This window comes from Olivibacter sp. EAT-5 (assembly GCF_044784325.1).
Classification (GTDB): Bacteria; Bacteroidota; Bacteroidia; order Sphingobacteriales; family Sphingobacteriaceae; genus Olivibacter; species Olivibacter oleidegradans.
The window spans coordinates 519,045-576,715 of the sequence record NZ_CP173028.1 but is presented as its reverse complement, the minus strand read 5'-3'; the positions used below and the strand labels follow the sequence as shown (position 1 = coordinate 576,715).

Genomic DNA, 57,671 nt, shown 5'->3' with positions numbered 1-57,671 from the left:
TATACCTTATTTGGGATCATTTAGAAGTAACGATGAACGGCTCAATAAAATTTGGCTAACCGGAGCCTACACCGTGCATCTGAATATGCAAGAGTATTTGTGGGATGGTATTAAACGGGATCGTTTGATATGGCTAGGTGATATGCATCCGGAAGTATCTACCATTGCACGAGTGTTCGGTGACAATGACGTGGTGCCAAAAACACTGGACTTGGCTTGCCAACAATATCCCTTACCGCAATGGATGAACGGAATGAGTGCATACTCTTTATGGTACCTGATTATTCAGCACGATTGGTATAAATACAATGGGAATATTGATTTTCTAAGGAAACATCAAAACTATATTTTGGGCTTGATCGATTTAATTGACAGTAAAGTTGATGCTGAAGGTAGAGAGAATCTAGCTGCGGAACGCTTTTTAGATTGGCCATCTACTCCCAATAAGGAAGGAGTAGAGGCGGGGTATAGAGCGCTCATCGTCTGGGCGATGCAAGATGCTGTCAAATTATGTGAAATTTTAAAGCAACCGATTGCTGCAAAGAAAGCAGAAGCCTGTGTTGCACGTATGAATAAATATGTAAAAGATCATCATCAATTAAAACAGGCTGCTTCCTTAATGGCTATAGCCGGGCTTATTGATCCGGAAAAAGCTTGTAATGAAGTAGTTTCGGTTGGCGGCGCTAAAGATTTCTCTACCTTTTATGGCTATTATATGTTACAGGCACAAGCAAAAGCCGGACAATATCAGCAAGCCGTGGATATCATTCGCCAATATTGGGGGGGCATGTTGGGCATGGGCGCCACTACCTTTTGGGAAGACTTTAATTTGGATTGGACAAAAAATGCTACGCGCATTGACGAGGTACCGGTACCAGGTAAAAAGGATATACATGGAGATTTCGGTGCCTATTGCTATCCCGGGTTTCGACATAGCCTTTGTCATGGTTGGGCATCCGGGCCTACCGCTTGGATGAGTGAACATATACTTGGTGTGAAGATTTTGGAAGCTGGCTGTAAGGTCATCAAAGTCGAACCACATCTGGGTGACTTGCAATGGGTAGAAGGTACTTTTCCTACTCCCTACGGGCTGATTGAAATTCGGCATAGTAGGCGAGCTAACGGGACGATTGAGTCTACCGTAAAGGCGCCGAAAGGTATTAAGGTAATTAAATAGATGGTGGCAGGACGCGTCAGGATAGTCTTTTAACCTCATTCTTTTATTTTTAACGTATATAAACAATGCTTATAAATAAATGCCGGAGCATGCTTATCGCACATAAAACCTTCTTACTCTTTATTTTCATGACCTTTGGTCTGTATACCGCTTTTTCCCAAGAAGTCGAAAAGCGGATTCAGTATCTATCCGGTACAGATAATGAACATACGGTGAAGTGGGACTTTTGGTGCTCGGGCGGACGGAAGAGTGGTAAATGGGGAAAAATTGCTGTTCCGGCTCATTGGGAACAACAGGGGTATGGGCATTATAATTATGGAAGGGATTATGTTACCTATGGCAAAAACTTTCGCTTTCATGACGAGAAAGGAGTATATCGACATACTTTTCCGGTTAATGAACAATGGAAGGGGGAAAAAATATTTATTGTCTTTGAAGGGGTAATGACCGATGCTGAGGTAAAAATAAATGGCCAATCCGCCGGCCCGATCCATCAGGGCGCTTTTTATCGCTTTCGTTATGATATAAGTGACAAGCTCCGCTACGGAAAGGAAAACCAATTGGAAGTTACAGTTAGTAAGATGTCCGGGGATCCGTCTGTTAATAATGCCGAACGACTAGCCGATTACTGGATTCTCGGCGGAATTTTTCGCCCGGTGTATCTGGAAATAGTACCGCCATCATTTATTGACTATGTAGCCATTGACGCAAAGGCTGATGGTTCTTTTCGTATGCAAGCTCACCTTGAAGGAATATCCGCACAAATGAAGGTGAAGGCGAGTATTATTGATCAACGAGGCAAAACGGTGGATATGCTGGAAGCTTTGGCCAGGGAAGGGGATTCCGTCGTGTCTTTTAATACCAAAGTGAGTAATCCTGCTTTGTGGACCGCCGAAAGCCCTAACCGTTACCGTGCGAGAACTGAGCTCTATAAAAATGGGAAGTTGGTATACTTAACGCAGCAGCAATTTGGCTTTCGTACCATTGAAATACGCAAGCAGGACGGCATTTACCTGAATGGGACGAAGATCAAAATGAAAGGAGTAAACCGACATGTATGGTGGCCTGAAACGGGACGATCAGTAAATGCTCGTATTGACTTGGAGGATGTGAAGCTGATGAAATATATGAACATGAACGCCGTTCGTTGCTCACATTATCCGCCCGATCAGTCTTTCTTGGATATCTGCGATTCTTTAGGACTCTATGTTATCGATGAATTAGCGGGCTGGCAAAAGGCTTATGCAACACCGGTGGGAACAAAATTGGTAAAGGAAATGGTTCTGCGCGATCTCAATCATCCATCCATTATCTTTTGGAGCAATGGGAATGAAGGCGGACATAATTTTGATCTTGACACCATATATGGGCATTACGACCTGTCGAAAAGACCGGTAATTCACGCGCATCATCGTCCTGGCAATGATTTTAATGGGATCGATTGTAATCATTATGAAGATTATTACAGTACGCAGAAAATTTTGGCCGATACCAATATCTATATGCCTACCGAGTTTCTTCACGCTCAGGACGATGGCGGGGGTGCAGCGGGCTTAGCCGATATTTGGGAATTGCATTGGAAGGCAAAAAGGGGTGCTGGTGGTTTTCTTTGGGCCTTAGTAGATGAGGGTTTAGTTCGGACGGATGAGCAAAACAAAATAGATGTGAACGGCGTGAATGCACCGGATGGTTTGGTCGGGCCACATAGAGAACATGAAGGTAGTGTGAATGCAATCCGGGAAATTTATGCACCTATTAAAATCGACGGGAAGGAACTTCCTCCTGATTTTGATGGGCGTATTTCAGTAGAAAATCGCTATCATTTTACGAACCTGAATCAGTGTACTTTTAAATGGGAACTCTTAAATTTTGACAAACTCTTACAAAATGGTGAAGGCTCTACCACTGTATCAAGCGGAAAGGGCAGGTTTCCCGCTATTGCACCTTTAGCAACCGGTCATTTGTCTATTGATTTACCAGCAAATTGGTCTAACGAAGATGCCCTGGCTTTAACGGCATTCGACTCCCAAGGGAATGAGATCTGTCGTTGGGTATGGAAAATCAAACCTAATGAGCAACTCGCGGTTCATCAATTTGATGAGCCCATCGACGGAACAGTTAACATGCAGGAAAAGGATAGCCTGATACAGTTAACGGCCAATGGTATAACGGTCTCAATTCATAAAAATACAGGTCTATTGGCGCATTTAGCGAATACTTATAGTAAAGCACTTTCTTTTAAAGACGGCCCTGTTTTAGTGAGCGGACAAGCAAAGGCCGTATCAGTAAAGCATTACCGGGAAGGTCATATTGCTGTTGTGGAAGCGTCATACAACGGTGATTTAAAGTATATCAAATGGAAGATGGATAAATCGGGATGGCTCGAAATGGACTACGCTTACGCGTTAAGTGGTGATCAACCTTTCGCCGGCATCAGCTTTTCTTACCCCGAAAACTTTGTTTTGGGTGTAAAGTGGCTTGGTAAAGGTCCCTACCGTGTATGGAAAAACAGGCTGCAAGGCACTACGTATGGTGTTTGGAAGAATCGGAATAATAATACGCAAACGGGTAGTTATCCTTGGCGCTATCCCGAATTTAAGGGTTATTACGCGGATGTTACTTGGATGGAAATGAACACCGTAGAAGGTAAGTTCTATATGTCTTTTCCAACGGAAGACCAATATGTACGCCTGTTTGATTTTTACGGACTAACCGGCGCAAAGCCACATCCGGATCTACCTGTCGGGGATATCTCTTTTTTGGATGCGATACCGCCTATTGGTACTAAACTTGCGTTGAATATGACCACTGATACCAAAGGACTGGGACCGCAAAGCGAATTGAATCACCTCACCGGAAAACTCATCGAAAGAAAGGTTTATTTTTACTTCGGAACTCCAAAAGTGAATGGGGAAAACAAACAATTTGAGATGCCGAAAGTAAATGTACTAACGGATTAGTTATTGGTTATTAGTTGCCGGTTTTTAGTTGTGGGTTGCGAATTGCCAGTTGTGAGCAGAGGCACCCCTAAAGGCAATACTACTTAACTACTCAACTATTTAACAACTTAACTATTCAACAATTCCGGAAACGATTGCGTAGTTTAACCTACAGTTAAAAAGTGGCTTTATTGTTATGTCAGCAGCTTTTTTGATGCTCTTGGTTTCCTTAAGCAGGACACTACAGGACGCGGAGGCTTTCTTCACTCTTTAATATTGCGCTCAGCTAACAAATACCTAATCGACATAAACTAACCAATATCATTCGATTTTAGCATTACTTGTTAGGCGAATTAATTATTGAACGGATATATCCTGATTCAACTAATGTAAATCTAATAAACTAAACTTATGAACCGAAAAATTACTAAAATGTATGCAGGGCAATTAAAGTTACCTTGGCGCATCAATGCCTTGCGGACTTACTGTTTACTTACTGTTCTTTTGTTTTATGCACTGTTGCCCTCCGCTTTTTCGCAACAACCTGTTCGTGGAAAAGTAATTAGTAGTCAGGATGGCGCATCGCTGCCCGGTGTATCTGTCTTTGTCAAAGGCACAAAGCAAGGAACTACTACCGATGCGGACGGAAATTTTGTCTTACAAGCCGGTGAAGATGCCGTGCTGGTTTTTTCCTTTATGGGATACCACAGTAAGGAAGTCCCTGCAAAAGGAGTATCAACCGTGTCATTGGAAGAAGATAGTCAAGGTTTGGATGAGGTGGTCGTCATTGGTTACGGAACGGCGAGAAGACGGGATTTAACGGGCGCCGTTGGTACGGTCAAAGGGAGCGAAATCAGGAATATACCGGTAACCAACGCAGCACAAGCGATTACTGGTAGGGTTGCTGGGGTTAATGTAGTGACACAAAGTGGGGCACCTGGTGCTGATATTAATATCACTGTCCGCGGTGGGACTTCCATAACGCAAGGAACCAACCCCTTGTATATTGTGGATGGCTTTCAAATGGAAAACGCATTACGTAATGTTGATATCAACGACATCGAATCGATCGAAGTCTTGAAGGACGCGTCAGCCACCGCCATCTATGGTGCACGCGGTGCTAATGGTGTAATTCTAATCACTACCAAGTCAGGTAAATCAGGTAAAACCGAGGTAAATTATAATACATATTTCAGTTTTGAAAAGCTGAGCAGTAAGCTTGATCTACTGAGCACAGAACAGTATGTAAAATATCAGTATGAATTTCAGACACTTTGGGGAAAGGAAAGCCAGTGGGCGAACATGTTTGGTGGTGATGTATCGAGCAGCGACTTCTATACCGGAGCTTACGATCGGATTGCACGCGACTATGGGTCACGGGCTGGCATCGATTGGCAGGATTTAGTGTTTGGGGATCAAGCTATTTTGCAGAACCATAACGTTAATATTAACGGTGGTTCTGAGAAAACGAAGTTTATGGTCAGTTATAACTTCACCGGGCAGGATGGAATTCTTGCAAAAACGGGTTATGAAAGAAATAGTGTCCGTGCTAAATTCAACCAGCGATTGGCCGAAGGGATTAGTCTTGATTTCAACACAAACTTGCAAGCCACCAAAACAGAGGGAGGTGGTTCTTTAGGCGGCATGCTCAAAATGTCTGTCTTGCAGCCTCCAACGGGTGGTATCCGATTTACGGACGAACAATTGATCCAAAGTGATATAGCAGAAGAGCTGCAGGCAGAGGATTCCCAATACGATATCTATAATCCGATTATTACAAATGATGCGGTTACCCAAACGAAATATGCCCGTTTAGCGGGAGTCAATATGGGCTTGAATGTGGATTTTCTTAAGGACTTCACGTTTCGTACCGCTGGAAGCTACCAATGGACACAAACACGCAGTGATTACTGGGATGATGGTCGTACGCGAACGGCACAAAATAATAAAGGGCCCTACGGTAGTCGTAACAACAGTGAGAAATTTATATGGCAGATCGTCAATACCCTTTCTTGGAAAAAATCGTTTGATAAACATAATTTCAATGCGGTATTGGGACAGGAGACAACTTATGAGGAGTCGATGTCGTTAAACAATACGTATTATGAATTTCCTGAAAATAATTTCGGCTTGAATGACGTCGGTATGGCAGGAAGGATCGACCGTCCTTCGTCTGATAAATCACGCTATGGCTTGGTTTCCGGTTTTGCCCGTTTGATGTATAACTACGATGATCGTTATCTATTAACGGCCACGATTCGACGCGACGGTGTATCGAAGTTTATGCCCGGTCGGCAGTGGGGCACTTTACCTTCTGCGTCCGCTGCTTGGAACATTGATCGAGAGCAGTTCATGGAGAACATCGATTTCTTCGACCAGCTGAAGTTCAGGGTAGGTTATGGGACAACCGGAAATTGTGATATCGGGAATAATACTTATACCACTTTGTATCAATCCACCACTTATGCTATTAACAATGTAGAGGTTAATGGATTAAAACCGACAGATAAATTGGGTAATCCGCTCTTGCAGTGGGAGAAGACACAGACCACCAATATTGGCTTAGACTTTTCTATTCTTAAGAATCGGGTGTCACTAACGGCCGACTATTATAATAACATCTCCAAGAACTTGCTTATTAGTGTGGCTATACCCACTTCTACGGGTTATACCAGCCAAAATCAAAATGTGGCTTCCATCAGAAATAGAGGCTTTGAGTTCCTGCTAAATACAGTGAATGTTCGTTCAAACGACTTTCAGTGGACAACAAGTTTAAATATCTCCTTTAACCGATCGAAAGTATTATCACTCTTCGGTGGCGACCGTGATTATATGCGCACCAATTTGAGTTCTCGTGTCGATTTCTGGACGGAGCTCAATAATACGGTCGGACTGTTTTATGGCTATCAATACGATGGCATTTATACAACCGATGATTTTATCCAAAATGGCGATGGCAGTTATACCTTAAAAGACGGTGTGGCCTCTTTGAAAGGGAAGGCGCGTTCATCCATAAAGCCAGGAGATGTTAAGTATGTAGCGCTCAGTGGTGAGACCGATGCCGACGGTAACCCGGTTTGGTCCACTAATGATCGCACCGTCATTGGAACCCCTGAACCCAAGTATTTCGGCGGTATCAATAATACTTTTGCCTATAAGGGTTTTGATTTAAGTGTATTCCTCAATTTCAGTTACGGTAACCAAGTTTTTAATATGAACTCCCAGCGTTACATAGGACCTTATCTGCCCAATCAAAACTCGCTGTCTGTCATGAATAACCGCTTCACTTTAATTGATCCGGCAACGGGTATGCAAACAAGCGATTTGGGTCGGTTGGCGGAGCTAAATCCTAATCAGCATGATAAAAAAGCGATGTGGAGTCTGCATTCACCGAATAACATTGCTATTACTGATGCCTTGGATTACTACCTCGAAGATGGTTCTTTCTTACGCATCAATAACATCACACTGGGATATACTTTACCTAAATCATGGTTACAGAAAGCCTTCATAAATAATGCAAGAATTTATTGCACCTTGAATAATATCCATACATTCACTGGTTATTCGGGCTATGATCCGGAAGTTTCAGCTACCGGGTCTATTCTCACCAGAGGCGTAGATAATTCGGCTTATCCAAGAACAAAAAGTATTGTCGTAGGCGCTAACTTAACCTTTTAACCGTAAAGCTTGTCAATCATGAAAACGAACATAAAACTTATTTTTTTGTTAGGGATTGTTCTTTGCAGCTCCTGTAAGAAATGGCTGGAGATGCCGTCCGAAAAAGAATTCGATAGTGAAACTATTTTTGATAACGTCTCCCGGGCCGAGATGGCGGTATTGGGTGCCTATAGCAGCACCTTCAATCGTGAATTATATTATCAATTCGGTATGGGAACCGACGAATGTTTCTCTACCGAAGGAGAAACCAATTCAAAAAATCAGGTAGCGAATTATGTATATAATACCTCCAACATTCCTACTTCTACTTATACAGCGATGTATGCCGGTGTCGAGTACGCAAATGTATGTATTAAAAATCTGCCGCAAATGGAGGCCGCCAATGAGCAGGAAAAGCGCAAACTGGATATGCTCTTAGGTGAATCGTATGCCATCCGGGCGATGAATCTACTTAGTGTGGTCCGTTTCTTCGGAGATGTTCCGTATCCCAAAATTCCGGTTGTGGATGCAGGGACCTTCAATTCGTCAAGAGTAAGTCGCGACACCATCTTGGATGGGTGTATTGAGGATCTTCAAAAAGCGATCGAACTGTTACCTTGGAAAGGGGAGGGGATGGTGGCCACGCCGGAGCGTTTTACTAAAAATGCTGCTTATGGAGTGCTTGCCCGGGTAGCGTTGTATGCTGCCGGTTATTCATTGCGCTGGGACCTGAATTCGTATTCTCCAGGTTCTGTTAAGATAGCACAACGCGACGATGTCAATCGCATTACACAGCTGTACGAGATTGCTCGAGACGCCTGCAAGGCCATTGTAGATCGTGGCGAAAATAATTTAATTGCTTATGAGACGGTATTCCGCGATTTGGTGAATGGACAATATAATGTTGAGACAATGCTTGAATATGGTCAGTATGGTGCGAATAGTAATGATGGTTCTATTGGTTATACAAATGGAATGTTTGCCCATACGAACTGCATGTTCGGTAAGGCTCAACCGGCCATGGGAGCTTTGCCAACTTACTATTTCGATTTTAGTGAGGGTGATGTCAGAAGGGACGTAGCGATTTGTAATTATAGCATCGCGAGCGATAATACCCGGCAGATGAACAACTATGCCGGTATGACCATCGGTAAATTTCGGGTGACATGGAAAGCGGAAATTGGAACAGCTATTAATAAACGGGATATCAATTGGCCGGTACTGCGTTACTCGGATGTCTTGTTGATGTATGCCGAAGCTGAAAACGAACTGAACCATGGTCCAACAGCCCTTGCCGTTGAAATGTACGAAAAGGTACGGTCAAGAGCTTTTAACAATGATCGAGCTAAAATGGGGGCAACACCGAGTGGTTATGAGGACTTCAAAAAGGCCGTTATTTCGGAGCGGAAATTAGAACTCGGCTTTGAAGGCTGGCGTAGAACCGACTTGGCTAGGTGGGGTATTTTATACGAAACACTTAGTGAAACGAAGCAGAAACTCATCCAATTGGCAAAAGGTGAAGGGCCATATGCCGGCGTTGACAAATATCGAGCTTATAAAAAAGAGCAAGCTAAATCTTTCCTCGATCCGGTCGTCGCAGTTCCTTTTATCGGTTATTCGCAAGCTCCAACAGCGTCTGAGCAGCAGGAATTAAACACTCAAGGCTATACCTTGCTTGAAATGCATGGTAATGTTTCGCTCTTTAACGCGAATAGAACCGATGCCACCTCGGCTTGGATAACAGGATTGTTCCGAGGCCTCGAGAAAAATAAAGTGGAAATTTTACCATTAAATGCCACAACGATTGATGACAACCCGGGATTACAAGGACAGCAACATCCGCTTTATTAGAGAGTAGTTAATAGGGAGTAGGGAACTAGTTAAATGGAATTTCCTACTCTCTATCCCCTGGTCCAAATTTATCACTTCATAATTCCTGCCTACCGGCAGTCATCACTACTAAACTACTTCCCTACTCAATTATTCAACAATTCACTGATTTCTTTACTCCCCCGCAGGCCCCATCATCACATTAGCTAATTCATCAATTGGCTAATTAACTACTCAACCACTCAACAATTTCTCTGCTCCACGCCCATGCTTCATTGGCTAATTTACCAATCGGCTAATTAACTACTTCCCTACTCAACTACTCAACGTCTCAACTACTTAACTATTTATCGACCCATCAATTCCGGAAACGATTGCGTAGTTTAACTCATAGTTAAAAAATGCGTTTATAGGCTTCTAACGCTGTTTTTGATCTTCGGCCTATCGGCAAACAGGACACTACAGGATGCATCCATTTATTGAGCTCTTTAATATTGTATTAGCTAGAATAGCCGGTATAGGTCTCTATGCTAACCAATGAGTAAATAATTCACTCGAAAACAAACGCAGATACACAACCAACAGGCTTACTGAAGGAGTTTTTTATCGTCTCCGAAGTAAAACCAACAATTTAACCATGTTTAAAATGAACCAAGAATCAGAACGGAACCAGACACGGAGACAGCAAGTACACTCACTTGTAATACAGCGAGGGATCAGCTGGCTTTTCATGTGTCTGCTATTGTTTAGTTTTCCCGTGCGCTTATGGGCACAGGAAACTGTAAAGGGAAAAGTAATAAGTGCGCAGGACGGTCAAGCCTTACCGGGCGTATCGGTGCTTGTAAAGGGGAAGAAGGCAGGAACTAGCACAGATGCAAATGGAAATTTTGCTATTCAAGCCGCAAAAAATGAAATCTTGATTTTCTCCTTTGTGGGACACAAACCAAAAGAGGTAACCGTTGCGGGGCCTGTTGTAAATGTTACCTTGGATCAAGATAGCCAAGGTTTGGATGAAGTTGTCGTGGTAGGATATGGCCAACAAAAACGGGGTAATATCACTGGGTCAGTAGCAACCATGAATACTGAAAAATTAACGGAAAGACCACTTCCACGAGTTGATCAGGCCTTGGTTGGACAAATGGCCGGTGTCCGTGTCAAACAAACTACCGGGAATCCCGGGCAAGGTTTGAGTGTCCAGGTACGTGGTGTTGGTTCAATCTCCGCCGGAAATGAACCGCTGTACGTTCTGGACGGCTTCCCGCTATCGGGAGCAACGCCTAATCAAAATGGTGGCTATTCTACTGGCAATCCATTGGATAATATCAACCCGAATGATATCGAATCCATCCAAGTGCTAAAGGATGCGTCATCGGCAGCTATATACGGTTCCCGCGCAGCCAATGGAGTGGTTATTATCACGACTAAAAAAGGAAAGTCTGGAAAGCCGTCCATTAATTTAAATACCTACGTAGGCTATAATGAGCGCAGTAAAAAGCTTGATATGTTAAGTGGTCCGGAGTGGATAGATCGTGCTATTGAAATGATCAATTACCAATGGGTCACCTCCGGCTCGGGTAGAACGGCCGATCAAACAACGGAAGAAAGACGTGCTATTCTGGGCATAGCAGCTGATCAGGTCGATACACGTTACATGATTGATGATCGTTGGGTGCAGCCGGGTTATCCAGGACTAAATATTATTGATTGGCAAGATGAAACTTTCCGTAAAGGTTTAGTGCAAAATTACCAACTTTCTGCTAGTGGCGGTACCGACGCGGTTAAATATTATGTTTCGGGTAATTACAACGGACAACAAGGGATGGTGAAAGAGCAGGACTTTACCTCCTATGCGGCGCGTGCCAATGTAGAGGTGAAAGCTAATGAAAAACTGACTTTTGGTATTAATTTAACCCCCACCTATTCGATTAATAACGATCCGGGTGTGGAAGGAAAAGATAATATCCTGCATCAATTAGTTTCATTTACACCGGTACAGGAAGCAAGTGCCGGCCTATATCCTAATGTTGGTGACAACCCTCAATACCGCTGGAGTACTTCGGCCAACAGTCCGGTAGGTAAATTAGAGCAAACCTTGGCCGTGACCAAACGCTTCCGTACAGTCGGATCTTTATTTGGTCAATACGAGATTATTGATGGACTGAACTTCAAAACAACCCTCAATTTAGACCATGTGGATAATACCTTTAAGCGTTATATTCCTTTTACGATTACCGGTAGTTTACCGAATAGGCAATCGGATTTAACCAAACGTACTTCCGGAACGTATAGTACTTTCAGAAGACAAACACTGGTTAATGAAAATACGTTGAATTATAATAAGACGATTGCCAATGACCACAGCATCTCTGCGCTTTTGGGTTTTTCTTATAACTCCGATAAACTGGATAATGCAACCATGTCATCCCAAAACGGTTATGGAAGCAGTACCATTACTACCTTGAATTATGCATTGGGTGTGACGGGTAATACAACGGAAACCAAGAACGTCTTACTCTCCTATTTCGGACGTTTGCAATACGCGTATCAAGATAAGTACTTACTGAGCGTGTCGGCTAGACGAGATGGTTCATCTCGCTTTGGTGCAAATACCAAATGGGGCTGGTTCCCTTCTGCGTCTATAGGCTGGCGTGTGTCGCAGGAAGATTTTATGCAAAGTATTAAGGGAGCATTGAGTGATCTTAAATTGCGTGCCAGCTGGGGTAAGTCGGGGAACTACAACATTGGCGACTATAGTAGCCTGTCGGTCCTCGGAAACTATGCCTACTCTTTAGGTGGGCAGCTGGTTACAGGATTAGCTCCTAATGGTATCGTGAACCCCGATTTAACTTGGGAAAAGTCGAATACCTTTGATGTCGGGCTTGATCTAGGCTTCATCAACAATCGCATTACGGCCACAATCGATTACTATGATCGTAAGAGTACCGGACTGCTCTTGAACGTGCCGGTGTCGCAAATCACGGGCTTTGCGTCTTCCCTGGATAATGCAGGAAGCGTACGTAACAGAGGATGGGAATTGGAAATCAACAGCCAAAATATTACAGGGACGGCGGATGCATTTCAATGGAGTACTTCTTTTAACTTGAGTCATAACAGCAATAAGCTGACTTCATTACCTAACGGGCAGTCGCAAATCCTGATCCCATCTTCTTTTGATATCTCACATAGTATTTTACGCGTGGGCGACCCGATGTACAGCATTTATGTGGTTCGGCAAGAGGGTATTCTATCGCAGGCCGACATTGACAACGGAGCGGCTTTGTATGGAAATCAAACAGCGGGTGATCCGAAGTATTTTGATGCCAACGGTGATGGCATCATTAATGAGAACGACCGTGTTATTGTAGGTCAGCCTAATCCAAAATATACATGGGGTATTACCAATACCTTCCGATATAAGGGCTTCGATTTGAGTGTGCTCGTACAAGGCCAGTGGGGCGGTGGTATCTACTCTTTATTTGGTCGGGCTGTTAACCGGACCGGAACCGGTATTGTGGATAATGTGCTGGGCAGCTGGCGCGATCGCTGGCGCTCACCAGAGGACCCAGGGGCCGGTGAAGTAGGAAAGACAACCGGAACTTTCGGCCGAATCAAAAATACGGATTGGTACTATCCTTCCGATTACATTCGGGTACGGAATATCACATTGGGTTACGATTTGGGACGGATCATTCCGAAGACAACTTTCCAAGGTGCGCGCATATTTGTTACGGCTGAGAATTTCTTTGGTCATGATAAATACAAAGGTGGTTTTAACCCCGAAGCAACGAACACGAACTTAAGTGGTAGCACGCAGTTTCCGGAAGCGGGTGATTACGGCGGTCTACCGATTCCGAAATCGTTGATCTTCGGATTGAACGTAACGTTTTAACGAGAAGTCCTCGTCGGACAACATACATAGTGATGATCATTATTAAAGATATAAAGTGATGAACAAGATTTTTTTAGTGCTATTGGTCCTTGCAGTTCTTACAGGTTGCGAGAAGGAGCTCGATCAACAACCTATTTCTGATCCTACGACAGAAACTTTCTATGCAATTCCCAATGATTTTATTCAGGGAGCAAATGCCATATATGCTGCTTTGCGCGGCTATCCGGACCGACAATTAAATTTATCGGAAACACGTTCTGATAATTTATATGCTGTATCAGATGGAGGTGTGCGCGATTGGGAAGGCATCAACGGATTTCACCGCAATCTGGCAGCGAATCCGTATATCGCGGAAGCTTGGTTAACCAACTACAATGGTATTAACCGTGCGAACGTCTTACTTGAACACCTAGATAAAAATGGGCACATAGTAACCGACGAAAATTTGAGAGGTCGTTTACAAGGTGAAGCCCGCTTCTTGCGTGCCTTCTTCTATTTTGATCTCTTGCGTTGGTTTGGACGGGTCCCGATCGTCGATCGCGTTATTACAGCAAGTGAAGCAGCTACCATTCCACAAAGTGATATTGCTGCAATTTACGACTTTATTATTGCGGATCTGCAAACGGCAATTCCTCTTTTGCCCTCGAAAAGTGAGTATGCAGGAGTTGATCGCGGTCGCGTCACCAATGCGGCGGCGCAAACGCTCTTAGCTTTGGTATATATGACCCGCTCGGGCCCTAATTTAGGTGTAAATGGGCCTGGCTTAGCTACTAACAATTGGCAAGAGGCAGCTGCTTTATTGGATGAGGTGATCGGTTCGGGTGAATACCAATTTTTGGAGGGTAACAATGCCTATGCTTCCATTTTTTCTTACGATAATGAAAATAATGCCGAAGTGGTATTTGATGTTCAGTATATCACAGGGCAAAATCCGGTAGCAGGAGCCACTTTTGCGTGGCTGTTAGCTCCTGACACATGGTTTAATGCCAATGGACATCCCAATCAGGGCGGTTTGACCATTCGTCCGGTATCGAATGATTTGTTGAATTCGTATGAGTCAGGCGATGTTCGAAAGGCCTTTTCTATTCAAACAGGATACGTTTATAATGGGGTGGCGGAAACCAGATCATTCTTTAAAAAATATATTGATTTATCACGTGTGCCGAATAATCGCGAAGACTGGCCCATTAATTTCATTGTTTGGCGTTTTACCGACATCTTAATGTTAAGGGCTGAATGTACACTGCATGGTGCTTCCGGATCACAAGCGGAGGTAGATCAAGTGGTCAATCGGGTTCGTGCAAGAGCAGGTTTAGCGCCTAGGAGTCAGGTAGACCTTGCCGGTTTGATGGAGGAAAGACGAAAAGAATTTGCTGCCGAAGGATCAAGGTGGCACGACTTGATTCGAAGTGGTCTAGCGGAATCGGTCATGAGTAGCTGGATTGAAAAAGAGGACGTTCAGTCACGTATTGATCCCTTTCAATTAAATTATACACTTTATCCCATTCCGCAAGCCGAATTGGATGCGAAGCCAGGGGTGTATACGCAGAATGGAGGGTATTAATGGGAGTTGTAAGTCATAAGTGGTAGGTTTTAAGCTCAGCTTATCCAACGACCGGTGTAGGCGAATTATAGGTGACAAATCGTCACTCGACAAGGTATATTAATTAGCTAATGTGAGCCACTTGTGACTTACATACATGTGTTAACATAAGGGATACTTATAGCGTATAACTTTAAGTTTGGTTTAACCAACGGCCTGTGTGTGTATTATAGGTGACAAATCGTCCTTCGACAGGGTATATTAATTAGCTAATGTGAGCCACTTGTGACTTACATACATGTGTTAACATAAGGGATACTTATAGCGTATAACTTTAAGTTTGGTTTAACCAACGGCCTGTGTGTGTGGATTATAGGTGACAAATCGTCCTTCGACAGGGTATATTAATTAGCTAATGTGAGCCACTTGTGACTTACATACATGTGTTAACATAAGGGATACTTATAACGTATAACTTATTACTTAGAACTCAAAAGGTATGAAAAAGCATTTATTGTTTTTCTTTGCTCTGCTGCAGGTAGCGATCCTACCTGCGCAACCATTATTGGAAACCGGCGGAAAGGAAATGCCGGATGAATGGGTCGACAACGTAACACATCATCGGGTGATGCGTTTGGTGCGGAGGCCGGGAATCAATTTGAGCTTCTATTTTCATAACAATCCTTTTGTGGGAAATGAAATGGTTTTTTACGGAAGTAATGAGCGACAGAAAGAAAGTTATACGGGAGAGCTAAAGAATAAGGCACAAGAAATCTATAACCTTAATGTGAAAGACAAGCAGCTTTATGTAGTTAATTTAGAAAACTTGAAAGTTCGCCGGTTAACGCAAGAATCCGGAAAAATCCAAGGGGAAATCGTGCATGCAAAAAGCGGGAAAGTATATTATCAATGTCAGGATAGCGTATTCAGCCTAGCGGTAAAAACAGGTAAAAAGGAACTGATCTTTGTATTTCCGGCAGATTTCAAGGCCTCGATTACAACGATCAATGCTGACGCTTCCCTACTAGGCGGAGCCTATGCCACGGAGGAAGAGAAAGAAATTTCAAAACGCTATCCGGAAAAGAGCCAGTATTTCAATCGCATTTATGAAGCAAGATTACCGAGAACATTATTTACCATCGATATCAAAACAAGACAACTGCAAAAGATATTTACGGATAGCGCCTGGTTAAATCATGTACAATTTTCTCCTACAGATCCCAACTTATTAATGTTCTGTCACGAAGGCCCTTGGCATAAGGTCGATCGGATCTGGACCATTAACGTAAAAACAAAAGCTACGCCCAAACTCATTCATAAACGCAGCATGGATATGGAAATTGCGGGCCATGAATGGTTCAGTAAGAACGGCAACTACATATGGTACGATCTGCAATTGCCTCGCGGTCAAACATTTTTTGTAAGTGGTACGGATCTTAAAACCGGAAAGGAGATAAAATACCAATTGCAACGAAACGAATGGTCTGTTCACTACACATCCGCAGTTGATGATAAAACCTTTGCTGGCGATGGCGGCGATCCAGGGTCGGTAGCTAAAGCACCGGACGGACAATATATTTATCTTTTTAAACCTCAAGGTGATCACTTTGAGGCGGAGCGCTTGGTCAATATGAAACATCATAATTATAAGCTGGAACCGAATGTGCATTATTCACCGGACGGGAAATGGATCATATTCCGGGCAAATTTTGAAGGCTTTGAAGGTATATATGCAGTTGAGATAGAAAAAGCGAGGAACTAATGACAGTCAATAGAAAGAAATTCATCCACACCTTATCCTTTTCTTTGGCAGCACTATGGGTGCAAGGGGGAAGAATGCTCCATGCGCGAACCAAAGATGATGCCCGGATATCAGATTTTTGTAGGAAACTGAAACCGATTGGTAGAGCTTTGGAGCTGCCTGGTTACTATGTATGGTGCAACAGCCCAATTGAAGCTCCGGATGGTAAAACGCATGTGTTTTTCTCACGATGGAAGGCAGATCTGGGAATGAGCGGATGGATCAAAGGCTCTGAAATCGCTCATGCGGTAGCAGACGCTCCTGACAAGCCATTTGAGGTACTCGAAACGGTATTAGCCCCGCGTGGCACCGGGTTTTGGGACGCCACGACTTGTCATAACCCGCTGATAAAGAAAATAGGTAACACTTATTATCTTTTTTATATGGGAAACTCCAATGGTAAAACCAATACAAAGCGCATTGGTTTAGCCACATCCTCATCCCTCGACGGTCCATGGACACGCACCGATGCGCCTATTCTCTTGCCGGGTGCAGCGGGCGCATGGGATGATCATTGCACCACAAACCCGGCTTGGGTAAGAGGAAAAGATGGCAGAAATTGGCTCTACTACAAGTCATGGAATACCCACGACTATGAAACAACAAAGGGACCGATCCGGGGAAACAGAAAATATGGCGTAGCCTTCGCCGATAAGCCGGAAGGTCCGTATGAAAAGTATGTCCATAATCCGGTTATTGATTTTTCAGCAAAGGGAGCTAATCGCCAGTTTGAGGATGCCTTTGTTTGGCGTGAAGGGGACAAGTTCAAAATGATTGCGCGCGACATGGGTGTCTTTAACCATGAAGTAGGGCTGATTATGGAGTCTGATGATGGATTGCATTGGTCAGAACCACAAATAGCTTTTCAGCCATTGAGTCATTATGTACAAGAACCACCAGCCCCCGCACACTTGAAGCGATACGGGCGCTTAGAGCGACCCATGCTTTTATTGGAGGATGATCAACCGGCGTGGCTTTTTGGCGCCTCGCAAGGCGGAAAGTATCAAACATCCAGTGCTTTTATTTTTAAATGTGAGGTATAACCAATAAAATCCTGAATTATGATGAAAACTATTCTTTTACAAAAAAATCGCTGGCTTGCCGGCTTTTTAGGAATGGCCGCATTACTAGGGGCCTGTTCTAAATTACCACAATCAGACAACAACCATCCTTATATGGAAAATGGGCGAGTTATTGCTTTCCCGGGAGCAGAGGGCTTTGGCCGCTTTGCACAGGGTGCTCGTGGAGCCGCTAATCCTTCGGTCTATATAGTCACTAATCTGAATGATAATGGCCCTGGGTCATTTCGCGATGCAGTGAGTCAGCCGGGTCGATTTGTCGTTTTTGCGGTGAGTGGCATCATTCGTTTGCAATCTAATTTAAGTGTCGCAGCGAATACAACCATTGCTGGACAAACGGCTCCCGGTAAGGGCGTTGTACTCTATGGTCGTAAAGTCACCTTTACCGGAGCAAACAATTCCATTACCCGCTATATGAGAATTAGGCTGGGAGTGAATGGAGGTGCATCGCGCAATGATGATGCTTCAGGCGTAGCTAATGGTAAAAATATGATTTTTGATCATGTATCGTTTTCTTGGGGGCAGGATGAGGTCTTCTCCATTAACTGGGATAATAAAGGAAATGAACCCGATAGCATAACCATACAGAATTCCATCATCGGACAAGGCTTGCATCGGCATAATCACTCGGCAGGCGGTCTGATTCAAACGGTGAATGGAAAAATTAGTATGCTAAAGAACCTTTATCACAGCAATAAAACCCGCAATCCTAAAGTAAAAGGGTATAATGAATTCGTTAATAATGTAGTATACAATTATGGAAATTTAGATAATCCTATGGGACATACCGTTTCAGGGGATGCTTATATTATGGGGGGATCGGCCGGTATTTCTGAGGTTAATATTCTCAATAATTACTTTATTTCCGGTCCACTTACACCACCAAAAAACACACCTTTCTCACGTGGTACAGGAACTTTTTATCTGCATGCCGCGGGAAATTACTTCGATCCTAATAAGAACGGCGTTTTAGATGGTAGCTTGGTACCCTTCGACACCATCGGATATCCAGGATTAGCGGATTCAAATTTTGTACAACAGCCTTTCGCCTATCCGGCAAAAACGCCGAGCATGAACGCGGAACAAGCTTATCATTATGTATTGAATAATGCCGGTGCTACCTTGCCAAGCAGAGATGAAGTCGATTTATCGATGATCAATGAGTTGCGCTCAAAAGGAAAGCAGGGCAACTATATTTATACGGAATCTGATGTAGCCTTACCTAATGATGGGCTGGGATCTTTTCCCGAAGCCACTGCATTGAAAGATACCGATCAGGACGGGATTCCTGACGTGTGGGAGCAGCGTTTAGGGCTCAATGCAAATGACGCTACCGATGCGCTACAAACTAATACGTCTTTCCCTCAATACCTAAATATAGAAGTTTATATTAACGCTTTAACACCAACATCGAGATAGTGCCAAAAAACGATTCATTCATGTATAACAAGTTAAACAAAAGGTATTCTTTTTTATCAAAACGATCTTTCCAATTCAGGTTTTTATCTTTCATTTTTATGTCAGCTTGGTCAATTAATAGTTACGCGCAAGAGAAGGCATGGACTTCCGCTAAGCAACCGGAGCAGGAAATGGAAATGCTTAAGCGACAGATTAAAGCGCCTGTTTTCCCAGAACGGGATTTTTTGATAACGGACTTTGGTGCGGTAGGGGATGGACTGACTAAAAACACGGAAGCCTTCAAAAAAGCGATTGAAGCCTGTCATAAAAGCGGTGGAGGAAGGGTCGTTGTTCCTTATGGAAAGTTTCTCACCGGTGGGATATATCTAAAGAGTAATGTAAATCTCCATTTAGCGGACAGCGCCACGATTGTATTCAGTCGGGATAGCTCGGATTATCCGATTGTTTTCACGCGTTGGGAGGGAATGGAATGTATGAACTATGCCTCTTTTATCTATGCTTATGGGGAAGAGAATATTGCCGTTACAGGAAATGGGATACTGGATGGAAATGCAAATAACGATTATTGGTGGTGGTGGTGTGGGGCTAAAAAATACGGTTGGCGGGAAGAGTTGGGTAAGCAAACCCCTGCAAGGAATGCCCTGCATGAGATGATGCATGAAGAAGTAGATCCTAAAAAGCGGATTTTTGGTGATGGGCATTATTTACGACCTAATTTTATACAGCCCTATCAGTGTAAAAATGTATGGATTGCGGATGTGAAGTTGATTAACTCACCCATGTGGAACCTCAATCCCGTATTGTGCGAAAATGTACTGATTGAAAAGGTAAAAGTGATTAGTCATGGGCCCAATAACGATGGCTGCGATCCGGAAGCTTGTAAAAATGTATGGATACGCGATTGTTATTTCGATACAGGCGACGATTGCATTGCCATTAAATCGGGAAGAGATGAAGATGGCCGCAATATCGGTCGCCCGGCAGAAAATCATATTATCGAGAATTGTGTGATGAAAGATGGGCATGGTGGCGTCGTCATCGGTAGTGAGATTGCTGGAGGCGCTAAGAACATTTATGCTATCAATTGTGAAATGGATAGTCCTAACTTGGATCGTGTCTTGCGGATAAAGACGAGCTCGAGCCGTGGAGGGATCATTGAAAATGTATTTATGAAAAATGTACAGGTCGGCACGTTCAAAGAAGCCGCTGTCAAGTGCAATATGTTTTATGAAAAACCGGGGAATCACATTCCTACGATCCGTAATATTTGGGTAGAAAATCTGAACGTCGAAAAAGGTGGGCAATACGCGCTGATGGTTGCAGCCTATCAGCAGTCGCCGGTAACGAATCTGCGAATGATTAATTGCAATTTAAAAGGAATTAAAGAACCCTTTAAGGTCGACCATGTTAAGAACCTTGTCTTTGAGGATGTGAAGATCAATGGAAGGGTGATGGAGGCGCCAAAAGGAATTAATTAGTTATTGGTTATTCGTTTCGCGTAAAGCGATCCTATTCAGCCGCTCAAAGGTTTAGCGTGTAGGCCCGAATGGCCATATGGAATGAGTGTTTGAATTTTATTTGATACTTTGTTGTTGGTTAAAATATAGGGAATCGTCGAAGGAATTAACTTTCATATAAATAAAGATCGGCCTCAAAAGGTTCGGGTAGCATAAGCTATGTAACGGCATAGAGGCTCAAAGAACATTTTCAGCCGAGAGCTTTCTTTGTTACTTTCTTTCGCGGAGAAAGAAAGTAAATAATTGGTTATGATAAAAAAAAGAACATTTTTTCTGAGCATGATCATATCGATAAGTATGATATTATCGAGCGATCCATCCTACGCGCAGGAAAATGACCATAAGCCTTTATGGCACGGTATAGAACGAGTGGTACATTACAAACCCGAGGGCGAAGACTTTGTATTGGTGCAAGGGAGGCGGCGATTTAATCGCGCCTTGTATGGCACGAATACGGCTTTTCGCGTGGAAGCGGGCGATTTGCCTGAATTTGCTTTATACTTGCCGGGCATGGGCGGTAACTTACAGTTTGTGCTGACCGATGGTAAGAACTATAAAAGACTGATTGATGCGGATCATATTGAAACTCGGTATCGTCCAGGGACAATGATTTACTGGATTAAAGATACACTGTTGGGTGATGGGCGATTGACGGTGCAAGTTTTGGCACAAGCGGAGAACGAAGGTTTAATTCTGGAGGTGGAGGGAGAAAATATTACACATTCAACGAAGCTTTTGGCTATCTATGGAGGAGCTAGTGGGCAAAATTTCAGTCGTGCCGGCGACATAGGTGCCGACCCGGAATCGAGCTTTTATTTATTGCCCCAGAATTGCGAAGCGAATACGTTTACCCTAAACAATCGCGGATTCCATTTGAACTTTTTAAATAAGAAAAAGCAAACGCAGGAATTGTTCGGTACTTTTTCCGGACAACCGTCCCTGAAGCTGCTGGATGCAGATAAGTTGACGGTTTTACCTGAATTATGGGAAAGTTCATCCATTGATCGTCCGGTGTTGGGTGCTCAATATCTGCTAAAAGACGAACACCCGGTTTATATAGCAATCCAACGGGAAAAAAGTCAGGCGCCATTGGAAGTAGTTTTTCAACAGGCTGAAGAAAAACGGAAGGGCTTAACGGAGCGCGTAAAGCTTAAAACCCCCGATCCTTATATCAACACGCTGGGTGGTGCATTGGCGATTGCGGCGGACGCCATATGGGAGTTTCCAACCTACTTACACGGTGCAGTGGCTTGGCGCATGCGCTTAAATGCCTGGCGAGGGGCTTATGTGGCTGATCCGTTGGGCTGGCATGATCGCGCTAAATTGCATTTCTCAGCTTACCTTCGTTCTCAGGTACTGGAGCCGGAGAAAGGGCCAGTGGTATCGGATACCTCACGGCATCTGGCAAGACAGCTTGAAGAGATGGGCACAACCGTGTTCTCCAGTGGATATATCTCTAGAAATCCCAATGATAATACCAAACCGCATCACTATGATATGAACTTGGTGTTTTTTGACCAATTATATAACCATTTTCAATATACAGGTGATACCGCCTTTATAAAAGCTAGCTGGCCTGCCATCAAAAGGCACCTGGCATGGGAGAAACGGAATTTTGATCAGGACGGTGATGGGCTATACGACGCGTATTGCGCCATTTGGGCAAGCGATGCCCTGCAGTATAGTGGTGGTGGCGTAACGCACACCTCGGCGTATAATTATCGAGGTTTTGAGATGGCGGCAAAGCTCGCTACGATCGTTGGTGAAGATCCAAGGCCTTATAAACAGGAGGCTGCTAAAATTAAAGAAGCAGTAAACAAGCATTTGTGGTTAAAAGATAAAGGCTGGTATGCCGAATATAAGGATCTCTTGGGTGAGGGATTACGACATGAGCAACCAGGATTGTGGACAATCTATCATGCGCTTGATACCCGCATGGCTACACCCTTTCAGCGCTATCAGTCACTAACTTATATTGATGAGCACATTCCCCATATCCCCATACGGGCGATAGGCCTATCGGAGCAGCATTTCTACACCTTGTCTACAACAAATTGGCAACCGTACACTTGGTCGATCAACAATGTGGCACTTGCTGAAAACCTACAAACGGCTCTTGCGTACTGGCAGGGAGGCAAAGCGGAAGATGCTTTTCGATTGTGGAAAAGCAACCTTATAGAAAGCATGTACTTAGGTGCCAGTCCGGGTAATTTTCAGCAATTGTCTTTCTATGATGCGCAAAGAGGCGAGTTATACCGGGATTTTGCCGATCCGATTGGCGTAGCGGCTCGAACCTTAACGGAAGGACTGTTTGGCATTTTACCGGATGCATTAGCTGATACGCTTACTATACGTCCTGGTTTACCGCAATCGTGGAATGAAGCAGATTTAGATGTTCCCAATATAAGTTTTTCTTTTAAGCGCTCGGGATTGCTTGATCACTATGAAATCACGCCAAGATACCAAAGGAGTATGAACTTGAAATTGCTGTTGCGCACTAAAAAAGCGGCAGTAAAGCAGGTAAGGGTGAATGGAAAAGACGTTGACTGCACATGGATAGAGGAAGCACTGGGGCAGCCGACACTTCAGGTGTCGATACCCAAGACTGCAAGCTACCACATTGAGATCGAGTGGGCTGATAAAGAAATAGCCGAACTGGGCTATCAAAATAGTGTCGTTTTGGGACAGGATCTGAACTTGGATATCCGTGAAGCACGGCTTGAAGAGGTGTACGATCCACAACGAGTATTGGTGGATTCCTCAAATGAGAAACGGAAGTTTTCCTTCAAGCGAGTGGGGAAATCATTGTTCTTTGTAAAGCTTAGACAAGGGAATGCGCAATGGTGGATGCCTGTGGATGTACGCGTTGAAGATGCTTATCGTCGCAGTGCTTTTCCGAAGACTGAAGGCAAAAGCAAGGGTAGATACGAAATGCTGGACTTAAGCAAGGAGTTCAACGGAAAAATAACAGAATTGTTTAAGCAACGTTACTTAAGTCCACGACCGGGTGCGCCGACCTTACAACTACCTTGGCAAGGTATCGGTAATTGGTGCTATCCCTTGATTGAACCTGTTTTAGATGATCAAGGGACCAAACGGTTAGCGAAGGCGCAGGGTCATATACGCTTGCCAAATGGTGTACCAATAAAATTATCGGTTGATGGAAACGATATCCTGTTTACCTCGCAGTGGGACAACTACCCAACAAAGAAGACCCTTGCCCTAACAGGCAAAGCCTCGCATGTTTATTTGCTAATGGCCGGCACCACCAACCCCATGCAGAGCCAGTTCATCAATGGCCTAGTGACTATTGTTTACGCGGACGGGACCAAAGAAAAGCTGGAACTCCGAAATCCCGATAATTGGTGGCCGATCGAGCAGGATTATGAGGATGATGGTTATGCTTTTTCCCTACTGAAGGAAAAACCCTATCGGTTGCATTTGAAAACCGGCCGGTTCGTACGCGGAGGGGAAGGAAGTTATGATGAAATCAAGGGATTTACGAAGCGGGCAATCGACGGTGGCGCCGCCACGCTATTGGACTTCTCGCTCGATCCGACGAAGGAACTGAAGACACTTGAATTGCGAGCGATAGCCAATGATGTAGTAATAGGCTTGATGGGAATGACACTAGAAGTTGTTGAGTAGGGAATTATTCATTCGTGTTCACTTTAAAGGTATTTATGAGCTCGCTACGCTCGGTTAGTCAATTAGCCAATGTGATAATTAGCCAATGAAGTAACGTAGGCAGGTGCGCTTAAAGCTTACTGCCTTGTAAGTAGTTAAATAGTCTAATGGTTAAGTAGTCAGTACGAATAACTAGTAACAAATAACCAATAACAAATATGATATACAAGAAAAGACATTATTTATCGATATTAACTTACTGTTTGATTGGAATACTCTCCTGTAATCAAAAGCAAACGAAGAAGAACGATTCTATTGATCGAAAAGCCGTAGTAACCCGGCATAATGTTGTTAATGAGTCTATTGATTCATTGAGCTCTTTAACCGTGGGTAATGGAGAATTTGCATTTACAGTTGATGTGACAGGCTTGCAGACTTTTCCGTTATTGTACGAAAAGGGAGTGGCCTTGGGAACGCAATCGGAATGGGCGTGGGATAGCTTTAAAAACGAAAAAAACTTCCGCTTTGAAGAAACATTGAAGAGCTACGACTTTAACAACGAAGGAAGAGATGCCAAATATAGTGTACAATGGAAGGAACCTCAACGAAATAAAGAAGCCACTGATTGGTTTCGTGAGAATGCGCATCGACTTCAATTGGGAAATATTGGTTTTGAATTGTACAAAAAAAATGGTCAACGCGCAGAAGCAAAAGATTTAACGCATATTCACCAGGAACTAAATTTATGGACAGGTGAAATTCATAGTTCATTCCAAGTGGAAGGCGAGCCGGTTGAGGTATATACCGCTGGCCATCAAGAGCAGGATCAGCTGGCAGTTAAAGTGCAATCACCTTTAATTAAGACGGGGCGCTTGGCAATCTATATACGCTATCCTTACCCAACAGCGGAGTTTTTGGATGAGGGAACCTTTTGGGAGCGCCCCGAGCTGCACCAAACTAAAATCGAAGTAAGCGATACACATTTTGCCAATATTAGTCATCAGCTCCAGGGAACGCGGTATGAAACTAGCCTTGCTTTTACCGAAGGTAAGCTCAACAAAGGTAAAGAAGATCATTATTTTGTTTTTCAACCGGGAAGAAACACGGATCTGTTGGAGTTCAGTGCTGCCTTTTCGCAAAAAAAAATGGAGGGAAAGCTGTCTTTATACGATGAGACTTTGGCTAGCAGCACAAAAGCTTGGGCCGACTTCTGGAACCGGGGGGCAGCTATTGATTTTGCCGGGAGTAAAGATCCACGGGCGAAAGAACTTGAGCGACGCGTGGTGTTGTCGCAGTACTTAACGAAGGTACAGTGTGCGGGACATTATCCACCGCAAGAGACGGGTCTGACATTCAACAGTTGGTTCGGTAAACCACATACGGAGATGCACTGGTGGCATGCTGTGCATTTTGCACTTTGGGGTCGTGTAGACCTGATGGAAAAAAGCCTCGGCTATTATGCTAATACGGTGGAGAAGGCAAGAGCAATCGCCAAACGTCAGGGATATGAGGGTGCCAGATGGCAAAAAATGTCAGACAACGAAGGCAATGAAAGTCCTTCTTCCGTGGCCGCGTTTCTTATTTGGCAACAGCCGCATTTTATTTATTTGGCGGAACTGGCCTATCGGGATAAGGAAGACCCCAAAGTCATTGATAAATATAAAGACCTGGTTTTTGAAACGGCCGACTTTATGGCGTCATTTCCGACTTACGATAAAGTAAAAGACCGTTATAATTTAGGTAAAGGCGTAATTCCGGCACAAGAGGTTTTTAAAGCGGCTGAAACTTTCAATCCAACCTATGAGGTTGCCTATTGGGATTGGGCCTTGCGCATTGCACAACAATGGCGCAAACGGGCAGGCATGGAACCCAATGAAAAATGGGATGAGGTGATTCAGAAGTTGGCAGCACTGCCGGTTCAAGGAGGTGTTTACTTAGCAACTGAGAGCGCAACAGATTCTTATACCAACCCAAAATGGCGGACGGATCATCCTGCCGTGCTGGGCGCTTTAGGCATGGTTCCTGAATCACCCAAACTAGATAAGAACGTGATGAAAAGTACCTTGGATACGGTTTGGAAGACCTGGTCGTGGGCCGATACTTGGGGCTGGGATTTCCCGATGACTGCCATGAATGCGGCACGCCTGGGCCTGCCCGAAAAAGCACTTGATGCACTCTTTATGGATATACAAACAAATACATATCTTAGGAATGGTCATAACTACCAAGATGGGAGATTACGTATTTATCTCCCGGGAAATGGAGGCGTATTAGCAGCGGTAGCCATGATGGCCGGTGGATGGGATGGAAGCGAGGGCGAGCTTCCGGGATTTCCAAAAGACGGTTCGTGGCAGGTGAAAGCGGAAGGATTTAAAAAAATGCCTTAGCTCACTCTTCGGTTTTGGTTATGTTTTTCATCATTTGCTCGTTCCACTCGGTTCAAGCTAATTCGTGGTCTTCGGAAGACACTAACAGGACGCTACAGGTTGCCGGCCTGCTTGATTTGATGTATTATAGTAGCATAAAAAGTGATATAGCCATACGATTCATATATTAAACCATAGATTAATATTTAATAGATTGGTAAAAAGTAAAGGCCCTCCGTTCTACTAAAGTATCGCCTAGGAAATTTGCGGTTAGCACGTGGAGGCACTACCGATGAAGCAAAGTTCCAAGCGATGAGTCTTTGGTTACTTTCTGCGGAAGAAAGTAACAATAGCTTAACCAACAATTTTTTTTCTGCCATTGGGCAGGCGAGAGCAAACCTTTGCACCATATTTAAAAGATATTATATTAAACCAAATAAATCGATGCATTCATCAAAAATTAAACCATTCGTCAGTATACTGTTGCTCCTACTGTTGGCAATGAAGCCGGTTGACAGAAAGCCAACCTTATATATTATTGGCGATTCTACCGTCAAAAATGGTAAAGGTGATGGCAGCAATGGTCAGTGGGGCTGGGGGAGCCTACTGTCTTCTTATTTTGACACCACGCGTCTTTCCATCGAAAATCATGCTTTGGGAGGAGCGAGTACACGTACTTATATAACCAAAGGCTTATGGGATAACGTGTTAAACCGAATCCAAACCGGCGACTATCTTATGATGCAGTTTGGGCATAACGACGGTAGCCCCTTGGACGATACAGCCAGAGCACGTGGAACATTGAAAGGCATAGGTGAGGAACAAAAGGAGATATATAATCCCATTACAAAGCAGCAAGAAGTTGTTTATACATACGGTTGGTATTTGTCTAAATTTATTCGCGAAGCGAAAGCAAAGGGGGCTCGAGTGATCGTATGTTCGCCTATTCCTCGTGATAGATGGGAAGAAAATAAGATAGCGCGTGACACGGATGGATATCCGAAATGGGCAAAAGAAGTAGCCGCTCGCGAAGGGGCGACATTTATTCCACTGCACGATTTGGTTGCTGATTATTATGATCAAATAGGACGGGAACAGGTGAGAGCCTATTTCCCCGACGACCATACGCACACTGATTCGGAAGGTGCAAAGAAGAATGCAGCGCTGCTTGTAGAAGCGATAAGGAAAGTCCCTAAAATGGGTTTGAAAAAATTTATTAAACGAAAATAAGCTGATTTGGGATAGCTGATCGCTGAAAGCTGTCAGCTAATACCTAATTGCTAATAACTAATAACGATGAATAAAATACGCAATAGAAACTTACGGAAAACGCTAACAACACTATGCTGCTTGTTAGTGATTGGCTTACCTGGTTATGGGCAAAAATTGCCAAAGAAAGACGAAATATTACAGCAGCTTCGGCTGGCTAATAACTATTTTATGGAGAAATGGCCCGACGCGGGGAAAACAATCATTACGAATAAAGAGCGCCCGGCGAATATCTGGACCAGGGCGGTGTATTACGAAGGCTTGATGGCATTGTATACAATTGATGCTGATAAGCGTTACCACAACTACGCTACGCAATGGGGAGAAAAACACCAATGGGCACCTGCACGTGATTTGTTTACGCGCAATGCGGATAACCAATGCTGCGGTCAAACGTATATCGACTTGTATCGCTTAGATAAGCATGCTATTCAGATCAAAGCGATTAAAGATAACATCGATGCGATGGTCAATAGCGATCAGGTAAATGATTGGGATTGGATCGACGCCATACAAATGGCTATGCCTATATTCGTAAAGTTGGGAGTAACCTATAATGAACCGAAATATTTTGATAAAATGTACGCACTGTATGCGTATACTAAATACAAAGAGGGCGGAAATGGTTTATACAATCCCGAAGATAAACTGTGGTGGCGCGATAAGGATTTTGTTCCGCCTTACAAAGAACCAAATGGTGAAGATTGCTACTGGGCACGTGGTAATGGCTGGGTAATAGCGGCTTTGGTGCGGGTCTTAGACGAATTGCCAAAAAGTGACGCGCATTATCAGGAATATTTAACGGATTTGACCAATATGCTAGCGGCATTGGCTCCTCTGCAACGGAAAGACGGCTTTTGGAATGTAAGTTTACACGATCCTACGCACTTTGGAGGGAAGGAAGCGACGGGAACAGCGCTATTTACCTACGGAATGGCTTGGGCGATCAATAAAGGCTTGGTGGATAAAAAGGTATACTTGCCGATCGTAACCAAGGCTTGGAAAGCGTTGTCAAAGGAATCCTTACATAAGAATGGTTTCTTGGGTTATGTACAAGGCACCGGAAAAGAGCCGAAGGACGGCCAACCGGTTACCTATACCAGCAAACCCGACTTCGAGGATTACGGCTTGGGTTGTTTTCTACTGGCCGGAACGGAAGTGTATAAATTAGCTAATAGCCTTTAGACATAAGGCATTAGCGATGTGTTAACTGCTAATAGCTATAAGCTAATACCTCAAAATGAAAATCGCTTTTAAAATGAAATTAATGCCGGGATTCCAAGAGGAATACAAAAAAAGGCATGATGAAATATGGCCGGAAATAAGCGCACTGCTAAAAGAAACAGGCGTAGCCGACTATTCTATTTTTTTGGACGAAGAAACGAATACCTTGTTTGCGGTACAAAGGCAAAATGGCAGTTCTTCGCAGGATCTGGGAGATCACCCATTGGTAAAAAAATGGTGGGCCTATATGGCGGATATTATGGAAACAAATGCAGATAACTCGCCCGTGAGTAAACCTTTGAAAATGGTGTTTCATTTGGAGTAGACAGTAGTTAATAGGGAGTAGTTAATAGGGAGCAAGGAGTATGACCAGTTCCCAACTAACAGGTTCCCAACTAACAGGTTCCCTTGTTCACTAATAAAGATGTTAAAAAAACTTCAATACATATTCATTATAAGTCTCGCGCTAACAGCAGGATGCCAGCGCGAACCCGATACCCTTTGGCCGGAAGTTACTAAAGAGATGAAACCTTGGACGCGCTGGTGGTGGATGGGAAATGCGGTAGATAGTGCAAACTTACGTAGCCTCCTTCAGGAATATCAACAACGCGGTTTTGGCGGGGTAGAAATTGCACCCATATATGGAGCAAAAGGTTATGAAGATCAATACATAGAACACCTTTCGGACGAGTGGATGAAGCGCTTACGGTTTACCTTGCAAACGGCCGATAGCCTGGGGATGGGGGTCGATTTAACTAATGGTACCGGTTGGCCTTTTGGCGGACCGCAAGTTGATACAGCCGATGCGGCTACCAAGCTAATAGTAGGCACGTATAAATTACAAGGGGAACAACCGTTGCAAAAAAAGATTAGGTCTTCAGATCCGAAACAACCCAACGCTCCCTTAATCTCTTTAACCGCATATGGTCCCGATAATAAAACGCTTTTATTGACGGATAAAGTGGATAGCTCCGGTACACTCCATTGGATGGCCGATAAGGGCACGTGGGAATTATATGCTTTATTCCTAGGTAAAACTAAGCAGCAGGTTAAACGTGCCGCACCAGGTGGTGAAGGTTTAACGCTCGATCACTTTTCGAAAGGGGCACTGGATCGCTATCTTCAACCGTACACACAGGCATTAGGTAAAGAGCGTATTGGAATAAGGGCTTTCTATAACGATAGCTATGAGGTGTATGGAGCAGACTGGACGGAAGCACTGTTTAAAACCTTCCGAGCTAACCGAGGTTACGATCTACGGTATTATGTACGCGATTTGCTAAGTCGGGATTCAACCGAGCAGGTCGCGCGTATCAAATCTGATTATCGCGAAACGGTGGCAGAGATGCTTTTAGATAATTTTACCAGGCATTGGACTCATTGGGCGCATGAACAGCATGGTATTACAAAAAACCAAGCGCACGGTTCGCCAGGTAATCTCTTGGATTTATATGCGGCGGTGGATATACCGGAGGCAGAAACCTTTGGTTCGAGTTATTTTCCGATACCGGGGCTGCGTCGTGATAGCGCCGATATACGTAATGTGGATCCCGATCCAATGATGTTAAAATTCGCTTCTTCCGCTGCGCATGTAACCGGTAAGAATCTGGTGTCGAGTGAAACCTTCACCTGGCTGACGGAACACTTTAAAACGTCCTGGGCGCAATGTAAACCGGAAGTGGACCAAGTGTTTTTGGCCGGGATTAATCATGTGTTTTACCACGGTACGACTTATTCTCCGCGAGAGGTGCCTTGGCCGGGATGGCTCTTTTATGCGTCCGTGAATTTTGTGCCGGCTAATAGCTTATGGAGCCATTTGGACGGGATGAACCGATATATTACCCGTGTACAGTCGATCCTCCAATCGGGAAAAGCGGACAATGAATTACTGATTTATTGGCCGATCTATGATATATGGCATCAGCCAAAGGGAGCTTTAAGGGCCTTGAAGGTTCACGATATCGATGAATGGTTACATCCTACTGAATTCTATAAGCAGGCTTTGCAATTACAGGAAGAAGGCTATTCTTTCGATTTTGTATCCGATCATTTGCTTGAAAAGCTGCAGGTTCAAGATGGAAATTGGGTGACAGGTAAGGAGTCCTTACCTTATCGTGCTTTATTGATACCGAAAACCGATAAAATGCCCGTAGAAACCTTAGAAAGACTTATTCACTTGGCGGAAAATGGCGCTACGCTTATTTTTCAATCCTTGCCGAAGGATGTTCCCGGTGCTCACGATCTGGAAAGGCGTAGAATGAAACTTGCTCAGGTCTTGGAAAATATAAAGAAGATGTCGAGGCAACCGAAGGTTGGTAAAGGTAAAATTTTAGTGAAAGAAATCTTGCGTGACGGTCTCCAGGAAGTAAGTTTGCCCGGGGAAGCCTTGGTGAAGACAGGACTGCGATTTGTTCGGCGGAAAGTTGGAACAGGTCACTATTATTACCTGGTCAATTTAACCGGAAAACGGGTGGACGAATATGTAACATTTAATGGAGCAGGTGCTTCTTGGTATATTTTGGATCCCCTTTCGGAAAAAACCGGAAGAGCAGCAATCATGTCTAAAAATAACCAACTGAAAGTGAGGGTACAGTTGGACCCCGGTGAATCTTGGATTTTGGCAGGCTTACATAAAGAGCACCAAGAACTGGTAGATTGGCAATACCTCGAAAAACCCACTGCGTCTATCGCTATAGAAGGAAAATGGCGATTAACCTTTAAGGATGGGGGGCCAACGATTCCAAAAGCACGAAATCTGGATCGCCTGATGCGGTGGACAGATCTACAAGATAGCGCAGCAAATAATTTTGCCGGAAAAGCCGTTTACATGTCTACTTTTGAATTACCAGCAGGCTCCGCAAAGGAATATGTTTTAAAGTTGGACAACTTATTTGAAAGTGCTCGTATAAAAATTAATGGAAAAGATGCTGGATTGATTTGGAGCCTTCCTTATAAATTAAGACTTGGAAATCTTGTTCGTCCAGGGAAAAACACCATTGAAATCGAAGTAGCGAATTTAATGGCCAATCGAACCCGCTATATGGATCGACGGAAAATGAAATGGCGGGAGTATAATGGAAGTCAATTCGTCAACATCGACTATGAACCTTTCGACGCGTCAAACTGGAAAACAAGTCCTGCCGGCTTAGCGGGTCCGGTGTATATCGAATGTTACTAAACTGTTTCATGTGAAACTTGAACATATCATTTTGTAAGATTAATCATCTTATTAAGCGTTAATTTATTATTTTCAGGTATATTAAGGGTTTCTTTCGTGGAGACCCTTAGTCTTTTTACAGGACGGTACAGGTTGCTGCGCTTCTTGTTTTAACCTTTATTTGCTAAAACGTATACGCTTCCATGGAATCGTTGTGTTTCAACAATGCTGATTTTTTTACGCGGTTATTTTTTATACTTTAGTGAACTAAACAAACCGTATTATGATGAAGTATAGCCAGTTTAAACCGCAAAAAACGGATAGAAGAACATTTTTGAGAAAATCAAGCTTGCTAGTGGCAGCGGGTACTTTGGCTTACCGTCAACCTTCATTCGCTGCTTGGCAGGTGAAGGAGTCTGTGTTGAAGGTAGGATTGATCGGTTGTGGCGGTAGGGGGACAGGCGCTGCAGCTCAAGCTTTACAGGCAGATCCCCAGGTGCATATTACTGCCATGGGCGATATCTTCGAAGATCGTCTGGAACAGGCGCTCAACGCGTTGTCGCAAATAGATGAGAAACGAGTGAAGGTGGACAAGAAGCACCGTTTCATCGGGTTCGACGCTTATCAAAGGGTATTGGAGGCCGATGTGGATGTCGTATTGTTGGCTACACCTCCCGGATTTAGGCCTGATCATTTAGCCGCAGCAGTAAAAGCAGGGAAGCATATTTTCTGCGAAAAGCCCGTGGCTGTTGATGCGCCTGGTGTGCGTAAAGTGCTTGATGCCGTGAGGCAGGCAAAAGAGCAGCGTTTATGCCTCGTCTCCGGCTTTTGCTTTCGTTACGATTGGGCGAATAGAGCGGTATTCGGTAAAGTGCTTGATGGCGAGATCGGTTCGGTAAACACGGTGTCAACTTTTAGGAATGGAGGCGAGTTATGGTCGATTCCCCGACAACCGGATTGGTCTGAAATGACTTATCAATTGCGAAACTGGTATTATTATAACTGGCTTTCCGGTGATTTTATTGTAGAACAGGCCGTTCATAGTTTGGATATGATGTCGTGGGCAATGGGTGACAAGATGCCTGTAAAAGCAACCGGTACGGGTGGTCGTCAGGTACGTACCGACGAGATCTACGGAAATATTTATGACCATTTTGCCATTGAATTTGAGTATGAAAATGGTGCACGTGGTTTTCACTTTACCAGACAACAGGCCGGTACGTCCAACAGAAATAGCGTTGAGGTCTTGGGAAGCGACGGCCGGGCTGTCGTTAATATAGGCGGTCCGGTTGAAATTATAGGGAAAAACAATTGGAAGTACCGCGATAAAAAGAATAACATGTACCAAACCCAGCACGATGAGTTGTTCGCCGCCATACGCAAGGGTACACCCATCAATGACGGCGAGTGGATGGCCAATAGTACCATGCTGGCTATTTGGGGTCGCATGGTGGCTTATAGCGGACAAACGATCACCTGGGAGCAAGCAATTCAATCGGAGCACCGTTTAGGGCCGGCCATCGAGGAATATGCGTGGGATCTAAAATGGGAAGGACCGGGAATAGCCGTACCGGGAAAAACGAAGTTTGTCTAATCGGGCGCTCGCTGAAATGATTTTAACGATGAAGATATATAAATTTGTGCTTCCGCTGCTTTTGGTGCTCAGCTCGAATCATTTGCGAGTTTATGCGCAATCGGAAAGTATAAGCTTTGGCCACGCTGTTGCTTTGGAAAATATAATAAATAAGGAAGCAGGAGGGGAACATAGCCTAAGATGGCTTAATGTCAACACGGACCCAGGTACTTGGCGGGTGGATGGCGAGCTTTTGAAATGTACAGGAAAGCCGATCGGCGTCATGCGTTCTGAAAAAATATACGAAAATTTTATACTGCACGTCGAGTGGCGCCATATGGAGGCGGGAGGAAACTCGGGTGTCTTTATATGGAGTGATGCCAAGCCGGATGCAAAAACTCGTCTTCCAGCCGGGGTTGAAGTCCAAATGTTGGAGCTTGATTGGGTCAATCAACACCTGCAGGACGGACGAAAACCGCCGATAGCCTATGTGCATGGTGAGCTTTTCGGTGCCGGTGGAACGACAACAATACCGGATAACCCGCGAGGTGAGCGAAGTAAATCCATAGAAAACCGATGTAAAGGAAAGGGAGAATGGAACACCTATGATGTGATATGTGTAGACGGAACGGTGAAACTTTCTGTTAACGGTCGTTTTGTAAATGGCGTGCGCAATGCATCGTCTAAAAAAGGCTATCTCTGTCTCGAATCGGAAGGTGCTGAAATTCACTTTCGCAATTTCAAAATTATAGAACTCCCGCCAAATGCGGACGTCCCAAAACCTAATCTTTAAAAATCAAAAACAACAAATTTATAATAAAATCATGCATTCCCGTAAATCCTTTACCGTTATAGGTGTCCGTTTTTTTGCCATTCTACTCGTTTTATTCGCTTATGGAAATTTAGCTGCACAAGAGGTTAGACTCGTTCACTTGCAGGTTGAACATCTTCCGTCGCCTCTAGGTATCGATCAGGAGCATCCCCGATTTACGTGGAGATTTGAAACTGCAAAGCAAGGTTTCAAACAATCGGCTTATGAAATATATGTCAATAGCGATTCCGTTGCAACGCAGCGAGGTGAGGGGAACTTATATCAAAAGGGGAAGATTGTCAGCGATCAAACACTCGCACATTATGATGGGTCAGCACTGAAAGCCTTTACGAAATATTTTTGGAAAGTGAGAGCCTGGGATCGCCAAGGTAATGTATTAGAAAGTCCTGTTAGCTCATTCGAAACAGGCATCATGCAGACGGCTAATTGGAAAGGGAGCTGGATTTCCGATGGTCAGGACATACATGTAAAACCCGCACCTTACTTTCGAAAAACGTTTACTCCATCAAAGCCGATAAAATCTGCGCGTGCTTATGTTGCAGCTGCCGGGTTGTATGAATTGTATTTAAATGGCAAACGAATTGGGAACCATCGATTGGACCCGGCGTACACACGCTTCGATCGACGGAATTTGTACGTTAGCTACGATGTAACGGAGCAAATCCAGCAGGATAGGAATGCGATCGGCGTCTTGCTGGGAAATGGCTGGTATAACCATCAATCAACGGCTGTTTGGTTTTTTGATAAAGCGCCATGGAGGGCACGACCGACCTTTTGCTTGGACTTGCGAATTACTTATGAGGATGGTTCAGTTGAAACAATTGTCAGTGATAAAACTTGGAAAACCAGTACCGGTCCTTTGGTGTTCAACAGTATTTATACAGCAGAGCATTATGATGCACGCCTAAAGCAAGAGGGGTGGAGCAAGGCTGATTTCAATGATAGTACTTGGAAAGAAGTTTTTTACCGTGCTGCACCCTCACAGCAAGTGGTATCGCAGACGATGCATCCTATTCGAAATGTGAAGCAGTTGAAGGTTAAGGATTTTAAAAAATTGAATGATACGACGTATGTCTTTGATTTTGGCAAAAATATTTCAGGCGTTACGGAACTACATATTCAAGGGGAGGAAGGGACCGTCGTTCGCCTAAAGCATGGGGAGCGACTTTATGAAAACGGACATGTTGATATTTCCAATATTGATCAACATTACCGGCCTACGGATCATAGAGATCCTTTTCAGACCGACATAGTTATCCTTAGTGGAAAGCATGATCATTTCATGCCTGCCTTTAATTATAAAGGGTTTCAATACGTGGAAGTAACGGCCAGCCGTCCGATAATCCTGAAAGAAGAAAGTTTAACGGCTTATTTTATGCATAGTGATGTGCCTCAGGTTGGTACTATTCATGCCTCTAATCCCGTTATCAATAAAATCTGGGAGGCTACCAATCGTTCGTACCTATCAAATTTATTTGGCTATCCAACCGACTGTCCACAACGAGAAAAAAATGGATGGACGGGTGATGCGCACATCGCAATTGAGACAGGCTTGTATAGCTTTGATGCCATCACAATTTATGAAAAATGGTTGGCCGATCACCGCGATGAGCAGCAAGCTAACGGCGTTTTGCCTTCCATTATTCCAACAGGCGGCTGGGGCTATGAATGGGGCAATGGTCCGGATTGGACGAGCACGATTGCCCTAATTCCCTGGAATGTTTACTTGTTTTATGGTGATAATAAACTGTTGAAAGACTCCTATTCTGCCATTAAACGTTATGTCGATCATATCGATGCTCTATATCCTAGTGGACTTACCACTTGGGGTCTGGGCGACTGGGTGCCGGTAAAATCGAAATCCCCTGTGGAACTATCATCTTCAATCTACTACTATGTGGATGCAATGATTTTAGCCAAAGCGGCCAAGTTGTTCGGAAAAGAAGAAGATGCCATACATTATGAGCAATTGGTGGGAAAGATAAAGGACGCTATTAACGCAAAATATTTAAATAAGGAAACGGGAATTTACGGACAGGGCGTTCAAACTGAACTAAGTATGCCGCTCTTTTGGGGTATAGTGCCTGATGATTTACGTGCAAAGGTGGCAAAGAATCTTGCAGAGCGTGTTGCAACAGATAACTATCATTTGGATGTCGGGCTTTTAGGAACCAAAGCCATCCTAAATGCTTTAAGCGAAAATGGTTATGCTGACATAGCTTACAAAATTGCGGCTCAGGAAGATTATCCCTCGTGGGGATGGTGGATAAAAAATGGTGCAACTACGCTTTATGAAAACTGGAATATCCAATCGGCGCACGACATCTCGCTTAACCATATTATGTTCGGTGAAATTGGGGCATGGTTATATAAAGGATTAGGTGGCATTAAACCAGACCCTGAAAAGCCGGGCTTTAAACATGTTCTTATCGAACCCCATTTTGTCGAGGGACTGGAAAATTTTGAAGCTTCGCATATAGGACCTCAGGGTAAAATTACAACACGCTGGGAAAGGAAAGGAAAACATATAAAGCTTTGGCTGACGATTCCCCCTAATAGCGATGGAACATTGACGCTACCGTCTGGAGAGAAAAGAACGTTGGCTGCCGGTAGTCATGAATTTGATATATAAGGAAAAGAAAGGATTAATTTTGTCGCTTAATGGCAGCGACATCGCCAACTACTTTCTTTTCCGCAAAGAAAGTAGTCAAAGAAACTCGCCGCTGCAAAATTTACAGGAATGTTAGTGCCTCCCACTGCATGACGTAAATTTTGGAGGCGGCATTGTCGAAAGCGAATAGCATGTGCTCTTAACCAAACGTGCCATAGTTTGCAGATCTTAAATCGTTTACAAAGTATTACACTGCTTGGCAAAATCTCTCCGTTCTACTGAAATATCGCCTAGGAAATTTGCGGTTTGCACGTTGATGCACTACCGCTTGTAGCAAAGTTCCAAGCGATGAGTTTTTGGTTACTTTTTGCGGAAAAAAGTGACTAAAAAAAACGTTCCTTTATATACAACACCCTAGCTTTTCTTCTCTAATGCAATAGCAAAAATTTCCGTATCTTTGTAAAGAATCTCCAACACCGAATCAACCAATCAAAAACCGTCTTTTCCCTTTAAAATTACAATCTAGAAATCCACCTCAGGTCTACCTCAAGTCCACGTTATATCCACGTTACATCCACCTGTCCTCCGCTATCCCTTTTATTTCCATCCCTGTTCCATTGCTTTTCTTTAGTACGTATCTAGTACGGCTATCACTGGAATGACTTAGGTAGGTAAGTAGTTAGGTAGTGATGAGTTATAAGTGATGAACAATGAGTGATAAATGATCAACGGTGGGAAAATAGGTTTTTTTACTTCCTGCCTACCGCAGGCAGGTTTACATTTGAATTTTTACTCTATCAAAATGAACAATGAATAAACCGATAGATCATAAACTCACCGACTTGTCAGTAGGCAGATGCTGCCTAAAGCTTATAGCTTACAGCCTTTAGTCGCTTTAAATAAATGTTTTGCAGACGCTTAAATCAGGACGGTACAGGATAGCGGTCTTACTGTTTTTATTAGTTTTGCTATCTACCGAGTTAACCAATAATGAAGCCGATTTATAAAAACCTTTCAGATATAGATTTGGTAACGCGTTTAACGAACAATGACCAAGAAGCTTTTACTGAAGTGTATAATCGTTATTGGAAAAAACTTCTAACCGTCGCCAGCAATAAAATAGAACGATTTGAAGACGCGGAAGAAATCGTACAGGATATTTTTGTGAATCTTTGGAATCGGCGACAGGAATTGGAAATTCATACTTCACTGAGCAATTATTTAGCAGTATCGGTTAAATATCGCGTCATCAAAATGTTGGATAAATACTTTAACAAACAGCATTACATCAATAGCTTGGTATCCAGTAGTTTTGTTGATAACTCAACGCAAGAGTGGCTGCAATTTAATGAATTGTTTAGCCAATTAAACCTTTATGTGCGCGATTTACCCGAGAAATGTAGGCTTGTCTTCAAATTAAGTCGAGATCATGGTTATTCTCAAAAACAAATTGCGGAAGAATTAAAGATTAGTGAGAAGACTGTGGAAGCTCATATGGGCAAAGCAATACGCGTTCTGCGGGCAAAACTAAGCCATTTTATATTTACCCTTCTATAACCAATACTGCTCATTTCAGCAGTACGAAAATATTTTTAATTTTTTTTTAAATCGAAGTAAGGGATTTGCTTTCCACAAAGGACATCCTTATAAAGACCAATTATTTACAATGAAATATAGCGCACGATATCAGGAACTAGCTGCGAAGTGGTTAAGTAACACGATCAGTGAGGAAGAAAAAAAAGAGTTCGCCGCCTGGTATAATGAGGGGCAGGATGAGGAGCTTATTATTCAATCAAAATTTGCCGGTAATGAAGAAGCCTATCGGAAACAGTTGTTCGACAAAATTAAGCACTTAACTTCCCTAAGTGATAACAAGGTTGGTCCGAGAAGCTTAAATAAGCGGTGGATGTATGTCGCTGCGTCTATCATTAGCCTTACGGTAATTGGAGCTTTAATTTACCTTGATAGGCCTGATACACAAAGGAAGGAATTGGTTAAAAAGGAAGGTTCGAACCCCAAAAAAGAAAGAGCTTGGAGCGATGATAAAACGATGCTGCGTTTATCCAATGGAGATGTTGTTAACCTAGACGATGTGCCTGTCGGCACGTCGCTAAATGTGGAAGGGGTAACTATACATAAGTCAGAGGAAAATGTTATCCGCTGTGTTAGTGATCGCAAAGTTTCTGCACGAGATGGGCAAGCATATAGTACCATTATTAAAACACCGGTGGGTAAAGACTATAAATTGGTATTGGCAGACGGTAGTGTGGTGTGGTTAAACGCGGCATCTGAAATTCGTTTTTCACTCCATTCATGGGGTCAGCGGCGTGTTAAACTAGACGGTGAAGCTTATTTTGCAGTGGATCCTGCCGAAGGAAAGGCCGTTCCTTTTATTGTCGAAACGAGGCAGCAAGAAGTATACGTATTGGGTACTGAATTTAATGTTGATGCTTACCGCGACGAAAAATGGGCGCGCACCACGCTTGTTAAAGGTTCTGTTAAGGTGAAGCAAATGCATACAGATGCAGTAGCTATATTAAAACCTAATCAACAAGCCAAGGTTAGCCATCATATGTCGAAAATAAAAATAAGAAGTGTCGATGCCTCCGAGATCGTTTCATGGAAAAACGGCTACTTCAGTTTTCATGATTCGGACATTCAAAGCGTATTAAAGCAGTTCGCTCGTTGGTACGGTGTCGAGGTAATCTACCGGCGAACCGAGTTTGCGGAAACCTATGTGGGTAAAATTCCACGATCATTAAGTCTGACCGAGGCGATCAGCGTATTGGAAACCGTTGGTGTGAAATGTAAAATGGAGGGTAAAAAATTAATTATTATATAATTATTCAATTCAAAAAAAGGAGGGGTCATGTATGAGCTTTAGTGTATAAAATCACAAAGCGGATTTACATAAATAAACCGATAGTGTTGCGAGCACTATCGGTCTCAATGAGGGTAAATCTGAGTCAATTAGGCATAGCGTGATGAGCTATATTCTTTAACCAAGATAAACCACAAACCTTGCAAAATTATGCAAATTAATCAATTTGACAAAAGACTGTATCTGTGCAGTCTGTGCATCAGCGCGAAGGATACTTTATTAAAAGATAGGCGCTGGTTAGAATACCTAAAAAATCTTTTTTTCATGAATATGTGGCTAGCGGTATTAACCACCGCCTGTTTGCAAACGACAGTTGCTGAAACGATTTTGGCACAAAAGGTTAGTCTAAATCAAAAAAACGCTACGGTAGCGCAATTGCTGGTCAATATTGAACAGCAAACAGGCTATACGTTCTTTTACAGAAAAAATGATATCGAGTTAATGAAGCCGCTTAATGTCTCATTGCAGAATGTCAGTGTTGAAACGGCCTTGAACTATATTTTCAAAGACCAACCCTGTAGCTTTCAAATCAAAGATAAATTAATCGTCCTTCAGAAGCGACTTGTTAACAACGAACCGGAGCAGTTATTGCAACAGCAAGAGCATACTGTTTCGGGTACCGTCACAGACTCCTCGGGGATGCCGATTCCAAGTGTATCGGTGCTTATTAAAGGTTCCACAAAAGGTACATCAACCAACACGGATGGCGTTTATCAGATCAAAGTCAACCCCGGACAAGCATTGGTATTCCGTGCTATTGGCTTTCAGGAGAAAGAGATGCAAGTAGGAGAAGAGGCTCGAATCGACGTCGTGCTGGACGCCTCATTTGAAGGACTGGAAGAAGTGGTTGTTGTTGGCTATGGTAGCCAGCAACGTCGAGATGTTACCGGGTCAGTGGCTCCTATATCGATGGAAAATGTGCGTGGGCAAGCCATATCAAGTCCGGACCAAGCACTTACGGGGCAGGTTTCCGGTGTTAATGTAAGCACCTCAAATGGTACACCTGGTGGAGGACCCCGAATACAAGTAAGGGGAATTGGTGCCATTGGTGCCGGTAGCGAGCCTTTATATGTTATTGACGGTTTTCCAATCCCTTCGTCTTCCGGACAGCAGTCTAACCCAATGAGTGCACTGAATCCACAAGACATTGCATCGATGACGGTCCTAAAAGATGCTTCGGCAACTGCCATTTATGGTTCTCGAGGCGCGAATGGTGTCATCATTATTACAACAAAGCAGGGTTCGAGTGGAAAGCCGAATATCCAGTTATCGGCAAGTACAGGTCTTCAGGAAGTACCGCAAACCGGGCGCCCGGATTTAATGAATGGACAGGAGTTCGCTCAATGGCGCAAGGAGGCGATTATGGATAAAATTCGCTTTGAAGAAGGCCGTGAACCAACATTGGAAGATGTACCGGAAATCTATCGAAATCCTGAATTAATTGGAGAGGGAACAAACTGGTTTGATGAGGTCACGCGTGTGGCCCCCATGACTGACCTTAACTTAAGCGTTTCGGGCGGTACAGAGAAGATCAAAACCTATATTTCGGCAGGCTACTTTAATCAGGAAGGGGTGATGCTGAATACGGGGTTCGACCGGTTTTCGCTTCGTACCAATGTCGATGCCAATTTATCGGATCGGTTTAAAGTTGGATTGAATGTGTCGCCTTCTTTGACCTATACACGGGGCGGCGTGAGAGGTCAGGGCCGCGACGAAGGTTTTGATATTGCAAGTCCCATCCCATCCGTATACAATCCGGACGGCAGTTATAATGCTTATATCCAATCCCCGGGAACCTTCGGCGTACCCAATCCGGTAATGGTGCTGAATGAGACCACCAATAAAGCGAGTCGAATTAAGCTGTTAATGAATACCTATGCTGAGTATAGCATATTAAAAAATTTGCGGTTCAAAACAACTTTTAATGTTGATTATGAGGACGGAAACAGCGAATATTTCCGCCCGTCGATCTTAGGAAACCAAAATGCCGCCCCTCCTTCGGTACCGAGCGGACGCTTTATACAATCGAAATACTTAAACTGGTTGAATGAAAATACCTTGAATTACGACCTCAATACCGACAATGGACATTCATTGACTGCGCTTGTTGGTTTTAGCGTTCAATCTCAGAAAAATCAATCGGCCGATTTTACAGGAAATCAGTTCCCCGATGATGATATCGAAACCCTAAACGCTGCTGCTCGTATAACCGGTGGGACGGATAAAAGTGATTGGTCTTTGATATCGTATCTCGCCAGGGCAAATTATGCGTATTTGGATAAGTATTTGGTAACCGCAACGGTACGGAGCGATGGTTCATCACGCTTTGGTTCGAATAATCGCTGGGGTGTCTTCCCTTCTTTGGCCTTAGGATGGCGGATTTCGAATGAAAATTTCTTAAAAGATGTGCCTTGGTTGAATGAACTTAAAGTACGTGCATCATACGGTTTTACAGGAAACTTTAATATTGGAAATTACTCCTATATGAGTAATATCGGAACGAATGATTATGTATTTAATGGCACTTTGGCGAGCGGCCGTGTGATGAATACTTTAGGGAACCCAAATTTAGGCTGGGAAAAAATGCGGGAATTGAATACGGGTATCGATTTCGTAGGATTCGATAATCGCTTGACTTTCAGTGTAGATTATTACCATCGCAATACACAAGACCTATTGTTAAATGTTGAGATTCCTGAATCGTCAGGTTTCAGTACCGTTACGGAAAATAGAGGCGATGTGCTGAACCAAGGTCTTGAGCTGGGCATTAATTCCGTGAACATTGCAAAAGACCATTTCAGTTGGAGCACGAATATTAATGTGTCTTTCAATCGTAATAAGGTGCTTGCATTAGGCCGAAGCAGCGATCCGATTTATTCAGGTACCAGCAGCGAGGGCAACCCGACCAATATCACAAAAATTGGCAGTCCGGTAGGTATGCTATTTGGTTATGTGGTAGAAGGAATCTATCAAAATGAAGCAGATTTGGAGCGATATCCGTCTTTCCCGGGGGCCATACCGGGTAATATGCGCTTTAAGGATGTGAATGGCGACGGGCAGATCACGCCGGTAGAAGATTTTGACGTCATTGGAAATCCCTATCCCGACTTTACATGGGGTGTTACCAACACGTTAAAATACAAACAGTTTGATTTTCGGGTATTAGTAGTAGGATCTGTAGGTGCTGAAATGCTGCGAGCAACGAACTTTTACACCGGCAATATCGATGGTGTCTTTAATGTTAGAAAAGAAATTGCCGATCGATGGCGATCGCCGGAGCAGCCAGGTAGCGGACGGGTGCCTACCACTAATGGAACTGGTCGTGGTCGTGTTATGTTTCGTGATACGCATTCGTATTCAGTGGAAAAAACCGATTATGCTTGGATAAGAAACATTACGTTGGGCTACACTTTACCCAATGGGATCGGGAAAAATAAATTTATTCAGCAGGTGCGTCTCTATGGTACGGTTCAAAATGCTTTCTTATTTACCGGATATAGCGGTAATCCGGAAGGGACGAATTACAATCGGGAAGATACAGGGGCCTTGGTACCGGGTATAGATTATTCCAATTATCCTGTCCCACGCATATTTACCTTGGGTGCGAATTTATCCTTTTAAGCTTAAACACGGACATTAAAAGAAAATTATTCTCATGAAGATCAGAATCTATATAGTAGGATGTTTGCTATTGCTTAGTGCATCCTGTAAGAATCTACTGGACGTAGAACCTTACTCATTTTCAAGTGATCAGAATTATTATCAAACGGAGGGACAGATTTTAAGAGCTGTCAATGGAGCATATGCATCCTTACAGACTCTATATACAAGTGATTTCTGGGCGCTGACCGAAATGCGCGCAGATAATACCAACTATCAGTTCGACGAAACAGATCGGGGGGCACAGCAACGCGAGGAGATTGATGAATTCATGATTACTTCAACCAATAATTATGTCAACACGTGTTGGCGAATTTTATACGATAATATTCAACAAACCAACGTTATATTGGATCGGGTAGATGCCGTTCCTTTTGCGGATGAAACGTTAAAAAATAGATATATTGGAGAAACGAAGTTTCTAAGGGCCCTACAATATTTTTACTTAGTTCGTCTTTTTGGCAAGGTGCCTTTATTGATTCATGAAGTTGCCGAACCCGAAAAGGCCTTTTCAGAAGGACGCGCAGCGATTGAACAGGTTTATGAGCAGATTATAAGCGATGTGCAAGGAGCCGTGGCAAGTTTACCCGAGTCGTATAGCGGTGCAGAAATTGGTCGCGCAACAAAAGGCGCTGCGCTAACCCTATTGGGGGAGATCTACCTAACGAGGAAAGAATATGAGCTGGCCGCGTCCACTTTAACCCAAGTAACGACGTTAAACTATTCTTTGTTACCTAATTATGCGGATAATTTTAATCCTGCAACAAAGAATAATGCGGAAGATGTCTTCTCTATTCAATACGATGCTGCATTACAAACTGAGGCAGGCAATTTTATTTTCATATTTGGCCCCAACAACGGGAAGATGCAGCTCACCGGCTTTCCCGGGAAACTGGGAGGAACAAACATCCCCACGCCAAGTATATGGAACGCTTATGAAAACGGCGACATTCGTAGAGATGCCTCTATTCAATTATTTGACGATCCGTCTAATGCGTCATTTCAAGAAGCGGTAGCTTTTGGTGGCAAAATCCCCTTTATTAAAAAATACTATCATCCACCTTTCTTGGAAGACGGTCGCGCCAATGAAAATTGGCCTGTATACCGCTACGCTTACGTGTTACTCATGCTGGCAGAAGCAATAAACGAACAGGGTGGAGATCCTTCTCCTTATCTAAATCAGGTGCGTGCAAGAGCCGGCTTACAACCACTGTCGGGTTTAAGCCAGACGGAACTTCGTGACGCGATTGCGCACGAACAGAGGGTAGAGGTTGCTTTTGAAAATCATCGATGGTTTCAACTACTTCGAACGGCTAAAGCGATCGAAGTGATAACGCAACACGGAATTGAAGAAAAGCAGCGACTATCTCGTTTAAGCAAGGCCTCCTATAACATACAGGAATATATGCTTTTATACCCAATTCCCGAGCGTGAAATTCGGTTAAATGGATTTGAACAGAATCCGGGATGGTAATCGTTTAATCAGGCAACGCAAAATGGATTTTTTTCTTTTTGCTAAAATGAGTGATGGACTGATGTTTTGTTGCTCGTTGCTACGATATTCTTCAAGGTAATTCAAGCATTTCTGAACGATTATGCCGGGATGGCGAGTAGGGAATGATGGCCTTCCAGGATGAGCGTAAAGAAAATTCAGTTAGAAGGATAGGAAAAAACGTTCTGCGAAAAAGCGAAGGGATGGAATTGAGAGCGGGAGCGGCTCCGCAGAACGGTGTACGGGGAACGGAATTTCTAGCGAGAACTGGACAGCCTTGATTGTTTGGTTCTTTATGATCAAGTATAAAGAACAATCAATAAGAACAACTAATAACATAAACATCCTTTAGATGATAAATGCAGTAGCCCTGCCTTTAATGTATTATTCTAAAACAATTCAAGAAATCGTATATGCAATCATATAAGCGTAACGTGTTATGGCTGGCACTGATCATATCGTTGATCTTTGTTGGCTGTCGCGAAGAACCGGAAAAAATAATAGAAGTAGACCCTAAAGTAAAAAAAATCGTTTTGCCACCTGATTTTGTGGCCGAACATATTTATAGTCCTTCAGACAATGAATTGGGCTCTTGGGTGGCTATGACATTCGACCAGAAGGGACGAATGATCACATCCGATCAGTTTGGTTCGCTCTATCGTATCGAATTACCGCCTATCGGTTCGGATTCAACGGTGAAACCGGTAATCCAAAAACTTGACTTTCCTAAAGTGGAGGGATCCGGGAAGGATACTACTGATAAAACGATCGGGATGGGTTTCGCTCAGGGACTTTTATGGGCACATAATAGCCTGTATGTTATGGTGAATCATAAAGCAAATGACGAGTTTTCAAAGGGTAGTGGTTTATATCGCCTCCAGGACACAGACAATGACGACCAATTTGACAAAATTACTCAATTGGTCGCATTGGAAGGGGCGGGTGAACATGGGCCGCACAGCGTTGTCTTAGGCCCTGATAGTACATCCATCTATGTAGTAGCGGGCAATTTTACCGATCTCCCGCAAATGGATCACTACAAATTACCACCCACTTGGCAAAGGGATAATCTCTTCCGTATGATTTTAGACCCTCAAGGGCACGATGCGGATAGCTATGATAAGGGTGGATGGATTGCCAAAACAGATTCCGTGGGTTCGCAGTGGGAACTGATTAGTTCCGGTTTCCGAAATCCTTTTGATATTGCTTTTAATCGGGAGGGAGAGCTCTTTACTTATGATTCGGATATGGAATGGGATTTTGGAATGCCCTGGTATCGTCCGACGCGAATTTGCCATGTAACCAGTGGCGCTGAATTTGGTTGGCGAAAGGGCAATGATAAGTGGCCAGCGTACTATCCCGATAACTTACCGGCGCTGTTAAATATCGGACAAGGATCACCAACGAATCTGATGTTCGCTTATAATGCCCGATTCCCTGAAAAGTACCGAAATAGCTTGCTGGCTTTTGATTGGAGTTTTGGTATGATTTATAGCATACAGCTTGGGGCAAAAGGGGCAAGCTATCAAGCCAAAGCAGAGGAGTTCATTTCCGGTTCACCGCTCGCCTTGACCGACGGTGAAATTGGCCCGGATGGTGCCTTGTATTTTTTAACAGGGGGAAGAAAACTGGAATCAGATCTTTATCGGGTCTACTATAAGGACTTCAAAAAAATAAACCTCGATAAAACAAAAGAAAACCAGGCTCAGACAAGCTATCTGCACAAGCTTCGGAAAGAATTAGAGCAGTATCACCATGCCGCTGCTCCCGGTACGGCCGCTAAGCTTTGGCCCTATCTTAAATATAAAGACCGTTTTATACGTTATGCAGCCCGGATAGCCATTGAGCATCAACCGGTGGCAAGCTGGATAGACTTAGCCCTGCGTGAAAGAAATGTGACGACTTTAACAGAGGCGATGATCGCTTTGGCGCGAACGGGTGAGCCGGCATTACAAAGCAGCATGCTGAAAAAAATGGCAACGGTTGAGATTGCCAGTTTGCCATTGGTCATGCAGCAAAATTTGCTTAGAGCTTATGAACTGACGATCGCGCGCTTAGGTATTCCTAAAAGGCAGGACAAAGAGATGATTGTCCGGCAGCTGGGAAATTTGTATCCTTCCGGGAATAACGCATTAAATCAACAATTAAGCAAGATTTTGGTTGCCCTTGATGCCAAAGATGTGGTGGAGAAAACCGTTCCTTTATTGTATACGGCTAAAGATGATACGGCCGGTCGAGAAACCGTTACACAGTCTTCCGACCTGATTTTGCGGAACCCACAATATGGCTTGGATATTGCCAATATGTTAGCCAAAATGCCACCTGCACAGCAAATCTATTTTGCTACCGTATTGAGTGTGGCAGAAAGCGGGTGGACAACGCAACTGCGCGAGGTATACTTTAAATGGTTTTACAATGCCTTTGGATATAAAGGCGGCAATAGCTATATCGGCTTTTTGGACAGAGCGCGAAAGCGGGCCTTACAAAAGGTTGGGAAAAGTGAATACGTCCATTATAATAAATTATCCGGCGATTCGCTTTTGAGTGCTACCGGCACTTCCTTGGCTTTTGAGGGAGAAGGACCAAAGGGTCCGGGTAAAAATTGGAAGATGGAGGATGCCCTGCCGATTGTCGAAAAAGACTCAGGCGATCGTGATTTTAAAAGAGGGGCAGCGCTATTTGCCGCGATTCGTTGTAAATCATGCCATACGGTACGGGGTGAGGGCGGTTCTATCGGGCCCGACTTAACGCAGCTGGGTACACGTTTTACCATGAAGGACATTTTGGAATCAGTTATCGAACCCAATAAGGTTATTTCAGATCAGTATGCCTCTACGGTCTTTACGCTGAAAGATGGCAGTTCTATTTTAGGCCGACTTAAAAATGAGGACGAAGAGAATTATTATGTATCGCAAAACCCTTATGCACCACAGGTCTTAAAGCAAATCCCTAAGAAAAGTGTGACGGCTAGCAAGATAGCAGAAGTTTCCATGATGCCTCCGGGTACGATCAATGTATTAAATCCAGCGGAGCTTAAAGACCTGATGGCCTACCTGAAGTCGGGGGGAAATGCCGAAAGTGAATTGTTCAAACCCAAGAAAGCTAAATGATGGATGACAAGCAAAGAAGCAATTGGTTAGAAAAAGTCACTAATCCCAGTCAACTGGGTGGGATAGAAACCTCGGTGTTGGATAATGGCCTTGGGGCGGGAACCCGTATTGCTTGGATTAATACCGGCGCAGGCTTGCGGTTTAAGGTCGTCATCGATCGGACAATGGACATCGCGGAGGCCTTCTTTAATCAGCATAGCCTATCCTGGTTAAGTCGGTTAGGCGTCATGAAGGCACAACCATTTGCAGATCGCGGTACCGATTGGCTGCGAACTTTTGGAGGTGGTTTATTAGTAACCTGTGGGCTTACTCATACAGGTGGGCCCGAGCAGGATGATTTTGGTGCACGCGGTTTACATGATCAAATCAGTAATTCACCTGCTGAAATAATCGCTGTTATCCAACCGGATCTGCGTGATGCTGAACCTACGATGTCTATGACGGGAATCATCAGGCAAGGGCACCCGCTAGGGCCTAATCTTGAGCTAAAAAGGACGATCCGGGCTGTATTGGGAAAGCCCGCAATCTATATCGATGATCGCATTACTAATTACGGGAATACGGCCGTACCTCATATGCTACTCTATCACTTCAATTTCGGTTGGCCTTTAGTGGACGAAGGAAGCCGACTGTTATGGCATGGGAGCTGGGAAGCACGAGAGACGGGAGCAAAAAATAAGCTCTTTAAAGAAGGCCAAGCCTTCAAAAAATGTAGCGCGCCTTTGTCGATCCATAACGGACAAGGGGAAGAGGCTGCCTTTATCGACGTCAAGAGTGATCCGAACGGGAAATGCCAGTGTGGTGTGTATAACGAGCACCTCGGCTTGGCTGTTTCCTTATCCTTTCAAAAAAGCCAGCTTCCTTGGCTAACAAACTGGCAGCATTGGGGGCGGGGCGAATACGTTACCGGCTTGGAGCCGGGTACGCATCCGCCGATTGGTCAACATAAAGCGAGAGCGCAGCAGCAATTGATTTTATTGAAACCGGGCGAGTCGCGTGGTTACACGCTAACGCTTGACGTGATCAGCCAACAGGCGGCTATTGAAAAGCTGCTTTCAACGTATACAGACGAATTGTAAACTTTTAAATAAATATAGGATGAATATTATTCAAAAAGCAATGGAACAGGGAGAGGGGATATTAAGATTAGCACCCAATTGGGTGCCCCGATCTTTCTGTGTACCCGGTAGGCGTATTAAATTACATCCGGACGATTACTACATATTGGGTGGCGAACGAGGGGGTATTGACGAACGCTGGCTCTCATCCACGACACCCGCTAAAAATGGCCCATTAACAGGCGAGCACGAGGGCTTAAGCTTTATTGTGTATGAAGAGGGTTCTACCGTGCAAAAGGCCCTACTCCGTGATGCTGTTGAACTACTCAAAGGAGAATTAATCGGTCAACGTCTATGGGATGCTCACAAAAGCTGGCCGATGTATTCCAAATTTTTTGACAATATGGGCCCACTTCCACATCATATTCATCATAATGATGAGAAAGCAGCACTCATCGGTCAACAGGGCAAACCGGAAGCCTATTATTTTCCACCACAGCTGAATAATCATGGGGGCGACTTCCCTTATACGTTTATGGGAATCGCGCCCGGTACAACGAAGGATCAAATAAAAACTTGTTTGATGAATTTTTCAAAAGGCGATAATAAGATTACCAATTTTTCACAAGCATTCCGCTTGGAGCCTGGTACGGGGTGGGACGTCCCACCGGGTTTGCTTCACGCACCGGGCAGTTTATGTACTTATGAGCCGCAGAAAGCTTCGGATGTCTTTGCGATGTACCAATCGCTCGTCAACGAGGCCGTTATACCCGAAGAGCTATTATGGAATGGTACGCCCAAAGAGCGTATCGGCGATTTTGACGAATTACTGGATGTGATCGATTGGGAGTTGAACGTAGATCCCCATATGATGAAAAATCGCTTCATGCGTCCTGTGCCGGTAAAATCAATGGCGGAGATGAGAGAAATGGGTTATGAGGAAAAATGGATATGTTATAAGTCTGACGCCTTTAGCGCGAAGGAACTGACCATTCTGCCAGGCCAAACGGTGACGATATACGATGGCGCCCCCTACGGATTGATTATGATGCAAGGCCGTGGAAAGCTAGGTGTTTGGGAGGTTGAAACTCCAGCGCTCATTCGGTACAACCAGCTTACTAATGATGAGTTTTTCGTATCGGAAAAGGCTGCAGTAAATGGTGTTACCATCAGCAATTATTCACGTGTTGATCCGATGGTCTTATTGAAACACTTCGGTCCTGCTAATCCTGATTTAGATAAAACCAACTTTTAGGCAAAATCCAAATTCATTCCAAAACAATCAAATTATGAAGAAGAACAATTTTCCCAAACTACATAATGCTACCTGGCCTGGTGTTGTTGGAAAAGGTGAGGGAGCTGAACCAATCATTTCGTTGGATACGCTGCTGGAACGGACAGCAACAGCGGTGGTGGATGGTGTTAAGTTCGACGGTATAGATTTGGGTCTTTTCGACGAGCATATTCGGATGGACGCTTCCGATGACGAAATCAAACAATTGGTGGATAAAGTAGGGACACTCGACCTCGTAATCGGCACCTTGGTAGCGCCGGTTTGGCCCCCTTCGGGCGGAGCAGCAATGGGATATGCGGAGGAGAGAAGGCGCTTCGTGGACGTGGTACGCAGGGCCTGCCGTTTCGGTGAAAAACTGCGAAAATTAGGAATCAGGACGAATAATGTAATCCGCATTGATTCGGCTTCGAGTGTAAATGAGTGGCTAAAAAATCCAGTGGCAAATAGCAAACTGATAGCACAAACCTTTCGCGAGGCTTGTGATGTTGCCGAAGGTTTCGGAGAAAGGCTTGCGGCAGAGGGTGAAATATGTTGGGGAGGGATGCATAGCTGGCGGGTGATGTTAGATACCTTGGAACAGGTAAATAGGCCTAATATCGGTTTTCAGGCAGATATGGCGCATACACTTTTATACTTGCTAGGGTATAACAGTCCGGAAGATCGCATCTTGCCGACAGATTTTGAATGGAGCGATCGAGGAACCTTTCAGGCGGGCTTACGCGAACTGACTGAACAGTTAAGACCCTGGACAATTGATTTTCATGTGGCGCAGAACGATGGTACCGTTTTCGGATCCGGCTCGCACGATAAGACAGGACGCCATTGCCTAGCGAGTGATCCTAATGGAAAGCTTGATATTGCTACGGATGCCGGGTTTTGGTTAAGAGATAGTCATGGTGAATTAACAAAAGCTTTTAACCATATCTGTTGGGATGGCTGCATGTTTCCCAATACGGTTATGGAAAAACAAGATACTTGGGAAGATATCTTAAGGGCTATGGTTCAGGTGCGGGAGCAGCATGGCTGGTACGCAGCTGAATAAGGTGTTTACTAAACATAGAAAGATCATGAAGAAAGAAATTAGAATAGGTTTGGTTGGATGCGGTTTTATGGGAAGAACACATACAAATGGCTACAAGAGAGTGGGCGATTTTTTTCCCGAACTTAATTACCGACCAATTTTAAAAGCTGTTTGTGCAAGAAATAAAGAAAAAGTAGCCGCTTTTGCCCAACAATGGGGGTATGAGTCTTACGAAACGGATTGGAATAGGCTAATAGCCCGTGATGATATTGATGCGATTGATATCTGTACGCCCAATAATATGCACGCCGAAATAGCAATTGCTGCCGCTAAAGCAGGGAAAATGATTTTATGTGAAAAGCCATTGGCCCGAACGTTGCCGGAGGCAGCATCCATGGTTAAGGCCATTGAACAGGCAAGGGTAAAAAACACCGTGTGGTATAATTACCGCAGAATACCGGCTGTAACGCTGGCAAAAAAGATCGTTGATAGCGGTAAATTAGGTCGTATTTTTCATTATCGCGCTAATTTTCTGCAAGATTGGACGATTAATGAGCATCTTCCACAGGGAGGAAAAGCTTTCTGGCGTATGGATGCAAACGCCGCCGGCTCAGGAGTCACAGGCGATTTATTGGCACATTGCATCGATACGGCGATGTGGTTAAATGGTGCTATCAAGGATGTGTCGGCTGTAACGGAAACTTTTGTTAAACAACGAATGCATGAAGAGACGGGGCGGCTGCAGGATGTAAAAATTGATGATGCCTGTATTTTTCATTGCCATTTTGAAAATGGCTCCCTTGGACTTTTTGAGTCGACACGCTACGCCCGTGGTCATAAAGCATTGTACACCTTTGAGATTAATGGGGAGCACGGCTCATTAAAGTGGGATCTGCATGACTTGAACCGATTGGATTACTTTAACCACCGGGATGAGTCGGAGCTAAGGGGATGGCGATCGATTCTCGTTACCGATGGCGATCAACCTTATATGGATAAATGGTGGGTTCCTGGCCTTTCAATAGGCTATGAGCATTCTTTTGTACATCAGGTAGCCGACTTTCTGCATAGTCTGGAGAGCGGACAAGCTTGTGCACCAAGCTTTCGGGATGCCTTAGAAACGCAAAAGGTCTGCGAAGCCGTCCTTCATTCTGCCTCGTCCGGCCAATGGCAGCAGACGGATGTGGTATGGGCAGCGGAAACACAATAATTGATCTGAAAATCTAAATAGATTATGGAAAAAATAATAAAGAAGCGCTTCGAGCGAGACTTAATCGCTTGTTTACTGCTTATACTGCCGTTCGGCGCTTGCAGTCAATCCACCGGCGAAAGCAACAATGGCCATCAAGCGTCGGCAGACGGCAAATACGTGCTTATGTTTGATGGTCAGACACTCAGGGGATGGGAAGGTGATACGAGCTATTGGCGGGTAGAAGACGGAAAAATAATAGGTGAACGTACGGCCACTGACGAACCCTTGAAGCGGAATACCTTCTTGATATGGAAGGGAGGGCAACCCGCGGATTTCGACTTGACTTTGCAGTATAAAATTTCGGACGCTGGTAATAGTGGAATAAATTATCGGAGCGAACAGCTTGAGGATACGCCATTTGCCTTAAAGGGATATCAAGCCGATATAGATGGGAAAAATAACTATACCGGGCAACTTTATGAAGAGCGTAAACGGACCACACTCGCTTATCGTGGACAGGTCGTTGAAGTCCCGGATGCTAATGGTGGTGAAGTAAAGAACAATGCCTGGACAGGATTGATGGTAAAAGGCACCCTTGGTGAAGACGCGAAGCTTCGGGCAGCGATCAAAGCAAACGATTGGAATACCTGTCGGATCGTCGCAAAAGGAAATAGCTTGCAACATTATATCAATGGTGTTTTGATGAGTGAAGTGCTTGACAATGACGGTAAAAATCGCCGTGATGCAGGCTTCATCGGTGTTCAGATTCACGTTGGTCCGCCAATGAGAGTGGAATTTAGGGATATGAAATTGAAAATACTGCACTAAAATCTATTGGCTATGTGGTGGTTACAGATACTGAATATTATTTTCTTTTTGTCGTTCTTACTCTTTGCTTATTTTAATTTAAACGACAAAGACTCTTGGTTATGGGTTCCCATTTATGTGTTAGCAGCGGTGCTCTGCGGACTTGCCGTATTGAATAGGTACTTCCATATAGTCTATTTAGGGGCCATCGGATTTTACCTCGCCTACGCCTCTATTCTCTTTTTTGTGAAGGATGGGGTGCTGGATTGGTTTACCAAATATAAGCGGCAGAGCATCGTGGAAAGTATGCAGGCCACGAAACCCTACATTGAAAAAACGCGGGAATTTTTTGGACTGCTGATTATCAGTACCGCATTGGGATTGAATTATTATGTAAGTGCCTGATCTAGAAGGATATGAACGAAGAAACTAAAAGCCAGCTTAATGGATTAGCTTATCGCATTGGGCAATTAAACTTTGAAATCAATGATTGGAAGTGGCTGGAGGAACAGCTTGGTAAGGTGAAGATGAGTTCCGATCATATTTATGGTACCTTTTCATCGCTGAGTAGAATATTACCGAAAAAGGCGGTTGAATTATTGGACGCGGATCGCGAAGCCTTGCAGTTGATCGCGCCGGGTTTTCAGATGCGTGCCTGGGATACGCATCGATTAGCGCGTATGTTACTACTGCTAAATTTAAGAGACTTGATGGAAGCTGATTATGTCCAGGTGTTAAATCATTTATTTGATTATGCCGATATATCCGAAATGGTTGCCTTATATAGTTCGCTGATCGTTTTGGAATACCCTGATCATTGGAAATCGGTCTGTGTGGAAGGAATTCGGATGAATATTGGACTTGTACATGAGGCTATTATGTATGACAACCCCTATCCCTTTTTCTATCTGGATAATGCCGCATGGAATCAACTCATCTTGAAAGCAATCTTTAATGACATGCAGTTAGCGTATATAGTCGGAATATATGCACGTATGAATGAACCGCTTATTTCGGCGCTTTTAGATTATGTAGCAGAACGTGAGGCGGCGGGTAGGACTGTAAGCCTCCCCGTGCGGAAATTGCTCAGTTTGAGCGAAAAGAACTATTCTTTTAACATGAATTAGTAGCGTAAAACTTATGTGTGGAAACCAATTGTTTATAAATGGGGAAGATGCGGTATCCCCTTTAAGTGTCGACTTGTTGGAAACGGTAAAAGAGATGAATTTCTTTGATCCGCATATCCATATGACATCCCGTACAACCGACGATTATCAGGCGATGGCAGATGCAGGTATTGTTGCCATTATTGAGCCAGCCTTTTGGTTAGGTCAACCCCGAACCAGCGCGCATACCTTTAAGGATTACTATAGTAGTTTGATCGGATGGGAGCGATTCCGAGCGTCGCAATTTGGGATTAAACATTATTGTACGATTGGATTAAACGCCAAAGAGGCAAATAATACCGCTTTGGCGGCGCAAGTAATGGAATTATTGCCTTTGTTTTTACATAAAGAGGGGGTGGTGGGTATCGGCGAAATCGGTTTTGACGATCAAACAGCTGCGGAGGAGCATTATTACCGCCTGCAACTGGAACTGGCGAAAAAGGCAAGGTTACCGGTGCAGGTTCATACACCTCACCGCGATAAAAAACGAGGTACGCTTCGGAGTATGGAAATTGCTTTAGAGCATGGGTTGGCCCCTGATCAACTCATTATCGATCACAATAACGAGGAAACTGTTGAAGAGGTCCTGAACAGGGGCTTTTGGGCAGCTTTTACGATTTACCCTTTTACGAAGATGGGCAACGAGCGCATGGTAGAATTGGTGAAAAGATATGGAGCAGCGCGTATCATGATTAATTCGGCTGCGGATTGGGGGATTAGTGACCCCTTAGCGGTTCCAAAAACCGCGGCGCTCATGAAAGCGAAAGGAATCAGTGATGAAGAAATTCACCTGGTAACTTATCAAAATGCCATAACGGCTTTCGCCCGGAGCGGTCAACTTGATCCGCAGGATTTCGTCGTGAAAGCAAAGGTAGACCAACGCGAAAAGTTTGCGGGTAATAGTGTGCTCCGCGGAGGGCAGCAACCACGAATAGACAAGTCATCGATCATCATTAGCTGATATGGGAAAAATAAAATACTACCTACGGTTGTTGCGACCGGCAAACATTTTAACCGCTATAAGTGATGTACTGGCCGGGGTAGCTTTGTCGACAGCCTCTAGCGATGCCGTCGGCATTGGCGAGACGGATATCCTGTGGCTCTGCATGGCAACGATCGGCTTGTATGGTGGTGGAATTGTTTTCAATGATGTTTTTGATGCGGCAATCGATCGATTCGAACGTCCCGAAAGACCTATACCCAGCGGAAAGGTCTCTGTTAGACAGGCTGCGCTGTTTGGAAGTCTTTTCTTTGTATTCGGACTTTTAGCTGCTTGTACGGTCAATATTGCAGCCGGTATGATTGCGAGCTTCATTGTATGCGCAGCACTTCTTTATAATAAATGGGCAAAACATCACCGGCTGTTTGGCCCACTGGTGATGGGACTTTGCCGAGGGGCTAATCTTTTGCTGGGAATAGCGATTGCTTCCCACAACCTGTTAGCTATGGGATACATATCGCTCGTGCCCATCGTTTATATTGCCGCAATCACCTTGATTAGTAGCGGGGAAGTTCATGGAGGTCGGAAATCCAGCGCTATGATAGCCACCGGTGCATATACGCTCGTGATTGCGGCTATTGGCTTATTTGCTTATATCCATCATTCCTTTGCTTATACCCTATCCTGTTTGGTTGTGTTGGTGATCGTCATCTATCCTCCCTTGTTTCGAGCCATGCTAGATGCCGATGCAGGAAACGTTGGTAAAGCGGTAAAAGCGGGTATCATCGGCTTGATCGTCGTGAACGCCGCTTGGGCAATGGCTAGCAGTGCCTTCGTCTTAACCGGAATCATCTTGTTACTATTGCCCCTTTCGATTTGCATTGCGCGATTTTTCGCGGTTACTTAAACAAAACTATCGCATGAAACACATTTTAAAGCAGCATTTGACAGTGACCTTTCAGTACGAGGTATACTTTAGTGAAAATATCTTTTCAATCGATAATTCTTTATTTAGGGATGCGCTAGCGCCTTACCTAAAGCCTGGTTTGGTTCGTCAATTACTTTTTGTAATAGACGAGGAACTTAGCCTTGCTCATCCGGGCCTCCTCAAGCAAATCGATGTGTACTTTCAGGGGCAGGTACATTTAGCGCTTGTGAAAGAAAAAATAATCATCCCCGGTGGCGAGGTAGCGAAGAATAATCCGTACTACTTTAATCAAATTGTTGAGGCTATCCATCGGCATAAAGTCGATCGCCATTCGTTTGTGGTTGCTATTGGTGGCGGAAGTGTATTGGATGTGGCCGGTTATGCCGCGGCTGTTTCGCACCGAGGGATCAAACACATCCGCGTACCCACCACCGTGCTGTCTCAAGACGATTCAGGGGTCGGCATAAAGAATGGAATCAATTTTTTCGGTAAGAAAAACTTCCTCGGAACCTTTGCACCACCGATTGCTGTTTTTAATGACTATCAATTATTAGAAACATTGAGCGATCGGCATTGGGTGGCCGGGATTGCTGAAGCGATTAAAGTAGC

The 57,671-nt window shown here is 44.0% G+C and carries 34 protein-coding genes (2 of these 34 cut by a window edge); all 34 read left to right on the top strand.

All coding sequences use genetic code 11. The features are described 5' to 3' along the window. A protein-coding gene (locus ACH11B_RS02475) for an alpha-L-rhamnosidase C-terminal domain-containing protein (protein WP_377613023.1) crosses the window boundary here: on the top strand, positions 1-1,177 show its 3' portion. 602 nt of this gene lie to the left of the window's left edge; 1,177 of the gene's 1,779 nt are visible here — the last part of the coding sequence; its start codon lies beyond the left edge, outside the window; its stop codon occupies positions 1,175-1,177. A gap of 89 nt (positions 1,178-1,266) precedes the next feature. Continuing rightward, complete coding sequence (locus ACH11B_RS02470) at positions 1,267-4,137, top strand: glycoside hydrolase family 2 protein (protein WP_377613021.1); 2,871 nt, start codon at positions 1,267-1,269, stop codon at positions 4,135-4,137. Positions 4,138-4,527: 390 nt separating this feature from the next. Further along, complete coding sequence (locus ACH11B_RS02465; RefSeq protein ID WP_377613019.1) at positions 4,528-7,797, top strand: SusC/RagA family TonB-linked outer membrane protein; 3,270 nt, start codon at positions 4,528-4,530, stop codon at positions 7,795-7,797. An 18-nt stretch (positions 7,798-7,815) separates the two neighbouring features. Beyond that, a complete protein-coding gene (locus ACH11B_RS02460; RefSeq protein ID WP_377613017.1) occupies positions 7,816-9,627 on the top strand; it encodes a RagB/SusD family nutrient uptake outer membrane protein in 1,812 nt (603 codons plus the stop codon). Between the two features lie 625 nt (positions 9,628-10,252). Continuing rightward, complete coding sequence (locus ACH11B_RS02455) at positions 10,253-13,495, top strand: SusC/RagA family TonB-linked outer membrane protein (protein WP_377613015.1); 3,243 nt, start codon at positions 10,253-10,255, stop codon at positions 13,493-13,495. A gap of 58 nt (positions 13,496-13,553) precedes the next feature. After that, entirely contained in the window at positions 13,554-15,059 is a 1,506-nt protein-coding gene (locus ACH11B_RS02450; protein WP_377613013.1) for a RagB/SusD family nutrient uptake outer membrane protein, read from the top strand. 478 nt (positions 15,060-15,537) lie between these two features. Then, entirely contained in the window at positions 15,538-16,800 is a 1,263-nt protein-coding gene (locus tag ACH11B_RS02445) for an oligogalacturonate lyase family protein (RefSeq protein WP_377613011.1), read from the top strand. After that, positions 16,800-17,882 (top strand): glycoside hydrolase family protein, encoded by a 1,083-nt coding sequence (locus ACH11B_RS02440; protein ID WP_377613009.1) that lies wholly within the window; start codon positions 16,800-16,802, stop codon positions 17,880-17,882. Before ACH11B_RS02445 ends, ACH11B_RS02440 begins: the two co-directional genes overlap by 1 nt. A gap of 18 nt (positions 17,883-17,900) precedes the next feature. Beyond that, a complete protein-coding gene (locus ACH11B_RS02435; RefSeq protein ID WP_377613007.1) occupies positions 17,901-19,337 on the top strand; it encodes a polysaccharide lyase family 1 protein in 1,437 nt (478 codons plus the stop codon). 98 nt (positions 19,338-19,435) lie between these two features. Then, the gene (locus tag ACH11B_RS02430) at positions 19,436-20,815 is read left to right on the top strand and encodes a glycoside hydrolase family 28 protein (RefSeq protein WP_377613004.1); all 1,380 of its coding nucleotides are present in this window, start codon (positions 19,436-19,438) and stop codon (positions 20,813-20,815) included. A gap of 288 nt (positions 20,816-21,103) precedes the next feature. Next, positions 21,104-24,502: a DUF4450 domain-containing protein gene (locus ACH11B_RS02425; RefSeq protein WP_377613002.1), complete on the top strand. Its 3,399-nt coding sequence runs from the start codon at positions 21,104-21,106 to the stop codon at positions 24,500-24,502. 197 nt (positions 24,503-24,699) lie between these two features. Continuing rightward, positions 24,700-26,868: a hypothetical protein gene (locus ACH11B_RS02420; protein WP_377613001.1), complete on the top strand. Its 2,169-nt coding sequence runs from the start codon at positions 24,700-24,702 to the stop codon at positions 26,866-26,868. A 291-nt stretch (positions 26,869-27,159) separates the two neighbouring features. Beyond that, positions 27,160-28,077: a rhamnogalacturonan acetylesterase gene (locus ACH11B_RS02415; protein WP_377612999.1), complete on the top strand. Its 918-nt coding sequence runs from the start codon at positions 27,160-27,162 to the stop codon at positions 28,075-28,077. A gap of 66 nt (positions 28,078-28,143) precedes the next feature. Then, on the top strand, positions 28,144-29,301 hold the full coding sequence (locus ACH11B_RS02410; RefSeq protein ID WP_377612997.1) for a glycoside hydrolase family 88 protein: 1,158 nt from the start codon (positions 28,144-28,146) through the stop codon (positions 29,299-29,301). Between the two features lie 55 nt (positions 29,302-29,356). Continuing rightward, positions 29,357-29,665: an L-rhamnose mutarotase gene (rhaM, locus tag ACH11B_RS02405; RefSeq protein ID WP_013663778.1), complete on the top strand. Its 309-nt coding sequence runs from the start codon at positions 29,357-29,359 to the stop codon at positions 29,663-29,665. Positions 29,666-29,764: 99 nt separating this feature from the next. Next, entirely contained in the window at positions 29,765-32,518 is a 2,754-nt protein-coding gene (locus tag ACH11B_RS02400) for a glycosyl hydrolase (RefSeq protein WP_377612995.1), read from the top strand. A gap of 262 nt (positions 32,519-32,780) precedes the next feature. Next, on the top strand, positions 32,781-34,091 hold the full coding sequence (locus tag ACH11B_RS02395; RefSeq protein ID WP_377612993.1) for a Gfo/Idh/MocA family protein: 1,311 nt from the start codon (positions 32,781-32,783) through the stop codon (positions 34,089-34,091). Between the two features lie 28 nt (positions 34,092-34,119). Beyond that, a complete protein-coding gene (locus ACH11B_RS02390) occupies positions 34,120-34,863 on the top strand; it encodes a DUF1080 domain-containing protein (RefSeq protein WP_013663775.1) in 744 nt (247 codons plus the stop codon). Positions 34,864-34,894: 31 nt separating this feature from the next. Further along, entirely contained in the window at positions 34,895-37,534 is a 2,640-nt protein-coding gene (locus ACH11B_RS02385) for a family 78 glycoside hydrolase catalytic domain (RefSeq protein WP_377612989.1), read from the top strand. A 969-nt stretch (positions 37,535-38,503) separates the two neighbouring features. Continuing rightward, positions 38,504-39,070: an RNA polymerase sigma-70 factor gene (locus tag ACH11B_RS02380; RefSeq protein WP_377612987.1), complete on the top strand. Its 567-nt coding sequence runs from the start codon at positions 38,504-38,506 to the stop codon at positions 39,068-39,070. 109 nt (positions 39,071-39,179) lie between these two features. After that, on the top strand, positions 39,180-40,355 hold the full coding sequence (locus tag ACH11B_RS02375) for a FecR family protein (protein WP_377612985.1): 1,176 nt from the start codon (positions 39,180-39,182) through the stop codon (positions 40,353-40,355). A 189-nt stretch (positions 40,356-40,544) separates the two neighbouring features. Further along, positions 40,545-44,015 carry a TonB-dependent receptor gene (locus ACH11B_RS02370; RefSeq protein WP_377612983.1) on the top strand — a complete coding sequence of 1,157 codons (3,471 nt, stop codon included), beginning with the start codon at positions 40,545-40,547 and terminating at the stop codon, positions 44,013-44,015. Positions 44,016-44,049: 34 nt separating this feature from the next. After that, the gene (locus ACH11B_RS02365) at positions 44,050-45,528 is read left to right on the top strand and encodes a RagB/SusD family nutrient uptake outer membrane protein (RefSeq protein WP_013663770.1); all 1,479 of its coding nucleotides are present in this window, start codon (positions 44,050-44,052) and stop codon (positions 45,526-45,528) included. Positions 45,529-45,959: 431 nt separating this feature from the next. Beyond that, the gene (locus tag ACH11B_RS02360) at positions 45,960-48,656 is read left to right on the top strand and encodes a c-type cytochrome (protein WP_377612981.1); all 2,697 of its coding nucleotides are present in this window, start codon (positions 45,960-45,962) and stop codon (positions 48,654-48,656) included. Continuing rightward, positions 48,653-49,735, top strand: coding sequence for an aldose 1-epimerase family protein (locus tag ACH11B_RS02355; protein ID WP_157622168.1), 1,083 nt, complete (start codon positions 48,653-48,655; stop codon positions 49,733-49,735). The genes ACH11B_RS02360 and ACH11B_RS02355 overlap by 4 nt, the downstream gene beginning before the upstream one ends. 19 nt (positions 49,736-49,754) lie before the next feature. Next, positions 49,755-50,969, top strand: coding sequence for a hypothetical protein (locus ACH11B_RS02350; protein WP_377612979.1), 1,215 nt, complete (start codon positions 49,755-49,757; stop codon positions 50,967-50,969). Positions 50,970-51,003: 34 nt separating this feature from the next. Then, complete coding sequence (locus tag ACH11B_RS02345) at positions 51,004-52,050, top strand: TIM barrel protein (RefSeq protein ID WP_377612977.1); 1,047 nt, start codon at positions 51,004-51,006, stop codon at positions 52,048-52,050. Between the two features lie 25 nt (positions 52,051-52,075). Beyond that, positions 52,076-53,239 (top strand): Gfo/Idh/MocA family protein, encoded by a 1,164-nt coding sequence (locus ACH11B_RS02340; RefSeq protein ID WP_377612975.1) that lies wholly within the window; start codon positions 52,076-52,078, stop codon positions 53,237-53,239. Positions 53,240-53,263: 24 nt separating this feature from the next. Further along, positions 53,264-54,049, top strand: a complete 786-nt coding sequence (locus tag ACH11B_RS02335; protein WP_377612973.1) for a DUF1080 domain-containing protein — start codon at positions 53,264-53,266, stop codon at positions 54,047-54,049. A gap of 12 nt (positions 54,050-54,061) precedes the next feature. Next, positions 54,062-54,433 (top strand): transmembrane 220 family protein, encoded by a 372-nt coding sequence (locus ACH11B_RS02330; protein ID WP_013663763.1) that lies wholly within the window; start codon positions 54,062-54,064, stop codon positions 54,431-54,433. Between the two features lie 11 nt (positions 54,434-54,444). Next, positions 54,445-55,155, top strand: a complete 711-nt coding sequence (locus ACH11B_RS02325) for an EboA domain-containing protein (protein ID WP_013663762.1) — start codon at positions 54,445-54,447, stop codon at positions 55,153-55,155. Positions 55,156-55,168: 13 nt separating this feature from the next. Further along, the gene (locus ACH11B_RS02320) at positions 55,169-56,155 is read left to right on the top strand and encodes a TatD family hydrolase (RefSeq protein WP_013663761.1); all 987 of its coding nucleotides are present in this window, start codon (positions 55,169-55,171) and stop codon (positions 56,153-56,155) included. Between the two features lies 1 nt (position 56,156). Continuing rightward, the gene (eboC, locus tag ACH11B_RS02315; protein WP_377612971.1) at positions 56,157-57,041 is read left to right on the top strand and encodes a UbiA-like protein EboC; all 885 of its coding nucleotides are present in this window, start codon (positions 56,157-56,159) and stop codon (positions 57,039-57,041) included. Positions 57,042-57,054: 13 nt separating this feature from the next. Further along, a protein-coding gene (locus tag ACH11B_RS02310; RefSeq protein ID WP_377612969.1) for a 3-dehydroquinate synthase crosses the window boundary here: on the top strand, positions 57,055-57,671 show its 5' portion. The gene runs 574 nt beyond the window's last position; only the first 617 of its 1,191 coding nucleotides appear in the window; the start codon lies at positions 57,055-57,057; its stop codon lies beyond the right edge, outside the window.

Coding starts and splice junctions, on each gene's coding strand:
- ACH11B_RS02470 (WP_377613021.1), top strand. CDS start 1,267: ATGCTTATCGCACATAAAACCTTCTTACTCTTTATTTTCATGACCTTT.
- ACH11B_RS02465 (WP_377613019.1), top strand. CDS start 4,528: ATGAACCGAAAAATTACTAAAATGTATGCAGGGCAATTAAAGTTACCT.
- ACH11B_RS02460 (WP_377613017.1), top strand. CDS start 7,816: ATGAAAACGAACATAAAACTTATTTTTTTGTTAGGGATTGTTCTTTGC.
- ACH11B_RS02455 (WP_377613015.1), top strand. CDS start 10,253: ATGAACCAAGAATCAGAACGGAACCAGACACGGAGACAGCAAGTACAC.
- ACH11B_RS02450 (WP_377613013.1), top strand. CDS start 13,554: ATGAACAAGATTTTTTTAGTGCTATTGGTCCTTGCAGTTCTTACAGGT.
- ACH11B_RS02445 (WP_377613011.1), top strand. CDS start 15,538: ATGAAAAAGCATTTATTGTTTTTCTTTGCTCTGCTGCAGGTAGCGATC.
- ACH11B_RS02440 (WP_377613009.1), top strand. CDS start 16,800: ATGACAGTCAATAGAAAGAAATTCATCCACACCTTATCCTTTTCTTTG.
- ACH11B_RS02435 (WP_377613007.1), top strand. CDS start 17,901: ATGATGAAAACTATTCTTTTACAAAAAAATCGCTGGCTTGCCGGCTTT.
- ACH11B_RS02430 (WP_377613004.1), top strand. CDS start 19,436: ATGTCAGCTTGGTCAATTAATAGTTACGCGCAAGAGAAGGCATGGACT.
- ACH11B_RS02425 (WP_377613002.1), top strand. CDS start 21,104: ATGATAAAAAAAAGAACATTTTTTCTGAGCATGATCATATCGATAAGT.
- ACH11B_RS02420 (WP_377613001.1), top strand. CDS start 24,700: ATGATATACAAGAAAAGACATTATTTATCGATATTAACTTACTGTTTG.
- ACH11B_RS02415 (WP_377612999.1), top strand. CDS start 27,160: ATGAGTCTTTGGTTACTTTCTGCGGAAGAAAGTAACAATAGCTTAACC.
- ACH11B_RS02410 (WP_377612997.1), top strand. CDS start 28,144: ATGAATAAAATACGCAATAGAAACTTACGGAAAACGCTAACAACACTA.
- rhaM (WP_013663778.1), top strand. CDS start 29,357: ATGAAAATCGCTTTTAAAATGAAATTAATGCCGGGATTCCAAGAGGAA.
- ACH11B_RS02400 (WP_377612995.1), top strand. CDS start 29,765: ATGTTAAAAAAACTTCAATACATATTCATTATAAGTCTCGCGCTAACA.
- ACH11B_RS02395 (WP_377612993.1), top strand. CDS start 32,781: ATGATGAAGTATAGCCAGTTTAAACCGCAAAAAACGGATAGAAGAACA.
- ACH11B_RS02390 (WP_013663775.1), top strand. CDS start 34,120: ATGAAGATATATAAATTTGTGCTTCCGCTGCTTTTGGTGCTCAGCTCG.
- ACH11B_RS02385 (WP_377612989.1), top strand. CDS start 34,895: ATGCATTCCCGTAAATCCTTTACCGTTATAGGTGTCCGTTTTTTTGCC.
- ACH11B_RS02380 (WP_377612987.1), top strand. CDS start 38,504: ATGAAGCCGATTTATAAAAACCTTTCAGATATAGATTTGGTAACGCGT.
- ACH11B_RS02375 (WP_377612985.1), top strand. CDS start 39,180: ATGAAATATAGCGCACGATATCAGGAACTAGCTGCGAAGTGGTTAAGT.
- ACH11B_RS02370 (WP_377612983.1), top strand. CDS start 40,545: ATGCAAATTAATCAATTTGACAAAAGACTGTATCTGTGCAGTCTGTGC.
- ACH11B_RS02365 (WP_013663770.1), top strand. CDS start 44,050: ATGAAGATCAGAATCTATATAGTAGGATGTTTGCTATTGCTTAGTGCA.
- ACH11B_RS02360 (WP_377612981.1), top strand. CDS start 45,960: ATGCAATCATATAAGCGTAACGTGTTATGGCTGGCACTGATCATATCG.
- ACH11B_RS02355 (WP_157622168.1), top strand. CDS start 48,653: ATGATGGATGACAAGCAAAGAAGCAATTGGTTAGAAAAAGTCACTAAT.
- ACH11B_RS02350 (WP_377612979.1), top strand. CDS start 49,755: ATGAATATTATTCAAAAAGCAATGGAACAGGGAGAGGGGATATTAAGA.
- ACH11B_RS02345 (WP_377612977.1), top strand. CDS start 51,004: ATGAAGAAGAACAATTTTCCCAAACTACATAATGCTACCTGGCCTGGT.
- ACH11B_RS02340 (WP_377612975.1), top strand. CDS start 52,076: ATGAAGAAAGAAATTAGAATAGGTTTGGTTGGATGCGGTTTTATGGGA.
- ACH11B_RS02335 (WP_377612973.1), top strand. CDS start 53,264: ATGGAAAAAATAATAAAGAAGCGCTTCGAGCGAGACTTAATCGCTTGT.
- ACH11B_RS02330 (WP_013663763.1), top strand. CDS start 54,062: ATGTGGTGGTTACAGATACTGAATATTATTTTCTTTTTGTCGTTCTTA.
- ACH11B_RS02325 (WP_013663762.1), top strand. CDS start 54,445: ATGAACGAAGAAACTAAAAGCCAGCTTAATGGATTAGCTTATCGCATT.
- ACH11B_RS02320 (WP_013663761.1), top strand. CDS start 55,169: ATGTGTGGAAACCAATTGTTTATAAATGGGGAAGATGCGGTATCCCCT.
- eboC (WP_377612971.1), top strand. CDS start 56,157: ATGGGAAAAATAAAATACTACCTACGGTTGTTGCGACCGGCAAACATT.